This window comes from Pseudothauera nasutitermitis (assembly GCF_004801295.1).
Taxonomy (GTDB): Bacteria; Pseudomonadota; Gammaproteobacteria; order Burkholderiales; family Rhodocyclaceae; genus Pseudothauera; species Pseudothauera nasutitermitis.
Genome location: NZ_SSOC01000005.1, coordinates 173015 through 229187 on the forward strand (window position 1 = coordinate 173015; position 56173 = coordinate 229187).

Below are 56173 nucleotides of genomic sequence, written 5' to 3' on the forward strand. Positions count from 1 at the left end.
TGTTCCGCCAACTGGTGGCGCGCGGCCTGCTGACGGTGGACCACGAACGCTACGGCGCGCTGGCGCTCGCCGACGCGGCGCGCCCGCTGCTGCGCGGCGAGGCCGAATTCACCCTGCGCCTGGTGCCGGAAAAGCAGCGCCGCACCAAGCGCCGCACCACCAGCCACGAGATCCCCGCCGGCATCCCCACCACACTGTTCGACCGCCTGCGCGCCTGGCGGGCGGAAACCGCCCGCGAACGCAACGTGCCCGCCTACGTCATCTTCCACGATGCCACGCTGCGCGAGATCGCCATCGCCCGCCCGCACAGCATGACCGAACTGGCCGGCATCAGCGGCATCGGCGACCGCAAGCTGGAAGCCTACGGCGAAGCGATCCTGAAGATCATCGCCGAGGCCGGCTGAACGCCCCCGCGAACACTCCTACAGCGCGTTCAGCGCATGCCCAGCAACTCCACCTCGAACACCAGCGTGGCATTGGGCGGAATCACGCCGCCGGCGCCGCGCGCACCGTAGCCCAGCTCCGGCGGAATGGTGAGCTTGCGCTTGCCGCCCACCAGCATGCCGGCCACGCCCTCGTCCCAGCCGCGGATCACGTAGCCCGCGCCCAGCGGGAATTCGAAGGGGTCGTTGCGATCCTTGCTGGAATCGAACTTGGTGCCATCGGTCAGCCAGCCGGTGTAATGCACGGTGACGGTATGGCCCTTGGCGGCGGCCTCGCCGGCGCCGGTTTCCAGTTCCTCGATGACGAGGCCGCTGGCGGTGGTGTGCTGGGACATCGCAACTCCTAGGGTCTGGCTGTGAATGAGGCCCGGATTCTAACGCGGAACGCCTGCCACACCGCACGGCACGATCATCTTCGCGCGCCCGTCCGCCCCTGCTCCGCAACCCGGGGCTTCGGCGCATAAAGCACTCAAGACTCCCCGCCGGACAGCCGATATTTGCTGCAGATCAATTCCCGCCGCCCGAGGCACCGGATTGGACAACACGCCTGCCATTCTGCGGACAGTGCCGGCCCGGGCTCCGCACGGCCAACTTCCTCAGGAAAGACGAACATGAGTATCGCTAAGCGCCTGGCCCTCCTGATCATTCTGGCCGTGGCCGGACTGGTCTCCATGGGGCTATTCGGTTTTCAGCAGATGAAGGGACTCAACACCAAGCTGGAGTACGCAAACAACCAGATCATCCCCAAGCTGGAGAAGATCAGCGACATCGAGGCGGCCTTCCTGGGCCTGCGCATCCAGATGCTGACCTTCGTGATGAGCAGCGATGCCCAGCGCTCGACCGCAGAGCAACGGCTCGGCGAAGCGCGCCAGACGCTCGACCGGAACATCCGGGAATACGAGACACAGGTGAGCAGCGACGAGGACCGCAAGTACCACGAAACCTCCAAGGCCCTCGTCCGGGATTACCTGGAAGTCATCGAACTCGGCGTGACCGAAACCAATGCCGGCCGGCCGGATGAAGCCATGCGCTACAGTTCGCGGGCCGCCGAAATCGGCGGGCGTCTCAGTGCCAACATCGGGGAACACATCGCCTACGGGGAGCGGGTCGCCGCACGCAGCACGGCGGAAGCCGCCGAAGCCTACGACCGCGCCAAGATCGTCTCCGTCCTCGCCGTCGTGGGCATCACCATCGTCGTCGCCGGCCTGGGCATCCTGCTCCACCGCCATGTCAGCAGCGCACTCAAGAACATGGTGGACACCTTCAGCCACATCGAGGCCAAACTCGATTTCACCGCCCGCCAGCCGGTCTCCGGCAACGATGAAGTGGCCCAGGCCGCAGCCGCCTTCAACCGCCTGCTCGACCGCCTGCAGAAGAGCTTCCACGAGATCATCGACAATGCCGAGGTCGTCCATTCCGCCGCAAACCGGGTCGCCACGGCGTCGGGGCAGATGTCCATCGCCTCGGGCGAACAGAGCGAGGCCGCTTCCAGCATGGCGGCCACGGTGGAAGAAATGACCGTCTCCATCAACCACGTCGCCGACCGCGCCGGCGAGACCAACCAGCTCTCGGCCAGTTCCGGAGAACTGGCCCAGCGCGGCAGGGACATCATTGGCGAAACGGTATCCGGCATCAACAGCATCGCGGAGACGGTGCGCCACGCCTCGGAACAGATCGCCACGCTCGAACAGCAGAGCGAACGCATCAACAGCGTGGTCTCGGTGATCAAGGACGTGGCCGACCAGACCAATCTGCTCGCCCTCAACGCCGCCATCGAAGCCGCGCGCGCCGGCGAGCAGGGCCGCGGCTTCGCCGTGGTGGCCGACGAAGTGCGCAAGCTCGCCGAGCGCACGACCCAATCGACCCAGGAAATCTCCACCACCATCACCGCGATGCAGGCCGGCGCCCAGGCGGCCGTGGATGGCATTCACGCGGTGGTGGAGCGCGTGGACCAGGGCGTGAGCCACGCCCGGCAGGCCAGCCACGCCATCGACGAGATCGGCGGCAGTTCCCGGCGTACGGTGGAGATGGTGGGCGACATCACCGATGCGATCCGCGAGCAGAGCATCGCCAGCACGTCCATCGCCCAGCAGGTCGAAAAGATCGCCCAGATGTCGGAGGAAAACAGCGCGGCCGTGCAATCCACCGCCGATGCCGCGGACGAACTGGCCACGCTGGCGCGCACGCTGCAACAGGTGGTGGCGCAGTACCGCATCTGAGCCGGCCCGCCACCGGCACCGCGCGTCAGCGCTGCCGGCGGCGCGCGGAGAAGCGTTCGCGGAACCTGGCCACCTTGGGGGCCACCACGTACTGGCAGTACGGCTGATCGGCATGGCGCACGAAGTAGTCGTGGTGCTCGGCCTCGGCGGGCCAGAAGCGCCCTGCGGGTTCGATGCGGGTGACGATGGCCGAGGGGAATGCCCGCGCTTCGCCCATCTCCTCGATCAGCTCGCGTGCGGTGCGCAGTTGGGCGTCATCCGTGACCAGGATGATGGAACGGTACTGCGTGCCGATGTCGTTGCCCTGACGGTTAAGCGTGGTGGGGTCGTGGATGGCGAAGAAGATTTCCAGCAGGTCGCGGAAGCCGATCACCGCCGGATCGAATTCAATGCGCACCACCTCGGCGTGCCCGCTGCCGCCCTCGCAGACCTCGCGGTAGGTGGGCAATTCGAGATGGCCGCCGGCATAGCCGGAAGTCACCGCGCGCACGCCTTCGACCTCGCGGAACACCGCCTCCAGGCACCAGAAGCATCCTCCGCCGAGGATGGCCACCGCGGTTTCGGGGGACTTCGTTTCGCTGTTCATGGATCGCTCTCCTGTGCGCGGACCGCTCCACGCACCATCAGACCACGCCCGCCGACGGACATTCCGCGCCGGGCGATCCGGCCATCCCAATGAAAGCACGCTTCAGCGGAAAGCGAGCGTGTAATAGATATCGACCGCGTTGTCGGTGCCGCCGCGCGCCACCAGGGACACCCGCCGGCTCAACTGGTAGGTGAGCTTGACCAGGCTTTCCGCGCCGCCCAGGCTCTGCTCGAAGGACAGGAACATGTCCGAGGACAGCCGCTTGCCCAGGGTGAGCACCTGGCCGCTCACGGTGCCGTCATCGACCACCGTGCCGCTGCCCACCACACGGCTGGTCGGCCGGCGCGACACCCCGCCGACCTCGCCCTGGCCGATGGTGAATTCGTCGAAGCCCAGGCTGCGCGAAAGCTGGTCGGTCATGCCGCCGCCGGGGCCACCCAGCAGAGCCTGCGCGGCCGGCAGCAGCAGCCCCATGTCGGCGCCGGCAGCGGCATCCGGCGCGCGGCCGAGCACGATCCACGAGAGTTTTTCCGGGTCCGGCACCGAGGGCTCGGACACCAGCCGCACCTGCGGGCGCCGCGCCGTGCCGCCGATGGCCACGCCGGCCTCCACCGCCAGCCCCTTGCGCAGCGCCACGACGTTGAGGCCGGGGTTGTCCAGCGCGCCCTGGAAGTTGACCAGGCCGCGCTCGATGGTGAGGTTCTGCCCGTAGCCCCGGAACACGCCGCCCGCGGTGGAGATGCTGCCGGTGGCGTTGAGCGGCAGCCCCTGGGCCAGACGCAGGCGCAGTTCGCCCGCCAGGCGGGTATCCACGCCGTAGGCGGAAAGGTACAGATGCCGGCCCAGGTCGACGCGCACGTCCGCGCTCAGCGCCAGTCCGGCGCCGCCGGCCTTTTCCCGGCCGAGCACCACCACGTCGTCCGACAGGCTGGGCGCCGGGGTGTCAGCCAGTTCCACATAGCCCGCGTCGGCGCCAAAGGCCGCCTCCAGCGCCAGTGTGGTCCAGGTCGAACGCGCCGTGCCCTGGCCGGAGAGGATCAGCCAGCGGTCGGTACGCTGCAGCAGCGGCAGGCGGTCCGCGCGGAAGTCGAAGCGCCCGGCGCCGCTGTCCAGTTCGATTTCTCCGCTGGCTTCCAGGCGGCCGGGCGTGGCGGTGAGGCGGTCGATGGGCAGGCGCGTGTCGCGCGGCCGCACGCGGTTGGGCGAGACGAAGTTCAGCCGGGTCAGACGCAAGCGATCGCGGTCGAACTCGGCCAGCAGTTCCCCGCCGGACAGGTGCAGCCCCTGATCCACCAGCGCGATCGCCAGCGCCTCGCCGCGGATCGTGCCGCTGGCCTGCGGATCGGCCGGCGTGCCGCCGAGGGAGAATTCCGCGCTCAGGCTGCCTTCGGTATCCACGCTTTCCTGCGCCAGCCGCCCCACCCAGGCGATGGACGGCATGTTCAGGCGCGCGGAGCCCAGCAGCGCGCCATCCGGCGCCAGTTGCCAGCCGCCTTCGGCGGTGCGCTCGGCCAGCGCGGTGAGCGCGGCCGACACCGTGCCCAGTTCGCTGCCGCGCGCGTCCACCGACAGGGCCAGGCGGTTGTCGCGCGCGGTGAGCCAGGCTTCGAAGTGTTCCAGGCCCAGGCGGGTGCTCAACTCGCCGCCCACCTCCAGATCGCCGGCCTCGCGGAACACGCGCAACTCGCCCTCGGCGCTGTCGTCCAGGCGCAGGTTCCATTCGGCGCCCAGCGTCAGCGGCCCCGGACCGCGCCGGGGGCGGCCGTCCGCGCGGGTCTCCAGGCCGAAGGCCAGGCCGCTGAGCTGGCCGCGCAACAGGATCTGCTCCGGCGTCCATAAGGTCTGGCGCAATTCGATGCGGCCGCGCTCGCCGGCCTCGATGCGTGCCGGCGCCAGTTCCACGCGTTGCGTGCCGGCGGTGAGCACCGCCGCCCCTTCCAGACGCGCCGGGAAGCGCCCCGTGCTCTCCAGCCTGCGCAGGACGCCGCGCCATTGCGGCCCATCCTGCGCGGCCGGGTCCAGCCCGCCTTCCAGCGCGAGTTCGAGCGCGTCTTCCGCGCGCGCGGCGGCCAGCTCCGCCTGGTGCGCGCGTCGCGTGCCCTGCACGGAGAGGTGGGCGGTTTCCAGCAGCGTATCGCCCGCCTGGCCATCCTGGCCGGCGGATTGCAGCGCGCTCAGGCCGGCGGCGAGCACGAACGGGCCGTCCAGGCCGGCATCCAGCTGGCCCTGGGCATTCAGCCCGCCCACCCGCCAGCCGCCGGGCAGGCGCAGGGCCTCCGCATAGGCGCGCAAGCGGCCGCTGGGCGCGGCCAGGGTGCCGCCCAGTTCGGCCTCCAGATCGGCCCGGCCACCCAGCCCCAGGCCCAACGCGTCCAGGCGCGGCGCGGCCAGCACGGCATGCAGGCGGTCTCCCGGCGCGCCCCAGGCGCCGTCGAGTGCCAGACGGTTGCCGCCCAGGGTGAACGCCAGATCCGCGGCGCGCAGGCGCTCGCCTTCCAGCGCCAGATGGCCGCCGCCTTCCAGCGCCTGCCCCTGCGCGCGCGCATCGACCAGACGCAGGCGCAGTTCGGCGTTCGGCCGCTCGGCGAGTACGCCCTGGGCGGCGATGTCCGCCCCCAGGCGGACGTCCGGCGCGGCGGCGAGCAGGCGCTGCACCGCCAGCCCGCGCAGGGTGGCGGTCAAATCGAAGCGCGGCGCGGCGGGGTCTGCGCTGTCCAGCGTGGCGGCGGCGGCCAGGCGGGCCTCCACGGCGCTCAGGTCGATGTTCACCGTCTGCCGGGTGCCGGCGGCCTGGGCATCGATGCGCCCGCCCAGGCCAAGCGGCGGCAGCGCGGCGTGCAGGCGGGCCGGGTCGACGGCGCGCAGTTGCAGCGCCGCTTCCAGCGTACCGGGCAGCAACGCGGCCGCCTCGGGTTCCGCATCCTCATCCTGCGGGGCCGGTCGCCAGGCCAGCCGGCCTTCGATGGCGCCGTCGCCGGGCAGGTCGATGCGCAGTTGCTCGACGCGGGTTTCGCTGGCGCGCCAGTGCAGCTCGCCGGCCAGGGTGGTGAAGGGCAGCAACTGCGCATCCATGCTTCCCGGCATGCCATTGGTCACCCGCAACGGCCCGGCCAGCGTCCATTCTCCGCTTTCGTCGCCGCCGTTCAGCTCGGCGGACAGCCGCAAGGCGGCCCGTGGCGCACCGGCCACGAAGGCGGCCGGATCGACTTCGCCCAGATCCACCCGCAGCTGGCGCAGCGGCATGGCCTCGAACGGTGCGGCGAGCACGTCGAGTTCGCCGTTCAAGCCCTCGCCCTGCGCCGCCAGCCGCAGGCGCGGCGCCGGCAGATCACCGGACAGGTCGAACTGCGCCGCGAACACGCGCTCTTCCACGCTGCCCTGCAGACGCCCGCTGCCTTGCAGGGCGAAAGGCGCCTCGCCGGACAGGGCCAGTTCATCGACCGTCAGCCGGACGCCGGGCAGCGCCAGCTGCAGCCCACCCAGATGGTGCTGCACGCCGTCGCTGCGCAGTGCCGCACGGATCTGCTCGATGGCGAACGGCTGAACGGGTTCTTCCTGCGCGTCCCAGGCTTCCAGCACCAGCCGTTCGAGGCTCAACTGGCCGATTTCGACGGCAAGCGGCAGACGCAGGGAAGCGGGCGCGGCAGGCGGGCCGCTGTCCTCCCCCGGGGCGCTGGCGACACGCAGTTCGGCGGCGGCCAGACGCACGACTTCCAGCCGCCCGGCCCACAGTGCGGCGGGTTTCCAGTCCACTTCGAGATCGCGCAAGGACAGGCGCAGGGAGGGTGTATCGAGGCGCAATTCGCCGAGGCGCGCGGCGCCGAGCAGACGGCCGCTGGCCTCGCGGGCGCTCAACTGCCCATCACTTGCCCAGGAGGCGGCGCGCAGACCGGCGCGCAGGCCGGATTCAGTGGCCAGCAGCCAGACCAGCACCGCCAGCAGCACGCAGGCCACGCCGGCCAGTGCACGCCAGAGCAGATGCGCGCCAGAAAGCGGCCAGCGACCGGCCATGCCGTGCTACCCGAACAACGCGCGCAAACCCTCGCCCGGATCGGCTGCGCGCATGAAGGCTTCGCCGACCAGGAAGGCGTGGACCGCATGGGCGCGCATCAGCGCCACGTCGTCGGCGCGCAGGATGCCCGATTCGGTGACCACGATGCGCCCCGGCGGAATGCGCGCCAGCAGGTCCAGCGTGGTCTGCAGGGTGACTTCGAAGGTGCGCAGGTTGCGGTTGTTGATGCCCACCAGCGGCGTACTGAGCTGCAGGGCCAGATCCAGTTCCTCGCCGTTGTGCACTTCCACCAGCACGCCCATTCCGAGGCGGTGGGCGATGGTTTCCATCTCGCGCATCTCGGCCAGCGACAGCGAGGCGGCGATCAGCAGGATGGCGTCGGCGCCCATCGCGCGCGCCTCGAACACCTGCCAGGGGTCGACCAGGAAGTCCTTGCGCAGCACCGGCAGGCCGCAGGCGGCGCGCGCGGCCTGCAGGTATTCCGGCGCGCCCTGGAAGAACGGGCGGTCGGTGAGCACCGACAGGCAGGCGGCGCCGGCGGCCTCGTAGGACGCGGCGATCTCGGCGGGGCGAAAATCCTCGCGCAGCACGCCCTTGGACGGGCTGGCCTTCTTGATTTCGGCGATCACCGCCGCGCGGCCCAGGGCGATCTTGGCACGCAGCGCGCCGACGAAATCGCGCGCGATCGGCTGCGCGGCGGCCAGGCGTTCGACCTCCACGCGCGGCGTGGCCGCCAGTCCGGCGGCGACCTCCTCGCGCTTGACGGCGTTGATGCGGTCGAGGATGTCGCTCATCGCGCCTGCTCCCGTCCGCAACCCATGACCGGCAGTCCAGCGTTCATGCCGCGCCCCCGAATTGCCGGGTGAAGCGCACGAATTCATCGACCCTGGCGCGCGCCGCGCCGCTGGCCACCGTTTCGCGCGCGCGCAGCACGCCGGCGCCGATGGAATCGACCAGATTGGCGGTGTACAGCGCCACGCCGGCGTTGAGGACGACGATCTCGCGGGCCGGGCCGGGCTTGTTCTCCAGCGCGCCGAGCAGCACCTGGCGCGATTCCTCGGCGTTTTCCACGCGCAGGTTGCGCGTGCCGGCCATCGCCAGGTCGAAGTCCTCGGGGTGGATGTGGTACTCGCGCACCTCGCCGTCCTTCAGTTCGCCCACCAGGGTGGCGGCACCCAGGCTCACCTCGTCCATGCCGTCCAGGCCATGCACCACCAGCACGTGATTGGCGCCCAGACGCTGCATCACGCGCGCCTGGATGCCGGCCAGGTCGGGGTGGAACACGCCCATCAGCGTGTTCGGCGCGCCGGCCGGGTTGGTCAGCGGACCGAGAATGTTGAACAGCGTGCGCACGCCCATCTCGCGGCGCACCGCAGCGACGTTCTTCATCGCGCTGTGGTGGTTGGGCGCGAACATGAAACCGATGCCGGTTTCCTCCACGCAGGCGGCGATCTGCTCGGGCATGAGGTTGAGATTGACGCCCAGTGCCTCCAGCACGTCGGCCGCGCCGGAACTCGACGACACGCTGCGCCCGCCGTGCTTGGCCACGCGCGCGCCGGACGCAGCGGCCACAAAGGCGGTCGCCGTGGAGATGTTGAAAGTGCTGGCGCCGTCGCCGCCGGTGCCCACCACATCGAGAAAATGCTCGTGCGGCGGCGCCACGCGCACCTTGGCGGACAGCTCGCGCATCACCGTGGCGGCGGCGGCGATTTCGCCGATGGTTTCCTTCTTGACCCGCAGGCCGGTCAGGATGGCTGCGGTCATCACCGGGGAAAGCTCACCCGCCATGATCTGGCGCATCAGCGACAGCATCTCGTCGTAGAAGATTTCGCGATGCTCGATGGTGCGCTGCAGCGCCTCCTGGGCGGTGATGGTCATTACGCGGGCTCCCGGGCCGATTCGAGGAAGTTGCGGAGCAGGTCGTGGCCGTGCTCGGTGAGGACGGATTCGGGGTGGAACTGCACACCTTCAAGCGGCACGCCTTCCACCGCCAGCGTCTTGTGGCGCACGCCCATGATCTCGCCGTCCTCGGTCCATGCGGTGACCTCCAGGCAGTCCGGCAGGCTGGCGCGCTCGATGGCCAGCGAGTGATAGCGTGTGCAGGTCAGCGGGTTGGGCAGGCCGTGGAACACGCCTGCGTCGAGGTGCTGTACCGGCGAGGTCTTGCCGTGCATCAGGCGCTGGGCATGCACCACCTTGCCGCCGAACGCCGCGCCGATGCTCTGGTGGCCCAGGCATACGCCGAGGATGGGAATCCTGCCGGCGAATTCGCGGATCGCCGGCACCGACACGCCGGCCTCCGCCGGCGAGCACGGCCCCGGGGAAATCACCAGATGGCGCGGCTTCATCAGCGCGATCTGCTCCAGGGTGATTTCGTCGTTGCGGTACACCTTCACCTGCTCGCCCAGCTCGCCGAAATACTGCACGAGGTTGTAGGTGAAGCTGTCGTAGTTGTCGATCATCAGCAGCATAGCGGCACACCCTGAGATTTGATGGCGGGCTTCCCGGAAGTCCCGCGGGGGCCATGCCCGCCTGGATACCCCGCGCCAAGCGAAGCATTTTCGCACGTATCGTCCGGCGCATAAACCGCCGGACACGCGGGAAAACCCGCCACGGCCGATGCTGCGCGCGGCTACGCGAACGGCCGTGCGAATCTCCCCTTGAGCCGGTGCGGCCGCAGCCAGCCGGCCTCGGCATAGTTGTCGACGAAGCAGATGTTCACATCGGCCATGCCCAGGCTGCACGGATAGATCCACACCGTCGCATCCTGCTTGTCGCGGGTGATGAACCACAGCGCATCACCACGTGCCAGGCCCCAGTTGCCGACGCGATGCACCAGCAGATCGGCCTGCCCGCGATCGCGCACGAAGGCCACGCGCACCTGGGCCTCGCCCATGGTCGCCGCCTGATAGACACGCGCCATCTCCGCTTCTCCATGCTTTGTGCCTTGCCCCGGCTCCGGCTGCCTTCCATACTTGCCGTACACCTCTGCGAGGGCATGCCCATGCTGCTCGAACTTCTGCTCCGCCTGCGCAACGGCCGCGCACGCGTCAGCGTCATCCGCCGCCCCGGCAGTACCCGCCCCGAACTGGGCACCGTGCTCCCCCAGGAAGACGACCGCCGCAGTTCACTGCCGCAGCGCTGGGGCTGGCAACGCAAGGCACCACGCAAGGAAGCGCCCGCCGGCATCGAGGAAGCCTTGCCGGTACGCACCCAGACGATTCTGTCGCACGGCGTGCCGGCCGAAGTGCGCGCGGCCATCAATGGCGAAGTGACGGATGCGATTCCGGCTTCGCGCAAGGATGCCAGCCGGGTCGACGTGAAGATACGCCTGGGCCCCTGAAGCCGTTGCCCGGCACCCCATCGCCTGCGCCGCGTTCACGCAGGTCATCCGGTTGGCGTTGTACTGGGTGTAACGTTCTGCGTTCACACTCTGACGCGGGCTTTACTGCGCCGCATCGTGACCTCGATGCCCTCCTGCTGGTTCACGTAGTGGGTACGCTTGATGGAGTTGTCCGGATTGGGCCCACGGAGCGTGTTCAGGTGACGAATCTTGTCATCCATGCCCGGATTCAAGGTGACTTTCGATGTGTATTGTTCAAGTGTCACCTTGCGGCTGGCAATGCCAAGTGCGGGCGTCAGACCGAACGTCTGTGTGAATGGCTGAAGCGGGATCAGGTGGGAATTCTGATGATCCAGATTGTGGAACTTCACTGTGGTCTGGAAATGTCGCTCATTCTCGGGAAAGCGCACCGGATTGGTGGAGTTGGTCGAGCCCCGGTAGCCGTGCACCGTATATGCCATGTTGGCGTCGCGATGCAGCAGTTCGCGACTCAGACGGCCAGCCGCACCGTGGCCGCCGGTCGGTTTGATTGCATTGTTTATGGTGTCGAACTCGTAACCGCCGCCACTCCCGCATGAGGTCAGACGCACATCGAGATGTTCCTGCCCCAGTTTGTCGCCGACACGCATTACGCCTGAGGCGACGTCCCGGATCTGATGCCGGACTGCGAGAGACTCCTTAACGAATTCCTGCTCATGTTGGGTTTTGGTCCGTGCAATGGTGCTGATGCCTTGATCGTTCGTTGCGCTGCCGTGGCCCTTGACGTACAGCTTGTCCTGAGGCCCGCGAAGGTGGACATTGGCATTCTGGTCGCTCAGGTCGACGAGATGCGCGGCGGCATGCCTCAGGTCCTGATATTTCTGGAAGGCCCTCGCATCCTGGGTGAACTGGTTCCAGGTTTTTCCAGCCCGCAATTTGCCCATTTCGTTGAATAGAATGGCGTTGGCCGTGTTCAGTGCCTGTGCGCTGTCGACGAATAGATGGCCTGCCTGGACGCCTTGTTTGTTCTTGTGCGCGCGTAATTCCGTTGCAGCGGCGACGACATGTTCACTTTCGCCGGCGAGGGTAGCGTGCAGGTAGGCATGACGGTATCGAATCGGGTTCATTCCGGGTTCTCCTTGATTGCTTCCGGGGACGGCTTGTTCGTCGGGAACCGCTGTTGATCAGCGGCCCCGCTTATTCATGTGCTCCATGTGCTCCTTCATGCAGGTCTCACAGGAATTGGCCATGCTGGACACACTGTCGCGACGCGTCCGGTTGCCGATAGTGCGCGTGCCCTGAGGGGCCGGGTCAGGGTGTTGAGAACTTGACTGCACACTGAAATCGCTGAGCAGGTTGCCGCGCCCACTCATCGAGGGGCTCATCATTTCGACCAGCGTGTCTGGCGGAGGGACCCGGTGACGTTTCACCGGCTCCGTCGGGGCTTGATCGCCCAGTGACATGGAATGCGCGACATGCGCGGCGCGTTTGGCCGCGCAGACATTTGCGTTACTCTCGGCAACTACGTCGGATACGGCGATGCCTTGAAGCCGACCGCTCCAGTGGTCGGCACGCCCCTTTTGGTCGTAATGTTCCTGCAAGGCGAGCATGCGATCCTGGACCCGCTGTGTATGCGCCATTTCGGAGGACTTTCCGGAGAAACCAATCCCCATATGCCCATCCACTGAGGCAAGGCCGATCTGCCCTACCTGTTTAGGCTTCTGTCCCCGCTTAATGTCCTCACGAACCACCTCATCCTGGGCTTCTTCAGCCATGCTGGCCGCGAAACGGATCGCGCTTGCCTCGCGCATGCCGACCGGGCCTTTGGCGTTCATGTCAGGGCGTTCCATCTTGAGGAACTGGTGCTTGCTGGCCTGGACAATGTCTTGCCGGACCCCTAATTCCCGGATGGCCGCCTCCGCAATCTTGGAATTGGGATGGATAGTGGGAAGCGTCATGAGCGTCGCCACGGGTAATCGGCGAATGCTGTTGGAACGGCGCCGTTCCATGATGGCTTCGCCCAGCGGGTTGCCCTGTTTCCTGGAGGGCGCCGGTAACTCCGCATCCAGCGCTCTGCCGCGCAAGGTATAGGGTTGTGGCGCGTCGTCGCGTCCGCTATTCGACATGGGAGCCTCCTTGGTCAACTTGATGAATCGAGATGATTGACAATGCCTTGTTTGTTTCGCGTCACCACTGCGCCGGTGTTGATGACCGGAGACAACTGACCCTTGGTTTTCGTGGCGATCCCCAGCACGCCGGGGAGGTTCAGCTTTACCGCCCCCTTCGATTCCGGGAATGTACTCAAACCCGCATCGATCGCGATGGTGGTGTTTTTCGGTGGGGTCTCCGGTTTTCCAATACCGGCACCTTGCGACCGTAGTACCGACATCCGGCGGGCGAGATCAGCCATCAGGTTTGGCGACAGCACAGCGCCGTTATTGCCGTGAATCTCGGCGACGTGTCGATTTGCAAACTGTTTCGTAACGCCCAAAATTGCCGCTTCGTTGGCGGTATGCGGTCCCATGTGCGCCAGGCTCTGATTGCCAATGGCATCAGTGGTCACCATGAAGTGGTGCTTCCGCTTTTGGATCGTGGTCGTCGCAATCGGAGAGAACGCATTGGCGACGTGTTTGTTGCGCTTCGCTAGCTGTCGTAAAACCATCATATCGATATCTCCTCGCGTGGTTTCGCCGTGATGATTTCTGCCACCTGGGATGTGCTGGCCATACGCTGAAACAGAAAACGAAGCTCTTCCGGAACATCAAACGTGGGCACACGGCCTGGGGAGACGCGTCGAAAATGCAGCTCGTTGCCGCTCTCTGTGCGTACGTGAATGTTGAGCGGTTCGAATCCCAGCTTTGCCAAGCCCTTTCGCGAGGAGTGGTTGTCCGCGAAGCACTTCGCGTAGCAGACGCGCAGGCCCCAGTGGGTTTCGGCCAGTTCGAACAGCAAGCGGGCGGCCTTCGGGCCGAGCCCCAGGCCCTGAAAATCCGCCGCGATCCAGTAGTAGAAAAAGCCGATGTCCTCGGCCATGACCAGGCTCACCGAGCCGACGAACCCCCAGTCCCGGTGCCAGACGGCGAAAGTCATCTGGTCGCCGAAGGCACGGCAGTCGTCCACCCAGGCGTGCCATTCGGCGGCATCGGCGAATCGGGGCAGGCAGCAGCGCGCAGCGATTTCGGGGTCGTGATAGGCCCAAGCGAAATCGTCGCAGTGCGCATGATCGAGCGGCACCAGGCACAGGCTGGCGTCGCCCCAGGCCGGGCCCGGCATCGGGAAGCTCCAGGGCTGGCGCAGGGTTGCCAGGATCGCCGCATACAGGGCGGTACAGCGGGCTTCGTACGGATGGGTAAACAGCAGGCGGCGGCTGAGATCGAGAGCCGGTTCGAGTTCGCCGCTGCGCCAGCAGGCAATGACCAGGTCAAGTTCCTCGGCGAGGCTGGCCTCGCCGAGCGTGTGGCAGATTCCCCCGAGGTGGCGGACCAGCGGCAGGTCGTCGCAGGCTACGGCGACCGCGAGCAGGCGTGCACGGGTCTTGCTGTGCTCAGGGTGCCGGCCGAGGCTCGGATCGGCGTCCAGATAGTGGCGCAACGCCAGCAGCCAGGTGATGCGCGCCGCGGGTTGCGGGTGCCCCTCGGCCTCCCAGGCGTGAAGGGCCTGCGCGAGGGGCGGCAGCGGCGGATTCGTGAATGATTTCACTGATGCTTTCACGGTCGCTGGATGACATGTCGTTCTCCTTGGTGGTCGCCCTGCCTGCGCGCGCAGTCCCCCAGCCAGTGACCACGGACCCGGCGCCGCCAGCCTGTCGGCGGTGTGCATCTCTGTGTCGGAATCAATGTGGACCATCCCGTTCATATTCGTCTCATTTACGGCGCTGGACTCTGAACGGCTCAGTCACGTAGAGGGAGGTCGTCTGCGGATCAGCGTGCGGCGCCAAGCCGATCGAAGGCGCTCCGCTCGTACTCGAAAACGGGTCATATCCGCCGCCCTGAATGGGCGCGCCCACTGTGCCCTGGCGTTGTCGCCTCGGTGAACTCGGACGGGAAACCTCCAGCTTCCGTCCGCCTCCTATCTCAGCCGCAAAACGCCCCATGTGATGCATTACTCGCGCCTGCTCTGCGGGCGGCAACGATGCATGGGCAACAGCCAGACGCTCTTTGGCCTCATTGCGATCATCCTCCCAGGAAAACCTGGCCCGCTGATCCTTTAGCCTGGCGGCATTGCCAGCCTTGCTCGCGAGTTCACCAGGCGCCATCGAGAACAGTGTGGTGGCCGCTGCCAGAACACCGAATGCACGTGGCGTCATGTGCGGATCGCCGAGTGCCCGCATCGCCTGATCCCTCAGAACATCGTGCGCTGCAGCCTGGCCTGTCGTATCGATACCCGACCCGGAATGACCCGCGACCTTGCCTCCGGGGCCGCTCAGGATCGTGCGCGCCGTATCGGTGCGAGCCCCGTCGCCCGCGTGCAGCAGCGCACTCACATTGGCTTCCGGGAACGCTGTACCAGAGTGTTTTTGCCAATATCCGGAAGAGATTTGCGGCATTGCCGATCGTCCTGATGAAACCTGCGACCGGCGTGAGATCACATCCGTCATGTCGGTCACGACGAATGCCTCGTGATAACCGCTGCTGAAACCGTGCATTGTCGGATTTGACGGGAAGCGGAACGCCCCCTTGCCGATCTTGGCCCGCTTCACTATGCGATCCACGATGTCAGGACGAAATCCGCCTTTCGTCTGCATGACGGTCAGTGACAAGTCTTCCAGCAATTTGTACTTCAACATCTGTACAGCGGCTTGCCGTATCTGAGCCTGCCTGCGCCAAGGCTTAGTTATCTTCCCGGATATGGGTGGCAATGCTGGCTTCGCCTTCTTGGCGGATCTGGTTCGTGCCATTGGAATTCCCAATCAGTCAGTGAAAAAGCTTTGATTCCCCACCCAACAGATTCCACGCCCATGACAAGCCTTGCTACAGCTATTCCCCCCTGCCTGCCATCGATTCCTCCAACCCCAACAGCTCGAAAATGTTGATCTGCCCGCCGCAGCGGATGAACACTTCGTTGTAAAGCTGCGCGGTATCGAGCTGGCCCCAGGCCACGGCGCGCCGGATCAGGTAGGGCACCGGGCTGTGCGGCTCGATGCGCTCCAGCGTCTGCGCGATGCGCGACAACGCGGCATAGGCCGCGCGGCGCTCCGCCTGCCCCGGCGTCTCGCTGGCGGTATCGGCATGCGGCGGCGGGTTCGTATGCGCCACCGCACCGTCGTCTTCTGCCGGCACGGCCTGGACGCCGCGCCGCCGGCATTCGGCCTGCAGGACGACTTCGATGCGCTCCAGCAGGCCGCGCAGGGCGCCGAAACCCGGCGCGTCGTCCGGCATCTGCTCCACGAGCGTGGCCTCCAGCGCATCCAGCGCCCGCAGGCCAGCCGTGAGGCATTCGACGTGGAAGACGATGCGCGCCTGCGGCGTGCAGGCGAGCGCCGCGCCCACATCGGCGAGCGTGGCGCCTTCGATTTCCGCGTCCGCCTTCCTGCCCAGCGAGGCGCGCAGTTGTTCGTTGCGCTGCGCCTGCTCCCAGTCGTTCCAGGCGAAATCGTGTTCGTCGCCGGTCGCCGTCAGTGGCACGCGGCGCAGCGGCGGCAGGATTTTCTGGTTGATCCACTGCAGCAGGTTGATGCGATGCTCGCCGTCCTGCGGGTGCAGTTGCGCGCCGAAACGCCGGAACAGGCCGTCGATGAGCAGCAGGCAGGGCGCCACGGCCCGCAGGCCCGTACGCCCGATGAGCGCTTCGAAGAGCCAGGCCGCCAGTTGCAGGTCCTTGCTGCGCGCGGCCAGCGCCTGCGCCGCCAGTTCGCTGGCCGCCACCCAGTTGGCGCGCTTCAGTTCGCGCTCCCAGGGGCCGAGCGGCAGGCTGGCGTCCTCCTCCTCGCGCTCGACGCGGATGCGCCGGTAGCTTTCGTCCTGGGCGGCCGGATGGCCGGTGGGGCCACCCTGCGCGACGGGCGCCAGCAAGGCCGTGCCGCGCACGCCGACCAGTTCTTCGAAAAATGCGTCGATTGCCGTGGGCAGTTCAGCGGGCTGATTCATGTCCTCACCTCTTTCTTGCAGATCATCCATCACCACTCCTCCGGTGCGCTGCGCGGGAATTCCGCCGGCAGCTTCAGCGCCGCCGCCGTCTTGCTCTGCGGATCGATGCTGCGCATGCCGATGCTGACGAACAGGCGGGCGCGCCCTTGCGCCGCCTTGCCGTCGGCACCCGGCGCGCCGGCGAGCGGCACCGGGAATTCGAGCAGGCGCTGCGCCGGGTTGGCCGGGTCGAACTCGGGCAGCCCTTGCGGACGGTGCAGCGCAAACAGCCGCAGCAGCGCCCACGGGGCGGCCAGGTCGAAGCGCGCGCGGCGCGCCTCGACCCGCAGGCCGGCCTGCCGGGGGTCGTTCTGCGGCAGCCAGGGCGAGCGGTCGGCCCAGGTCAGTTCCAGCGCCAGGGGCTGGCCCGCGTACCAGTCGAGGGTGGTCGCGCGGTTCGGGAAACCGGCGTGCGCCGGGCCCGTGCCCAGTTGCCAGCCCACCAGTTGGTCGGCGCCGGACGCTGCCGCGGGCATGACGTTGAACGAAACCGTCAGATTCACGGGGCCGCCGTGCTCGCCGGCGAGCAGATTGCCGCTGAAGAACGCCGCCACGGCATCGAGCTGGGCGATGAAGCGGTGTTCCTCGCGCCACTCTTCCTTCGGCAGGGCGGCCATGGCGTCGCGCAGGGCGGCCCGCTGCGCGACGAAGTCGAGGAAGAAGGCGCGCACCGCCGCCGGGCTGGCGTCGCGCGCGTCCGGCTCGCCAAAGGGGTAGCGCCCGGCCAGGTCGCGGTTGAAGCGCACCGCCCAGCCCTGGTACACCTCGAAGGCCTGCGCCTGCACGCGGTCGACGCAGCGCAGCGACACCTGCTGTTCGAGCTGGCCGCGCCGCGCCGAGAACAGGTCGTTGCCGGGTTCGGGCGGGCTGTAGGCCGCCAGCCGCTCGTCGCAATTGGCATAGCTCAGACCGCTGAGCTGGCGGATGAAGTAGTCGTCGAGCGCGGCCACCTGCCCGTTCGGCTCCTTGGCCTGGGTGTAGCGGTTGAGTTCGGCGCTGGTGTTGGCCCAGTAGGTCTGCGTCTGCGCCGTGTCGCGCTGCGCCGCGTTGACCGCCGGCGCGGCCTCCATCACGGAGACGAAGGGCGAGGCGTAGCCCACCAGCACCTGCGCGCGCGCCACCTGGCGGGCGAGGTAGTCCTTGAGCACCGGCAGGCTGCCGGTGTCGAACAGTTCGTCGCCGCTGTTCGCTGCCTGCGGCGCGTACAGACGGCTGGCCGCGGCCAGCGCGCTGACGCGGCCGAGCTGGTCCGCGGCGAAATCGGCGAGGCACTGGCGCACCGTGCCGCCACCATCGGCAAAGCCGTACCCGGCATAGGCCTGCAGCACGGCCTGCAGGGCGGGCAGGGCCGGCGAGAGTTCGCTGGCGGTGCGCGCCAGATCGGTGTCGGCACGGCTCACCGCGTCGAAGCTGACCTGTGCAAGCGGCGAGCCGCCCGGCGGGCGCTGTGCGCGCCGCAGCGCATCGTCGAGCGCGCGTTCCAGCGCGGCACGCGCGAGGCGGTCGTAGAGCGGGCGCTCGGCCGTGCCGAGGGGCGGCAGCTTGCGGGCCTCGGCGAACTTCTCGTACTCGGCGAGATAACCGGCCGCCTCGGCCAGTTCGGCGGCATGCCAGCGCACGGTGCTGCCCGCGCAGCTGAAACCGAGCGGTGCATTCAGGTGCATGAAGCCCAGGGTCACCAGTTCGGGCAGGCCGTCCAGCTCGGCCTGCATGGCCGGGGCGAGATCCCTGCCGGCCTTGCCTTCGACGAACACCGGCCCGTAGGGCGGCAGCGTCATGCCGTCGAGCACGTTCACCTCGGGGTCGAAGCACTGTTCGGGGTCGAAACGGGTCAGCGTGTCGCGCAGGCTCCCGGGATAGCCATAACGGGTCTGGAGCGTTTCCAGGCCGCCGCGCACGCTGCGCAGGATGCGCCCGCAAGGGTCCGCCCCGGGGGCGACGGCAAACCAGGAGGCACTTACCCAGGCCAGCCAGCCGGCCAGTTCACGGGTGTTCTCCAGCACCTGGCCTTCGTCGTGCGACAGGACCTTGAGCAGGCGCCCGCCCTGGGCCACTTCCCTGCTCAGGGCGGCGCGCGCCGCCTCGCCCTGTCGGTCGATCCGCTCCGCCATGCGGATGCGCATCCGCGCGGGCAGATCCACGTTTTGCCAGGCCGCGGGCGTGCTCGGATTGGCCCGTTTGCTGAGCTTGCCGATGGCATTGTCGAGGATGTTGCCGGGGCGCTGGATTCCGTCCGGCATGGACGTGCCGAATGCGTAGCGGCCCAGGTCGGCGAGCATTTGCAGTTGCTCGCCCTCTTCCAGCGTATGGGCTTGCCAGGCCAGGGTGTGGAAGCGTGCGAGGTTTTCTTCGAGCGCCAGCGCTTCGGCCACGCGCTCGCGCAGCGCCGCTTCCTGGACGGCCAGCCCGCTGGCCGGCGCGGCGGCGGTGTCACTGGCGACGAGTTGGTGGGCCTTCACCTCGAGGTGGCAGGCCAGGGCCGGCATGAGCACGCGCGCCACCGTGGTGGCGCCGACGTGGTGCGCGCTGCGCCGGGCGATGCGCCCGTCCACCCAGGAAGCCGGCACGACCAGGTAAACGGTATCGGTGTTCAGGCCGGCCACCTGCTGCAGCAGCGGATACACCACCTCGGCGGGCAGGCAGCCGTCATTCTGCGCGCTCACCGGCGTGGCGCGCCCCAGCGCATCGATGGCGCCGACCAGCCCGTCGACCTGCCTGGCGAAACGCACGCCGGTGAAGCCCAGCGCCACGAACAGGCACAGCAGCGCCGCCACCGAACCGATCTGCAGCCTGCGGATCAGGCGGTTGCGCGACAGCAGGCCCTGGCGGGTCGGCCGCGCCAGCCCACGCTCGGCCAGCGCCTTGCCATGGACCAGCGTGTCGACGAAGGCGACGTCGCTGCACACGCCCTGCCGCAGGCTGCCATCGGCATCGACCGCGCCGGTGAAGTAGAAGCCGCGGAACCAGTGCCCGGTCTGCCAGGCCGTGGCACGGAACACCGTGTCCAGCCACAGCGCCAGCGGCTCGCGCAGGGCGATCAGATGGCGGGGGAAGAGGAAGAACTGGTCGACGTCGCCAATCTGCCGGGTGTGCGCGGCCACCTCCACCTGCAGGCTGCGCAAACGCTCGCCGAGCACGTCGAAGCCCGTTTCCGCCCACTCCGGCGGCGTCCTGCTCTGATCCTGCTGCGTGGCCGAGTAGCCGAACAGTTCCTGGCGCCGCGCGGCGGGCTGGCACTGCCAGAAGGCGCCGAAGCCGTCCAGCGCGTCGCACTGGGTCACCACCACGTAGACCGGCAGGGCGAATTCCAGCGCCTCCTGCAGGGCGGCGAGCTGGCGATTCACGTTGGCGGCGAGGTGTTCGCGCGCACGGGCCTTGCCGTCGCGCAGCGTGCGCGCCGACACGCACAGCAGCACCCCGTCGAGCGGCCGTTCGGGGCGCAGCGCGCCGAGTCCGGCAAGGGTCTGCTTCCAGGCGGCGCCTTCGTCGCTGCCGGGCTCGGCGGCGGGCAGCCTGCCCTCCACGTCGATCAGCACGCCGGCCTGGAAGAAGGCCCAGTCCGTGCCTTCCGCCTGCAGTTCGGCGGCGCGTTTCGGCGGTGCATGGCGCAAGTTTTCGGACACCGAGCCGACCAGGCTGCTCTTGCCGGCGCCCTGCTCGCCCAGCACCAGCATCCAGGGCTGTCCATAGCGCCACTTGCGCCGCGTGGTGAGGTAGTCGAGCGCATCGAGCACGCCGCGCAGGCGGGCGCCGATGCGCGCGCACAGGCCGCGCGGCACACCGGCCTCGGCGCATCGGGCGACGACGATCCGCGGCCTGCGCCAGCGCGCCGCCACGAGTGCCGCGAGCAGCGCGACGAGCAGAACCCCGCCGCCCGCCAGGATGGCCTGCGCGGGTTCCCATTGCGGCAGCCACGAGCCCAGGGCGGCGAAATCCATCACCCGGCCCCCACGCTCTGGCGGAACGGCTCCATCAGCGCCAGCCACACCGCGCTCGACACCAGCAGGTAGCACAGCGCGGCGATGCCGGCCGCCGTGTACCAGGGCGCAAGCGGCGCCAGGCGCGCGCCCTCGCCGCCGTCGAGCAACGGTTGCAGCGCTTGCGGAAAGGCCGGGGTGCCCGGGTGCGCGGCCGGATTGCGCGATGCCACGCGGAACAGGCGCTCGCGCGTGTCGTCCAGCATGGCTTCGCCCTGCCCGCCGCGGAAGCGCCCCTTGAAGCCCAGTTGCAGGGCGAGCACCAGCACCGCCGCCAGATCCCGGTGCAGCGCGCCGGGATTGCGCGTCTTGAGCAGTTCGTCGGTGATCTCGAAGAAGCGCACGGCGGCGTTGCGCGAGCGGAACAGCTTGTGTTCGAGCAGCACGCCGAGCCAGGCCTCGCGCCCCGCCCAGTCGATTTCCAGGACGAACAGTTCGTCGGCCAGCGCGGCCATGGCGTAGAGCGCCAGGCGGTGCGCCTTCACCTCGCCGGCGCTGCCGTTGCGCACCACCTCCTTCCACTGCGCATGCAGCAGGCCGGCCAGCCGCCCGCTGAGGCGCGCGGCCAGGTCGCCGGGCTCGCCGGGCGGCGGCTCGTCGCCCACGGCGAGCAGCGCGGCGAGGCGGCCCTCGGCGATGGCCTGCTTGATGTCCGCGAGCACTTCGAAGAACTCGGCGAAACGCGATAGCAGGAAGAAGGATTCGGCGCGTTCAGGCATGAAGCGGCACGGCCCCCCTGGCGGTCTGCTGCGCCGGCCGCGGCTGCTTGCGGTGGTGCAGGATCACCGCCGCGGGCGCCCCCGCGGCTTCCCCGTGCACCAGGATCGAGCGGCCGGCGCGGAAGCAGTCGGCGTCGCCGTGCTGCGCCAGCTCGACGCGCTGGTTGCGCAGTTCGCAGACGATGGCGTCGCTGCGCAGCCCGAGCGCGCCGGCGTCGCGCGCGCTGAGCAGGCGGCGCCCGGCGCCGGGATGCCGGCGCTCGCGCAAGGTGGGCTGCAAGTCCTCGCCGGCGATGTGCGCCTGCTCGATCCAGCCCTGCAGATCGCGGATCGTCTGTCCGTCGCGCGGGCGCAGTTCGATGTAGACCACGTCCTGCGTGTCGTCCGGCAGGCGGCGGGCGAACACCCCGTCGCGCACGCGGGCGAAGCTCAGGCTCTCCCAGTCGGTATGGATCAGGGCGAGCTTGCGCTGGACGAAATCGATGACCGCCTGGAACGGCTTGAAGCAATCGGCATGCGCATACGGCTCCATCACCGGCGGGCGGGGATTGCTGCCGATCGCGCTCATCTGGCCGGCGACCTGGGCCAGTGCCCGCCAGGCCTGGGGCGGCGTGCAGCGCGGGTCGACCAGCACGGCGTCGAGCAGCGGCAGGCAGGCCGACAGGCTGCGGGCCATCGCCAGGTGCGCGCGCGTTTCCGCGCCCATCACGGCAAATGCCTCGGGCGCATCGTCCTGCGCCGTGCCGACCAGTTCGCGCAGCTTGTCCCACATCGCCTCGCGCAAGGCCACGAAACGCCCCAGCAGCCCCTGTTCGCCGAGAAAGTCGGAAGCCCCCAGGCACAGCATGGGCGGATGGTAGGACGACAGCACGATCCCGCCCTGCGCGTCGCGCTCCACCTCCAGCAGCGGCACCGCCGGGTAGCCCGTGGGCAGCTGGTCGGCGGTGAACAGCCCGACGCGGGCACGGCCGCGCTCCACGGCCACGTCGCCGAATCCGGTCACCTCATCGAGGGTTTCCATGCCGGGCAGGCCCTCGTAGCGGCGCATCGAGGTGCTCGGCACGGCCAGCGCGCCGGTACGCGGCGGCAGCGCCAGATGGACGCGCACGGGCTTGCCGGCCTGCGTGCATTGCGCATTCACGTCGATGGCCCCGGGCGCGCGCCCGTCCTGGTCCGACACCACCAGCGGCAAACCATCCGGCATGATTCCCGCGAACTTCGTCACGCAGATCTCGCCGCGGGCCAAGCGGACCTTGTCGATCTCCAGGCAGCGCACCCCCCAGCAATGCGCGCTGACACCGAGCAGGCGCTGGTGCACCAGCGCCTGGGTGTGGATATCGTGCTGCTGGAAGTGCTGGGGCGAGAGCAACATGCCTTCCGACCACAGCACTGCATCGGGCAGGAAATCGTCCATGTCCGTCATGCGCGTTCTCCTCAATGTCCACTCACGGCGATGCCGTCCGGCTGCAAGCGCAGCGCGGCGTGCTTGTAGGGCGTCAGGGTGATGGCCGGCCAGCCCGCCTCATTCACGTAGTTGGCGAAGGCGATCACCGCCACCGCCTTGCGGGTCCCGGCCGGCAGGTCGACCTCGAACGCGGGGTAGGCCGCCGGCACCTGCAGGGACGTCACCTCGATGCCGGTGGCCAGCGCTTTCTGCAGCGCGGCGCGCTGGCGGAACCACTCCGGCCCCGTGCCCGGCAGCTTCGCCAGCGCGGCGGCGTCGTGGATCGCCACCACGTCGAGCAGGGTGGCGCTGCCCTGGTTGGCGCCCGCATCGGCCGACACCCGCAGCGTGCGCAGCGCGGCGTGCGGCGGGCCGAAGCCGAGCAGGCCCTTCACCGCGTCGACGGTGCCGCAGCCGCCCAGCAGCGCCAGGCTGGCCCACAGCAGGAATACGCGCACACGCCCGTTCATGAGAGATAGATCACCTTGAACTGCCCCGGCGTGAGCGAGATGCCGACGCAGTTGGGCAGCAGGCCGTTCTGGCCGTTGATGGAGGTCAGGCGCGACCCGAACACGCAGCACAAGGCCACCTTGAAGCTGCCCAGCAGCGAGCGCTTGGGGCCCATGCACATGCCCGAGGCCACCCCCACGCCCACGTCGCCCCCGCTCAGCGCGCTGATGGTCAGCAGGTTCTCGGCCAGCCCGCCGCCCAGGATCACGTTGAACACCGTCGGGATGTTGGTCACCGAGAAATCCAGATTCACCTGCGGCACCGGCAGCGGGCCGACCACGCAGACGTCCGGGAAGCCGAGGTTGAGCACGCCGAGATTGTTGTTGACGAACATCGCCTCACCCCATGCTGATGCGTTCTGCATCGGCCTTGAGGTCGCGCTCCGCGGTGAGCAGCGCATCCTGGGCATGCAGCTTGAAGAGATGGCGCACGTCGAGCAGGCAATGCCCGGCGCGGCTGAGCAGATGGCGCGTCTGCTGCACGAGGTTTTCCGCCACGGTGACGAACAGGTTGGGGGCCTGCAGCGTGAGGCTGCCGCCGAGCGTCATCAGGCGCGCCTCGCCGGCGCTCACCAGGGCGAGGCTGTCGACGGCATGCACGCTCACCTTGGCCTGGCGCAGCGCCAGGCTGCGGCAGCCCGGCACGCTCAGCGCCGCTTCCGCGCCGCCGCGCTCCAGCACGTGCAGCACATGGCAGGCCGCGCCTTCGCCCCGGCTGGCCAGCACCAGGTCGCCGGTCTGCAATTCGAGCAGGCAGCTCGCCGCGCGGCGCGCCTGGCGGCCGTTCGCCAGCAGGCAGGTGTCGGCGTCGAGCAGCATCGCCACGCGCGTCTCCTCCAGCCGCACGTCCTGCGCGCGTGCTTCCGCGGGCGCCGGGTTCACGGAATGCATGGCAGATCCTCCAGGGCAAGATTGGCTTGTTCGAGCGCCAGCAGGGCGGCGTCGGTGCCTTGCTGGCCGCGCCGCGCGGCGCCGCGCAGGCGCACCTTGTCCAGCGTGGCGCCGTGGAAGACGCTGCGTTCGAGCCGGGCGCCGGACAGATCGCTGTCGTTCAGGCGGGCATGCGCGAAGCGCACGTCGGAAAAATCCGCGCCCGCCGCCCGCAGGCCGGCCACTTCGCTTTTCTCCCAGCTGCCGCCGGCCAGGCGCGCGCCCTCGAAGCGGCAGTCGCGCAGGCGCGCGTTGTAGAACAGCGCGCCGGAAAAGTCGGCGCCGCGCGCGTCGCAGCCTTCCAGGCGCGCCGACAGCAGCAGGGCATTCGGCGCCTGCGCGGCGCGCAGGCAGGTGCCGGCGAAATGCGTCTGCATCAGGTTGCAGCCGGCGAGCACGGCGCCGGACAGATCGCTGCCCGCGAAGCGCCCTGCCTGCAACTGGCACAGCTCGAAGCGCAGGCTGCCCAGCGCCAGGCCGCGCCAGTCGTTGTTCATCAGCGCGCTGCGCTGCGCGCGCAGCCCTTCCACGGCGGTGGCGCGCAGGTCGGTATCGCTGAGCGCGGTCTGTGCCAGCGTGGCGCCGGCCAGCGAGGCCTGGCCCAGAGCGCAGCGCCACAGCACCGCGCTGTCGAGCCGGGCGCCGGGCAGCGCGGCGCCGTGCAGATCGCAGCCGGACAGCGCCACATGGCTCAACTGCGCGCCCTGCGCCCGTGCCGCCCGCAGGCTGCAATCGACCAGGGCCGCCTGCGACAGCGCCGCCGCCTCCATGCCCGCGCCATCGAGCATGCAGCGGATGAACTGGGTGTGCGCCAGCGTGGCGCCGGCGAAGCGTGCGCCCGCCAGGCGGCAATCGATGAAGGTGGTGCGCGCCAGCGCGGTGCGCGACAGATCCATGCCGCCCAGTTCGCATTCGCGCAGCACGGCGCCGGCCAGCGACGCGCCGCGCAGGTCGATGGCGCGCAGGTCGGCCTTTTCCAACGGACGCTGGCGGCGGATGTGCCAGGCGATGGCGTCCAGGTCCACGAGTGCCGGGGCCTTCATGGCAGCCTCGCTTGCTGGTCGATGAAGGCGCCGGAACGCGCCGCGCCGCTGAAGTCGGCCTCGCTGGCGTCCATCTGCGCGAGTACGGCCTGGCTCAGCATGGCCTGCGAAAAATCGGCCTTGCGGCACATGGCCTGGAAGAAATCGGCGCGCGCGCCGCGCACGCGGCGCAGGCGGCTCTTGAGGAACAGCGAGCGGTACAGGCGCGCGCCTTCGAGGCAGGCGTCCGACAGGTCGGCCTCGCCGAAATCGCTTTGCGCGAACACCCCGCCGCCCAGGTCGGCGCCGCGCAGCGTGGCGCCGCGCAGGCCGCAGCGGCGCAGGCGCGCGCCGCGCAGATTGGCCCCCTGCCAGTCGGCCTGGCCGCCGTAGACGCCGGCCAGTTCCGCCCCGGGCCACTGCGACGCGGCCAGCGCCGCATCGAGCAGCACCGCGCGGGACAGGCGCGCGCCGCTGAAATCCGCCCCGCCGAGTTGCGCGCCCTGGGCCACCACCTGCTCCCAATGTACCTGCCGCCAGCGGCTGGCCGGCGCCCGCATGCCGGCGAACACCGCGCGCGCGGCGCGGCTGTCGTCGAGGCAGGCGGCGCTCAGGTCGATGCGCAGCGCGAGCAGGTCGTCGAGCAGCGCGCCGGCCAGCTTCGCCTCGCGCCACACGGCGTCGACAGCCTTGGCGCCGCGCAGGCTGGCGGCGCCGAAATCCGCGCCGGCCGCGCTGCTGCCGCTCAGATTGGCGCCGTCCAGGCAGGCCCCGGCCAGCCACGCGCCATCCAGGCGGGCGGCGGTGAGCACGGCCCCGGCGAGGTTGGCGCCGTCCAGGCGGGCGCCGCGCAGGTCGGCACGCTCCAGTTGCGTTTCGCGCAGGTCGGCGCCGCGCAGGTCCGCGTCGCGCAGATCGGCGCCGGCCAGATCGCGGCCGGCGAGCACGGTGCCCTCGCTCAGCCATTGCACCACCTGCCGCCCCAGCGCGCGCGCCGCTGCGGCGGGCAGTTCCGCCGGCAAGGTCGTGGGCGTCAACGCGGCGGCACGGGCGGCGCGCTTGAGGGATGGGGCCGTTGCGAGCGAGCGGGCGATCTGCGCGCGCTGTTCCGCGCCCACGCTGCCGGGCTGCGCCGCCTCGGCACGGTCGAGCGCCTCGGCCAGTTCGGCGGGCAGCTTCAGGTCTTGCGGGGCGACCAGATCGGTGGCTTCTTCGCGCGCCTGGTCCAGCACCCTGGCGGTCACCGCTTCCACCGTGGGCGCGGCCGGCGGCTGTGCATCGGGGAACTGCTCGCGCAAGGTCTGCCGCAGGCGCTCCTGCTCCGCGGCCAGCCGCGCCTCGCCCTCGGCGCGCGCCTGCTCCGCCAGGGCCGTGGCCTGCGCATGCAGCTCGGCCAGATCGAATTCGCCTTCGGCCAGCGCATCGGGCGGAATGCCGGCGAGCGGGGGCGGCTCGACGCGCGGCGGGGTGTACCCGGCCGGCGGCATGAGCCCGCTGTGCGTCCAGAAATCGGCCATCTGCTCGTCGAGCAACTGCTGGCGTTCGGCCTGGCGCGCGGCGGCCTCGGCTTCGCGCTGCGCCATCCGGGCGGCGATCTCTCCGGCGCTGCGCGGCGGCGCCAGCTGCGCTTCGTTGAAGGCGTGCAGCGGCGCCGTCGCGGGGTCCAGGCGCAGGCCCAGCACGTCGCGGTAGTGGGCGAGCGGCCGCGCTTCGCCGATTTTTTCGTAGGCCACCATCAGCGCCTGCACGTCGAGCGCATCGCTGTCGTGCACCGGCGCTTCGCCGCGGAACACCAGCAGGCCGACGTCCTGGTCCGGGAAGAACCACACCGTGTCGCAGGCCAGGGCGATTTCCTCGGCGGCCTCGGCACCCTGCCCTTCGCGCAGCAGGAAGGCGCGCGCGCGCAGGCCCGGCAACTGGCCGCGCAGCAGCGCATGCCTGGGGTGCAGGCCTTCCAGGGTGTAGGGCTCGTCGCCGCGCAGCGCGCCGGCGAACTGCTGGTCGGCCGGCGCGCGGTTGAACAGGCCGCAGTCGAAGTCGCGCGGCAGGCCGGGAAAGTCCTCGGCCAGCCAGCGCTTGTCATAGGTGCCGCTGGCACGGCGCGCCTGTTCGGCATGCAGCAAGGCTTGCGGCGCGAAGCCGGCGGCGGGCAGCCGGCGGCGGCCCGGCATCACCGGCAGGCCGGGATACTCGATGTTGGGCATGGCGCCGGCGCGCGCGCGCAGCCAGGCGAGGCGTGGCAGGAAGGCACGGCCCTGCGGGTTGTCGTGCCCCGCGCCGCCGTAGGCGCGTTCCCAGGTAAGCGGCATTTCCTTGAAGGGCGCGGGCGCCTCCACGCACACGGCGGGCCAGAGGCGGCGCGTCCACGCGCGCTCGCCGATCACCTGCAGGCATTTGTCCACGGGGCCGCAGTGCAGGCGCACGCACAGCGCGGGCACCGCCTCGGCGGCATGGGCGCTGCCGCTGAGCAGCACCTCGCCGCGCGCCTTGGGCAGGATGTGCTCCAGCGCCAGGCCGGCGGGCAGCGCCGGCACCAGTTTGGCCCATTGCAGGTTGTCGGCGAGCAGCCGGTCGAGGGCGCCCGCGCCGAGCGGGAAGAAGCCCAGCGCCGCCACGGCGAGCCGGTGCGTGCCGCGGTACCGGTAGGGCCGGTCGAGCACGCCGAGGGTGAGCGGTTTGACGATCTTCATGGCCGCCTCACACCACCAGCATGACGACGGGAATCTGGATCGACGGCCCGCTGATGTCGATCCCCACGGTGCTCCCCCTGACCGACAGGGTGAGGCCCGAGCCCAGCACCTCGATGCGCGTCGACTCCCCGGTGACGTCCACCGAAGAGCTGTTGCCGGTGACGTTCACGTTGTTGCTGGAACCGGTGACGTTCATCCCGTTGTGGCTGCCGGTGATGTTGGCCGAGACCGCCGCGCCGGTGAGCGAGACGTTGTTGACGCTGCCCGACAGACTCACGTCCGCGGCCACGCCGAGCAGCGCGTTGGCGTTGCGCACGCCGGTGACGGAATTGCTGTTGCTCACCCCGATGGCATCGTTGCTGTTGCTCGCGCCGATGGCCGTGGAACTGCTCTGCGCGCCGATCGCCGTGAAGTTGTGGACGATCGCGTGCGTGCTGCGGTTGGTGGCCGTGCCGGTGACCGTGGAAGTGTTTTCCGAATCGGCATGGATCGTCGACACGCTGGTGACCTTGCCGGAATGCGTGCTGGTGTTGTCCGACGTGCCGGTGACGGTGGTCGTCGAGGCCACGTCGCCGTGGTGCTCGCTGCGGCTGACGACCTCGCCGTGGAAGGTGCTGACGCTCTTGGTCCGCCCGTGCGCCACGCTGCTGCTGTAGGTGTCGCCATACACCACGCTCTTGCTGGCCTGCACGGCGGCCAGCGCGTCGGGGTCGCTCTGCTCGGTGCTGGCGAGCGCGGGATCGCACTTGCCGGTGACCGATTCGTGATAGCTGCGCCCGGTGGCCGAGAAGCTCTTGCTCTCCTTGCCCCAGGCGTAGCTGTAGTTGGAACCGTAGGCCCAGGATTCGCCGAGCATGCCCTGCTCTTTGTGCTCGGACTCGGCATAGCTGTAGTTGCCGCCGCGCGCATAGCCCGCGTCGCGGAACACCCCGCGTGCGTAGGCTTTCTCCACCAGGCCCACCGCCGCATCGACGGCGGCGCGCGACCACGGCCGGCCGAAGCGCACGCTGCGGCTGTCGCCGTAGCTGGTGGAGTAGCTGTTGCCCACCTGGCTGTGCGCCGTCCAGCCCGAATCGGTGATGGTCCTGCTGCCGTCGGCCTGCACCATGTTCTGGATTTCCGGCAGTTCCGACTCGTCGTTCGCGCGCGTCACCCAGACGTTGCTGCCGACCTCCGGAATCGTCTGCATGTGTGCGGCCAGCTTCACCCACACCGGCGGCGTATCCGGCGTATCGGTGGAAAAGCGCACGTACACGCCCTTGGCATGCAGCTGCGCCTGCACGCCCTGGGTGTCGGTCAGGGTCGAGCGGCCGCTGCTGAAGCCGTCGGGCACGTAGTAGGGCCAATCACGCACGGCATCGTCGCCGGCGGCGCTGGTCACCGTGGCCAGCACCACCCCCTGCTGGGTGTCCTGCAGGCCCGCGCTGGAGAGCAGGCCACCGGCCACGGTGGCGCCGAACTGGTTCTGGTATTCGCCGTCGAGCGTGGAACTGTGCTGCACCTGGGTGAGCACGAAGGCGCGGCCGTCCAGTTCGGGGCGCACGCCGGGCTGCGCCGCCACCATGCTGAAACGGTGGCCGGCGCGCAGGAAGGGGCAGCGGCTGGCGCCGTCGAGCCGCAGGCTGGCGCTGCGCAGGGCCTGGTCGGTGGCCTGCGCGTAGTGGCGCACTTCGCTGTCGCAATAGCCGTACTGCACGATCTTGTACTGGTGGAAGGGCAGTTCGCCGGTATCCGGCCCGCTGTCGGCGCGGAAGTTCGCGTGGCCGGCGAGCGGTTCGGCGGGCTGGCGCGCGTCCCAGGCTTCGCGCTGCAGGGTGAACACGCCGCGCACTCCGGTGCTCGCCATCGACTGCTGGTAGGCGTATTGCGTGACGACGTCCGCTTCGTGCAGGCCGAGTTCGTCCTCGCCGCTGAAGGTGTAGCGCAGCGGTGCGTCGCCGGGACGCGCGGCGGGATAGACGGCGCGGTTGGCGAACACCATGCGGTGGCCGCCGGCGCGATGCTCGAAGTAGAAGAAGATGTGCGCCCTGGCCATCAGGCGGTGGATGAAATCCAGGTCGGATTCGCCGGCCTGCATCCAGTCCTGGGTGCGCGTGGAAGCCAGGTTGTCCTCGCCCGCCAGGCCGTCGAAGTTCGCCTCCACGCGGTGCTCGCGGCACAGGGTGGCGAGCGCCTCGCGGATATTCATCTGGCGCAGGATGCGGTAGCGGTTGGTGAGCGTCATGCGCCAGGCCATCGGCCGCATGGTGATGTGGTAGACGCCGGGCCGGTCGATGGCGAAGCTGGCGACGATACCGTTGAACAGCGCGAAGGATTGCGCTTCGCCGCCGCCGTCCAGCGCCTTGAGGAAGGCCTGGTGGGCGAGCTTGCGGTCGTCGAACTGCACGCCGGCGACGCCCACCGTGATGGGCCGGCCGATGATCTGCGAGAAGTCGATGGCCTCGCCCGCCGGATCGCTGTCGCCGTGCAGTTCGAGCTGGTATTCGAAAAGGTCGGAGACGCTTTCCTGCCCCTGGAAGCTCACCAGGCGGAAGACGTTCTCGCCCATCACCGTGCCCCGGGGCATCTCGATGCGGCAATGCTGGAACAGCAGCGGCTGGTCGAGCGGGGCGACGCGGGTGGTGGCGACGGCTTCGAGCGGGGCGTTCATGCGGCCTCCATCCGCGGTTCATGGGCGCCGACACGGAAACGCAGCGGCGCCGTGGCACGGCCGCTCAGCCGGGCGGTCTGGCCGAGGCGCAGCCCGGGGCCGTCGCCGGCGAGCCGGGCGGGCGGCACGCTGGCCGGGTCGACGTGCAGGTACACCTCGCAATCGAAGCGGCGATCGAGCAGCAGGCGGAGCATCGCCACGAGGCCGCGATGCGCGGGCCCCGGCAAGTCTTCGCCGGGGCGCGCCGGGCGCAGCGGCAGCAAGGCGCACACGGCGTCCCAGGGCAGTGCGTCGACCACCAGGCGCACCGCGGCGCGCGCATCCCAGGTACGCTGGCCAAGCAGGCTGACCTGGCCCAGCGCATGGTTGCGCCGGCCCAGCGCGAGGCGGTCGGCGTCCTCGATGGCGCGCCAGCTCCCCACCAGGGTTTCCAGCCGCGCGGCCACGCCCAGATGGGCGGACAGCACCTGGCCGACGACGGCGGCGCTCCTGCGCACGTTGGCGAGCTGGCCGGCGAGCCCCAGCCAGGCGCGCAGCGGCAGCGGCAGCTGGGCCTGCTGCGCCGGCAGCGCCAGGCCCATCAGCGCGGCGAGCTGGCCGGCATAGCGCGTCCTGTCCGGTTCGGCCGGATCGAGCGCGCGCAGCGCGCCGATCTTCAGTTCGTGGCGCAGCACATGCACGCGCTGGTTGAACACGTCGAAAAAGGCCGCCATGGCGCGCCCGCCCATGCGCTCCTGCTCGCGCACCCATTCGAGGAAGGGCCCTGGCAGCGGGCCCAGTTCGCTCGCCAGGCAGTAGTTGGGCGTGTGCACCTCGATGCGCACCGGCTTGCGCCCGTACCCCCCTGCGTTGCGGAAGGCCGGCATCGGACGCACCCTGAGCACCCGCGTGACCTCGCGCCCGGGGAAGGCGGCGCGCAGGTCGGCGCGAAAGCGCAGGCGCTCGCCGACCGGCCAGGCACCGCCGCGCCGCTGGCGCAGCAGGCGCACCAGCTGGAACACGTTGAAGCGGGCGTACTGCTCGCCCACCACGCGCTTCAGAGCAGAACCTGGTTGCCCGCCAGCGGAGGCCATTCCTTCACCACTCCTTTCACGTTCTTCATGTGCAGGCGCAGCTGCACCACGGTATTGACGCTGGCGTACAGCGCGAAGAAGTGCCGCAGCACGGCGGCGAACAACACGGCGCTGGTCTCCTCGAAACGGTCGGAATCCAGGGCCAGGTCAATCTCGCAGCCCTGCACGTAGCCGCGCCGCCCCATGCGGCCGTGCCAGCGCAGCAGCGGCCGCGAGTCGAGCGCGTGGATGCCGTCGATGGCGCGGCGACCGAGCGTGCTGGCCGGCCCCACGTGCATGCGCAGGACCTCCTTCAGCGCGGCCAGCGCCTGCGGGCCGCTGGTGAGCGACAGGTGATTGAGGGCGAGCTGCGAGGCCAGCAGCCAGGGCCGCGCGCCGGTCATCGGCGGCGTCTGGTGCGCGCTGGGCTTGCCGAGCACGCGCAGGGCGGTCACCGGGGCCGCGCCTTCGATCTCCAGCAGGTCGCCGATGCGCAGGCGTTCGGGCATGCGGCGGTTGGTGCACAGCGCGCTGCCGCCGATCACGTCGTCGGCGGGGGCGCAGAGTTCGAAGTGCGCGTCGAGGAAGGACACATACAGCTCGGTGCCGCCGATGCGCGCGCGCGGGGTCGCCTCGCGGCGGGTGAAATAGAAATAATCCTGCAGCTCGATGTGCTGGAAGCCATCCATGGAGAAATACGGCACCAGCCGGCGCGGCGCGCTGCCGGCGCGCACGGCGTCCAGGCGCTCGATGCGGTAGATCTCGCAATTGGCATGCTGGGTGGCGTCGCCGGTGAGGCGGTATTCGTAGCGGCTGTGGTCCAGCGTGAGCGGATCGATGCGCTGGCTGTAGAGATTGATCAGCGGCACGCAGTTGGTGCGCAGCAGCGCCGGCGACAGGCGCAGGCCCGGATCGGGCGGCACGTCGAGCAGGAAGAGCAGGTCGACGGCCGGCGCATCGGCCTGGATCTCCAGGGCGACGTCGAAGAACAGGAATTTCTCGGGGAAGGCGAAGTATTCCTGCAGGATGCGGAAGGCCGGATGGGCCTGCGGATGGGCGGGCAGCGCGGCCTCGTCGTCCTCGAAGCCCAGCCAGTGCAGCGCTTCGTCGGCCAGGGCGCGGACCTTGTACGAACCGCCCTCGCCCGGCTCCGCCACCGCCAGTCCGCGCAGGTGGGCGCCGAGCAGGTGATGCAGGCGATGCGCCGGGCCGCCCTCCGGGTTGAGGTGGAAACGCAGCTTCTGCGGCCGTGTCTGGTCGAGCAGCCCGTGCCCCTGCTTGAGCAGGCGCACCTTGAGCACGCCGCGCACCTCGCCATCCTTCCCGGCCAGCCCGGGATAATCGTCCGGCGAGACGATCGCCAGTTCGCCGACCTGCAGCGGCCACAGCGCGGTCTCGAAGCAGGTGCGCAAGCGGCAGGCGAACACGCCGCCCTGATCGCCCCGGACGTTGGCCCGCACGCTGCGGCCGCGCTCGATCACCGCCATGCCGTCGGGCTGCACCTCGAATTCGGCCACCATCATGCAGGGCAGCGGCGCTTCGAGATGCGGGTAGAGGTCGGCCAGCAGCGCATTGGGCAGGTCCGCCTGATCGACTTCGAGCTGGTGGCGCAGGCGTCCGGTGAGATAGGCGAAGGACTGCATGAGCAGCTCGACCTGCGGGTCCTGGGACCTGCCCCGGTGGATGCCCAGCGCCTGCGCCTGATCGGGATAGTCCTGGGCGAATTCGCTGGCCTCGTCGCGCAGCGCGGCGAGTTCCTGCTGGTAGGCATCCTGGAGGCGGCCGGCGGCGCTGTGCATCCTGGCTCCCCCTCAGCGCGGCGCCGCCAGGCGCACGCTGCGCGCCGGCCCGTCGCCGGGAAAGCAGGCGTTGACCACCAGGCAGAACGGATTGTCCGGCGAAGCGCCGCGCTGCGCCTGCGCTTCGACCGTGACGCGCACCTGCCGCAGGCGCGGCTCGTGGCGCGCGATGGCCCCGGCGAGCTCCTGCGCCAGCGCTTCGAGCCGTACCGAGGCGGCCTGGCCGATGTCCACCGGGCTGCACACGCCCCAGGGCACCACGGCGGCGGTGTCGCCGGCATGGCGCGCGGTGGCGAGGATGCGCTGCACCTGGGCGAGGATGGCCGCCTCCTCGTCGAAGGGCTCCGGCCGGCCGTCGGGGCCGGGCGGACGCACGCTGAGTCGTTCGAACAGAAACACGCGGGTTCTCCCGCTCCGCGCCGCGCGCCGCCCCGGCGGGCGGGCGCGCGGCCGCGGGGCGCTCAGGTGAAGTTGCCGATGGGACGGTTGTGCATGATGCTCCAGCCGCTGCGGATGCTGCCGGGACGCGAGACATCCACGTCCTGGGTAGTGAAGGTCCACAGAATCTCGGTGAAGTTGATCTTGAACTGCTCGGTCGGCATGTCGTCCGGGTGCGACTGGAACTGGATCTCGCTGATGATCGCGTCGCGCAGCTCCATGGTGATGATGTTGGCGGTCTTGTCGCCGGAGTTGCGCGCAATGTAGATCTTCGTCGGGTTGTCCTTGCCGATGCCCAGCGGCGCGGCGCGCAGGCAGTAGTCGTAGAACTTCACCGAGGTCTGGTCCACGTACTTCACGCAGGTGAACTCGGTGATGACCGGCCGGCCCGAGGTGCGCGCCCTGTTGCTCACGTCGGTGGTGATCTGCTGCTTCATGCCGTGGTGGATGGAAACCAGTTCCAGGCACTTGCCGAACTGCAGATTGTCGTCGCGCCACTCGGCATCGATGTGGGTCGAGCTGGACTCGCCGATGATGTCGTCGGCGTTGCCGGGTTGCAGGAGTATCAGGTCCATTGCTTGTCCTTCCTCAGGTCACATGCGGGTTCAGGCGGGCAGATCCGCCACCAGGCGGATGGAAGCGGTGAGTTCTTCGAGCTGGAAGTGCGGCTTGAGGAACACGGTGGCCTTGTAGGCGCCCGGTTCGCCCGGCACGTCGACCACCACGATGGACGCCGAGCGCAGCGGAAAGGCGGACTTGACGTCCTGCGAGGCGTTGTCGTCGAGCAGCACGTACTGCGAGATCCACGCATTGAGGAAGGTCTCGACGTTGGCGCGGGTCAGGAAGCCGCCCACCTTCTCGCGCACGATCACCTTGATGTAGTGGGCGAAGCGCGACGCGGCGAGGATGTAGGGCAGGCGCGAGGACAGCGCGGCGTTGGCGTTGGCGTCGGCGTTGATGTACTTCTTCGGCCTGTTGGTGGTCTGCCCGCCGAAGAAGGCTGCCTTGCCGCTGCCCTTGCAGTGGCACAGGGTGATGAAGCCGAGGTCGTTCAACTCCTTCTCGCGGCGGTCGGTGATCGCCACCTCGGTCGGGCAGAACAGTTCCTTGATGCCGTCGTCGCCGCCGCTGGCGAAGGTGTAGATGGGCAGGCCCTCGACCAGGCCGCCGCCTTCCACGCCGCGGATCGCCGCCGTCCAGCTGTACAGCGAGAAGGCGTTGGTGATGCGCTCGGCGAGGAAGTAGGCCGCGTTGCCCCAGAGGAAATGGTCGCTCTCGGGCACGTTGTCCGCGGCGAGCACCTGTTCCTCGAAACCGAAGCCCTCGGCCGGCAGGGTCTTCTCGCCGTAGGGCAGGCGCAGCAGCACGCGCGGCAGCGCCAGCGAAACGTAGCGCGAGTCCTCGGTGTCGCGGAATTCCACCCACTTCGCCAGATCGGCGCCTTCGAAGATCTTGGCCAGGTCGCGCGGCTTGGCCAGATCCGCAAAGCCCTTCAGGCCGAACAGTGCCGGCGAGGCCGCCGACAGGAACGGCGCATGCGCGGAAGCGGCCACCCCGGAAATCTTCTCCAGGAAGCTCATGTCGGACGCGCCCGGGCCGAGTTCGTAGCCGCCGAGCAGCAGGCTGTAGGGCGAACCGCCGTAGGTGCCGTACTCGGCTTCGTAGATCAGCTTGAACAGCTTGCTCTGGTCGAATTCCACCGCCTTGTCCATGTCATCCTGAAGCTCCTTCAGGGTGGCGTTGAACACGCGCAGCTTCAGGCGGGTACCGGTCTCGCTGCGCGACACCAGGTGGAACAGGCCGCGCCAGGTGGCTTCCATCTCCTTGAACTTCGGCGCATGCATGACGGCCGAGAGCTGCGCGCTCAGCGCGCGGTCGATCTCTCCCACGGCGGCATCGATGTACAGCGCCGCCCCCCTGCCCTGGACGCCCGCCGCCTTGATCACGGGCGCGACACGCTCGTTGAAGGCGGCGGCAAGGTCTTTCCCGAAATCGTCTCCCTTTTCCGGAAACCCACTCTTGAGCTTGGTGGCGAGATCATCCGCGCTCAGCGACTTCGAGGAATCCTCCAGGCTGCGGACCACCTCATCCAGCACCTGCGCGGCGTCATTGCTGACCTCCGCGCGGGCCTGCGCCTCCCGCAGCACCTTGCGCCGCCCGAACTCGGTACTGAGCACATCGACCTTGCCGACCACGCGGATCGGCTCGAAGTCGCCCAGGCTCTCGAACACGATGGCGCCCGCGAGCTTGCCCGTGCCGCCCGGCAGGACGTTGTCGACGTCCTTCAGGGCGACGCGCGGCGCGCTCTGCTTGAGCACCTCGTTGAAGTTGTCGCGGTCGATGTCGACGATCTTGCGTTCCTTGATGTCGGGAGGAACCGCCGGGCTGGCGTCCGCATCGCGGTCGCCGCTCAGGTCGGCGAAGATGCCGACGATGAAGGGCAGCTCGCGCTTCTCGATGGCGCCATTGGTATGCACGTCGTAGGTGATCCGCACACGCGGCGGACGCACCCGCAACAGCTTTTTCTGCACGCTTTCACTCATTTGCTCGCCTCACTCAAGGGTCCGGGGAGATCGCCCGGCGTCGAATCCGGACGGCTGCCATCCGCGGCAGCGTTCGAGAACTCCAGTGCGGCCGGCCTGATCGCCTGCGCTGCCCGGGATTGCCTCGGCATGCTGTTATCAATTCCCGTGCCAGCTTGGCATATTCATTCATGCCATTGAATTGAAACGATTTTTAACAAATCTGGGCAAACCGGTGTGCAGACCACCCAAAAACATGAAGAATGCCCGCGGACGATATCGGCATTCAGCGAAAATTCATTTCAAATCAATGCTATGCATCCATCCACAGGGAAGGACCGGACAAACACACACCATCGCCGGAGGCGGGTCGAATTTCTCCCACGGGCGAGAAAAAAACCTCCTCGCCGGCGATGCCCGGACGCATGCCGGCACGGCTCGCGGGCACGCGCGGCAGGAAGTCGCAAAGGGGAAAAATACGGGGGGAACGCGCACCGGGCGCGCCTGCCCGGCCGGCTCAGTCAGGCCGTGAAGCCTCGCGCGCGCGGCGCCACAGCACGGTGTTGCCGATCAGCAGGCGCTCCATCAGGCCTGCGGCCTCCAGGCGCTCCAGGGCGATGAGGGAGATCACCGGCGACTCCGGCAGGCCAGGCCACAGGATCCACCAGCGGTGGATTCCTTCGAGCGTGTCCGCGCTGTCCGGGCGCTGCGCCAGGAACTCGCGGATTGCTGCTTCGGCAAAGAGAACGACCTGTTCGTCGACCATGGCTCAAGGGGCTTCCGGACGGCATGCACGCAACGAACGTGCCCGCCGGACGAATCCCCGCAACGGGTTGATGCCATGGATTGGATACGCCTTGGCCGGTCCGCCCGCAAGGTGGAAATTCACCCGGCCATGGAAAAAACCACCCGGTGGCCATCCGCGGGCGCGGGCGGGACGGCCTCAGCCGGACCACACGGCCGTGCCGCCGTCCTCGCTGCCGACGCCGTACTTGCGCACCAGCTTGCCGAAGGCGCTGCGATCCTGGCGCGCCAGGCGCGCGGCGTGCGAGATGTTGCCCTGGGTACGCGAAAGCAGCGCGCACACGTAGTCGCGCTCGAACTCGGCCACGGCCCGCGCCTTGGCCTCGCGGAAGGCCGGCAGCTCCCCTTTGCTTTCATTGCGCGGCGCCTGGGCGGGCGCGGGCATCAGTTCGGCACGCGACTCACCCAGGCGCAGCTCGCTGTCCTCGCACATCAGGAATTCCCGGTGCATCACGTTTTCCAGCTCGCGCACGTTGCCGGGCCACGCGTAGCGCTCGATGAAGGCCAGCCCCTCCGCATGCAGCCGTTTGGGCGGCAGGCGGTACTGGTGGCTGAAGCGCTGCAGCATCGCACGCGCCAGCACTTCCGCATCCCCTTCGCGCTCGCGCAGCGGCGGCATGTGCAAGGTGATGACGTTCAGGCGATAGAGCAGATCCTTGCGGAACAGGCGCGCCTCCGCCAGGCCCTTCAGATCGGCGTTGCTCGCCACCGCCACGCGCACGTCCACCTGGCGCAGCGCGCCGCCGCCCACGCGGCGGTAGGTACGGTCCTGCAGGAAGCGCAGCAAGGCCGCCTGCGCCCTGGGGCTCAGCGCATCGACCTCGTCGAGGAACAGCGTACCGCCGGCCGCCTCGCCGATCAGCCCGGCGGACGCGTTCTTCGCATCGGTGAACGCGCCACGCTCGTGGCCGAACAGCTCGCTCTCCACCAGCGACTCCGACAGCGCCCCGCAATTGACCGGCACGAACGGGCGGTCGGAACGCGCGCTCAGATAATGGATCGCACGCACCGCGAGTTCCTTGCCGGTGCCGGTCTCGCCATTGACCAGCACGGTGGCGTCGAGGCGCGCCAGGCTGTGTATCCGCCCGACGACCTTCTGGAACTGGGGAGATGAACCGATCAGGTTGAAGCGCGACAGACTTTCCATCAGAGTTCCCTTGCGGACCGGCGCCGGGGCAGCATGCAAGCGCCGCCCGGCCAACCCGTGGCCATCCACTCAGCCTATTGAAACGCCGGAATCCGACTGCTGCACGGCACACCGGCATCGGAATTAAGCAGTAAAGAATAAGCCAGAGGCCACGTCAACCAACCAGATGGAATGAATGCCGCCTAGGTAACCCGCGTGCAAGCCCGCGTGCGGGGGCGCCGCTTCTCCGGCAATGGGGGGTGCGGAGCGGGCCGCCGGCCGGCACCGGGCACGGCATGCCCAAGTGATGCGCGCCGGCTGCGGCACGGCCCAGGCATGCGGGAAATCGTCTATAACCGCGGGGGCCGCGTGCCCCCGCCCTCCCCCTTCCCGCAGCGCAATATCGACAATCCGATGAATTGCCACCCATCACATCGACGCATCGATTGGCAACGATATCAGAATGCCGATATGAAAACCTTTGGTTCGCGGCTCAAGGCGGCACGCAAAGCGGCGGGATTGTCGCAGGTGCAGCTCGCCCGGATGGTCGGCATGTCGCAGGGCAACCTGTCGGACATCGAGAACGACCACGTGCCGACCTCCACCTTCACGCCCAAGCTCGCCGCCACCCTCGGCATCGAGGCGCTCTGGCTGGCCGAAGGGCGCGGGGCGCGCCAGCCGCAGGCGGCCCGCGCCGACCTCCATGCCGCAGAACCGCCCAGCCCGGGGTATTATCCCGAGCGGATTTCTCCCGTTCCCATGCATAATTTCCCGGTACTGTACGCCGAGGACATCATGGCGGGACGCAGCCCGGACGCCGACGAATTCATCTGGATCGCCCAGGAAACCCTGGCCGGCCCGGGCGGGCTGTGCGTGACCAAAGGCTTTCACGTGTGGCTCGACCGCCTCGCGGAGCATCGTGCGGGCGACCTGGTGCTGGTGCGCATCGCCGGCGGTCCGCCGGTGCTGCGACGGATTCTCGTCGTACAGGGCATCGAGTACCTGGCCACCGACGCGCCCGACGGCGCCCACCCCTTCGGCGACGACTGCGAGCGCCTCGGCGTTGCGCTGACCTGCTACCCGCCTCCCCTCAAGCGTCCGCGCCTCAGGGGCTAGGGCACACGCCTTTCACCTGCGGTAACCGGCATGGCATCCATCGATGTACCGATTGACATAATCAATCGTTTTATCGATATTTCGGTTTTCCGATTTCTGCCTGGCTCCTCCAGGCACTTCCGCCGATGCGAACCCTGTTCCTGCCTCCACCGGTCGGCCGCAGGCTGCAGCTGAACTTCCTGGATACCATCCGGCCGGAGTTCAAGCCGCCCGGCTACGCTCCGCGCGAACTGGTCAGCGACGAGGCCATCGGCACGCTCGACGCGCCCGATGCCATGCCTGCCGGCGCGGTGTACCGGGCACAGTCCAACGGCATCATCATGCAGCGTGTGGCGCACCGCCGGCGCTGGTAGCACCCTGTCCGGCAAGGCATGCAACCCGCAAGCCCGGTCGCGCCGGGGCGCCCGCGGCCGATCAGTCGATGCGGGTATCCAGCCCGCCTTCGGCGATTTCCGCCGCGCGCAGCACGGCGCGGGCCTTGTTGCGGGTTTCCTGCCATTCCGATTCGGGATCGGAATCGGCCACGATGCCGGCGCCGGCCTGCGTGTGGAGCTGGCCGTCCTTGATCACCCCGGTACGGATGGCGATGGCCAGGTCCATGTCGCCGTGGAAGCCGATGTAGCCCACCGAACCGGCGTAGATGCCGCGCTTGACCGGCTCCAGTTCGTCGATGATCTCCATGGCGCGCACCTTGGGCGCGCCGGACACGGTGCCGGCCGGGAAGCTGGCGCGCAGCACCGCCAGGGCGTTGAGGCCATCCTTGAGCCTGGCCTCGACGTTGGAGACGATGTGCATCACGTGGGAGTAGCGCTCGATGGTGAACTGCTCGGTGACGCGCACGCTGCCCACCTCCGCCACGCGCCCGGCATCGTTGCGGCCCAGGTCGAGCAGTTGCAGGTGTTCGGCGCGTTCCTTCTGGTCGGCCAGCAGGTCTTCTTCCAGGGCCAGGTCCTCGGCCGGCGTGGCGCCGCGCTTGCGCGTGCCGGCGATGGGCCGCACGGTGACGTTGCCATCCTCCAGGCGCACCAGGATCTCGGGCGAGGCGCCCACCACCTGGAAGTCCTCGAAGTTGAAGTAGAACATGTAGGGCGAGGGGTTCAGCGTGCGGATGGCGCGGTACAGCGCCAGCGGCTCGGCGCCGAAGGGTTTGCTCATGCGCTGGGAGAGCACCACCTGCATGACGTCGCCTTCGACGATGTAGTCCTTGGCGCGGCGCACGGCGTCCTTGAAGGCTTCTTCGCCGAAGCTGGAGACCGCGGGGCGCGATTCGCAGCGCACTTCCGGCGGAATGACGGCCGGCTCGCGCAGGCGGGCGAGCAGTTCCTTCAGGCGCTTCCTGGCACGCTTGTAGGCGCCGGGCACCTCGGGCTCGGCATACACCACCAAAGTGAGCTTGCCGGACAGGTTGTCGACGATGGCGATCTCTTCGGAGAGCAGCAGCACGATGTCCGGCGTGCCCAGCGTGTCTTCCTTCTCCGTCCTGGCCAGGCGCGGCTCGATGTAGCGCACCGTGTCGTAGCCGAAGCAGCCCACCAGGCCGCCGGCGAAGCGCGGCAGGTGCTCGCGCGGCGGCACCTTGATGCGCGCCATGAACTCGGCGACGAAGTTCAGCGGGTCGCCGTAGTCGCGCCGTTCCACCAGGCGGTTGCCGGTGAGCAGCAGGGCGGAGCGCCCATACACTTCGATGCGCGTGGGCGAGGACAGGCCGATGAAGGAGTAGCGCCCGAAACGCTCGCCGCCCTGCACGGATTCGAGCAGGTAGGTCCACGGCTCGTTGGCGAGCTTCAGGTAGATGGACAGCGGCGTGTCGAGATCGGCGAAGGTCTCGAGGGTGACCGGAATGCGGTTGTAGCCCTGCGCGGCGAGGGCGTTGAATTCTTGTTCGAGCATGGTGACTCCACGGAAGGCGGTTCGATTCGGACTTTCTGGGGCGGATGCGCGGCCGGCGTGGCGGCACCCGCGGGCGGGGGCGGTGGTCAGTGGCCCGCAGGCCAACGGCGCCAGCCGCGCGCGGGCGCGGCATGGGGGAACCCCTGTTGCGTGCAGTCCGAAACCCGGTTGGAGAGAGTCACGATTCGATCTGGCGAGAGCGCGGAGATGCGGGGTGGGAGAAGCCCGGAGACCTCAGCGGGGCTGCAGGTGGTCGAGCGTTTCAAGCGCGTTCGATAGTAGCCCATCGCAATCGATGGCGTCTACGGGCACACCCCCTTCGCTATAGCCATAGCGCACCAGCAGCACGGGCACGCCGGCGGCGCGCGCGGCCAGGGAATCGTTGATCGAATCGCCGATCATCAGGGCGCGGGCCGGTTCCACGTCGAGCAGCGCGCAGGCATGCACGACCATCTCGGGATCGGGCTTGCGGGTGGGCAGGGTGTCGCCGGACACCACGGCCTCGAAGAACCCGCTCAGGCCCATGTGCGCGAGCAGCGGATCGGTGAAGGCGGTGGACTTGTTGGTCACCACGGCCAGCCGGCGGCCCTGCGCACGCAGCGTGTCGAGGGTTTCGCGCACGCCGGGGTAGATCGTGGTGTTGCGCCCATTGACGCGGGCGTAGTGGCGGCGGAACACCGGCAGCGCGGCATCGATTTCCGCCTCGCTGGCGTGGGCGTTTTCGGTGAGGCTGCGGCGCACCAGGTTGGCGATGCCCTTGCCGACGAAGCTGTGGATTTCTTCGAGCGGGCGGACCGGCCTGCCCAGTTCGGCGAGCATGCCATTCACCCCGTCGGCCAGGTCGGCAATGGTGTCGAGCAGGGTGCCGTCCAGGTCGAACAGCACCGCGTCGGCGGCGTAGTGCGGCATGGTCAGCGTGCCTCCACGCCGGCCAGTTCGGCGCGCAGCGCGGCGATCACCGAATCGTAGCGGTTGGGGTCCTCGCTGCGCGCGGCGCCGAACACCGCCGAGCCGGCCACGAAGGTGTCCGCCCCGGCGGCGGCGATCTCGGCGATGTTGTCCACCTTCACCCCGCCGTCGATCTCCAGCAGGATGCGCCGGCCGCTGGCGGCCTCGTAGGCATCCAGCCTGGCACGCGTGGCGCGCAGCTTGTTGAGCGTCTCGGGGATGAACTTCTGCCCGCCGAAGCCGGGGTTGACGCTCATCAGCAGCACCACGTCGAGCTTGTCGAGCACGTGGTCCATCCAGTGCAGCGGGGTGGCCGGGTTGAACACCAGGCCGGCCTGACAGCCGGCTTCGCGGATCAGCCCGAGGGTGCGATCGACGTGCTCGGAGGCTTCCGGGTGGAAGGTGATGATGTTGGCCCCGGCGCGGGCGAAGTCGCCGACGATGCGGTCGACCGGCTTGACCATCAGGTGCACGTCGATGGGCGCGGTGACGTGGGGGCGGATCGCCTCGCAGACCAGCGGGCCGACGGTGAGGTTGGGCACGTAGTGGTTGTCCATCACGTCGAAGTGGATCCAGTCGGCACCGGCGGCGGTGACGTTGCGCACTTCCTCGCCCAGGCGGGCGAAATCGGCGGACAGGATGCTGGGGGCGATGCGAAACATGCGGAAGCTCCGGACGGACGGCAAGGCGGAATTCTAGCGCGAAGCGCGCCCGTCCTCCCTGCCGCATCAGAACTCCAGCGTCTGCCCCTGTTCGAGTGCGCTCGCACGCAGACGCCCCGGGTAGGCGGCCACCTGGGCCATGATGCGCTCGCCGACGCCGGGCTTGAGGTGGCTGATGTGCACCTGCGGGCTGACGGTGAGTTCGTCGAGCATCATGCCCAGCAGGTTGGGGCACAGGTGGCGGGAGACCAGCGCCAGGCCGTGCTGCTCGTCCGGGAAGGCGGTTTCGACGACCAGGTGGCGCAGCCGGGTGCAGGTGTTGATGGCCTCGATGAGCGCCTTGCTGTAGGTGGTGTCGCCGGTATAGACCAGTTGGCCGGCACCGCTGTCCAGACAGTAGCCGACCGCCGGCACGGTGTGATGCACCGGCAGCGCGGTCAGCGCGCGTTCGCCCAGGCGCACCGTTTCGCCGACCTTGATGGTCTGGAAGCGCAGGAAGGGGCGGTGGCGGTTGGGAATGGCGGTGAAATCCGGCCACACCAGCCAGTTGAAGATGTGCGAGCGCAGGATGCGGATGGTTTCCGGCGTGCCGTACACGGTGAGCGGGAAGCGCCGCGCCTCGCCCACCGAATCGACCATCAGCGGGATGGAGGCGATGTGATCCATGTGCGCATGGGTGAGGAACACATGGTCGATGGCGCGCAGGGCGTCCAGCGCCAGATCCCCGGCGCCGGTGCCGCAGTCGACCAGGATGTCGTCGTCCACGAGGAAGCTCGTGGTCCTGGACGCAGGCCCACCGATGCCGCCACTGCAGCCGAGTACCTTAAGCTTCATGCGGGAAGTCCACTTGCCGGCAGCCGGTCGTTCGAAAGGCGCTGCGCCATACCGGGGCAAAGCCTAACATCGCCGTCACGCGTCCCGGATTGCACAAAATCACACCCACCGGCATCTGCCACGCGCCCGTTCAGCCGCGCAGGAAGAACTCCATCTTGATGCCGGCGATCTCGATGATGTCGTGGTCCTCCAGGCGATGCGCCTGGGCATCGAGGGTGTGTCCGTTGACCACCGGGAAGTTCGTGCCTTCCACGTGGGTGATGTAGTAGCCGTGCGGGCGGCGGGTGATCACCGCCACCTGCGTGCCCGGCTTGCCGAGCGTGGTCAGCGACTTGGTGAGCGCCAGTTCGCGCCCGGCATTGGCACCGCTGAGCACCTGGACCACCCCGGCGGGCAGCTCCCCGGGCAGGCCGTTCTGGTCGAGCGCGTCGGGCGGAAACACCTGGGTGCTGGCGTGCGCGCGCTCGGACGGCACGAGGGCGTCCACCTCGGGCCGGCCGATGGCGCTGACCGCACCGGTTTCGATCAGATCGAAGGAGCCGGTGCCGGAAGGCACCGCGTCGACGAGGAACTTCAGGCGGTACTTGCCCAGCTCGATCACGTCGTGATTCTTCAGCACGTGCTTCTTGACCTGCTGGCCATTCACGTAGGTGCCGTTGGTGCTGTTGAGGTCTTCCAGGAAGGCATCGTTGAGGATGCACACGATGACCGCGTGGTGCCCGCTGATGGCGAGATTGTCGATCTGGATGTCATTGTCGGTCTTGCGCCCGATGGTCGTGCGTTCCTTCTTCAGGACGACTTCCTTGAGCACCAGGCCATCCATGCTGAGGATCAACTTCGGCATCGCCGTTCACCCATTCCTTCGTTCAGTCCGCGCGCGCAAGCACCACGGTGATATTGTCGCGTCCGCCGGCCCGGTTGGCACCCTGGACCAGCGCCGCCGCCTGTTCTTCGAGCGTGTCGCCCTCCGCCAGCAGGCCGGCGATGGTATCGTCATCCAGCATGTCGGTGAGCCCATCCGAGCATAGCAACAGCAGGTCGCCGGTGCACAGGTCAACTTCGCCGGCATCGGCTTCCACGCCCGGCATCACGCCCAGCGCCCGCGTCAGCATGCCACGAAACGGAGCCAGGCGGGCCTGCTCGGCGGTAATCATGCCGCCGTCGACCAAGTCCTGCAACATCGTGTGATCGCGCGTGAGTTGCGCCAGGCCGCCTGAACGAAAGCGGTAGAGCCGGGAATCGCCCACGCTGGCGTAGATGAGCCGCCCGGGGCGCAGCACGGCGAGCAGCAGCGTGGCCCCCATGCCGATCAGTCCGCGTTCCCGCTCGGCCGCCGCGAGCACGGCCAGATTGGCCTGCTCGGCCGCCTCGCACAAGCGCTGCGCCAGCATGGCGGCGGGGTCGGCCAGGCGGGGTTGCAGCCACGCACAGGCCTGTTCGACCGCGATGCGCGCGGCCACGTCGCCGCCCCGGTGCCCCCCCATGCCGTCGGCCAGCACGGCACAGGCCTGCTCCTCGAGCACGTGGAACACGTCCTCGTTGCGCGGGCGCTGGCGGCCGACGTGGCTCAGGCCGGCCCAGCGGATGGTTGGCGAAAAAGACTGCATGAGGGACTCCCGGGCCATGCCGACGCCGGTCGCAAGCCGGCCGCGCGGCCGCAGCATGCCAGCATTCTAACGCGCCGGCCCGATGATCGCCGGGCGGGTGCGCGAAGCCTGCGCGCACCTCTACACGCCCACGCAAAGAAAACGGGCGGCACACCGGCCTTGCCGGCATGCCGCCCGTTCGGGCGCGCCCTCAGGCGCGGATCAGAGCAGGCTCTTGAGCAGCTTGCCCATCTCGGACGGGTTGCGGGTCACCGTGAAGCCGCACTCTTCCATGATGGCGAGCTTGGCGTCGGCGGTGTCCTCGCCGCCGGAGATCAGCGCACCGGCGTGGCCCATGCGCTTGCCGGCCGGCGCGGTGACGCCGGCGATGAAGCCGACCACCGGCTTCTTCATGTGGTCCTTCACCCAGCGCGCGGCTTCGGCTTCGTCCGGACCGCCGATCTCGCCGATCATGATCACCGCGTCGGTGTCCGGATCGTCGTTGAAGGCCTGCATCACGTCGATGTGCTTGAGACCGTTGATCGGATCGCCACCGATGCCGACCGCCGAGGACTGGCCCAAGCCCAGCTCGGTGAGCTGCGCCACGGCTTCGTAGGTCAGCGTGCCGGAACGCGACACCACGCCGATGCGGCCCTTCTTGTGGATGTGGCCGGGCATGATGCCGATCTTCACTTCATCGGGGGTGATCAGGCCGGGGCAGTTGGGGCCGAGCAGCAGGGTCTTCTTGCCGCCGGCCGCTTCCTTGGCCTTCATCTTGTTGCGCACCACCAGCATGTCGCGCACCGGAATGCCCTCGGTGATGCAGATGGCCAGATCCAGGTCGGCCTCGACCGCTTCCCAGATCGCGTCGGCCGCGCCGGCGGGCGGCACGTAGATCACCGACACGGTGGCGCCGGTTTGGGCCGCGGCTTCCTTCACGGAGGCGTAGATGGGCACGTCGAAGATCTTCTCGCCGGCCTTCTTGGGGTTCACCCCGGCCACGAAGCAGTTCTTGCCGTTGGCGTACTCGATGCACTTCTCGGTGTGGAACTGCCCGGTCTTGCCGGTGATGCCCTGGGTGATGATCTTGGTGTCTTTGTTGATGTAGATGGACATGGAAGCTCTCCTTACTGAACCGCGGCGGCGATCTTGGTCGCGGCTTCCGCCATGGTGTCGGCGGAGATGATGGGCAGGCCCGACTCGGCGAGGATCTTCTTGCCGAGGTCTTCGTTGGTGCCCTTCATGCGCACCACGAGCGGGACGGAGAGCTTCACTTCACGGGCGGCGGTGACCACGCCGGTGGCGATGGTGTCGCACTTCATGATGCCGCCGAAGATGTTCACCAGGATGCCCTTGACCTTGGGGTTCTTGAGCATGATCTTGAACGCTTCGGTGACCTTCTCGGTGGTGGCGCCGCCGCCCACGTCGAGGAAGTTGGCCGGCTCGGCGCCGAACAGCTTGATGGTGTCCATGGTGGCCATGGCCAGGCCGGCACCGTTCACCAGGCAGCCGATGTTGCCGTCCAGGCTGATGTAGGCCAGGTCGAACTTGGAGGCTTCGATCTCGTCCGCGTCTTCTTCATCCAGGTCGCGGTAGGCGACGATTTCCGGGTGGCGGTAGAGCGCGTTGGCGTCGAAGTTGAACTTGGCGTCCAGCGCCTTCACGGTACCGTTGCCCTCGTGGATCAGCGGGTTGATTTCCGCCAGCGAGGCATCGGTTTCCATGTAGCAGGTGTACAGCTTCTTGAGGGTATCGACCGCCTGGGCGACCGAGCCGGCCGGCATGCCGATGCCGGTGGCCAGTTCGGTGGCCTGCGCGTCGGTCAGGCCGACGAGCGGATCGACGAACACCTTGATGATCTTCTCGGGGGTGTTGTGGGCGACTTCCTCGATGTCCATGCCGCCCTCGGAGGACGCCATGATGGCGACCTTCTGGGTGGCGCGGTCGGTCAGGGCGGCCACGTAGTACTCGTGCTGGATGTCGGCGCCTTCCTCGATCAGCAGGTTGCGCACCTTCTGGCCTTCCGGGCCGGTCTGGTGGGTGATCAGCTGCATGCCGAGGATCTGCGAGGCGTACTGGCGCACTTCGTCGAGCGACTTGGCCACCTTCACGCCGCCGCCCTTGCCGCGCCCGCCGGCGTGGATCTGTGCCTTCACCACCCAAATCTTGCCGCCCAGCTGCTCCGCCGCCTTCACCGCGTCTTCGACGCTGGTGCAGTGGATGCCGCGCGGCGTGACGACGCCGTACTTTCTCAGTACTTCTTTTGCCTGGTACTCGTGAATCTTCATGGTTGCCCTTCGATCAAAGCCGCGGCGCGAAACCGCCCGCGAACAGGTTGATGGGTCGTTCGGGGCACAGCCCCACGGCACGCGCCAGCCTCCCTCGCCCGACACGTACACCGTTTGCGGAACGGCCGCCGGGGCCGCTCCCTCCTTTGGTCCCACGGCAACCGACGCACTCGACGCAAGTGCAGCAGGACCGCGGGATTATAACCGGATTTGCCCGCCGTCACGGGGCGCGATGCCAGCGCCCCGGCGGGATTGGCGTCAGTCGCCGGCGTTTTTGCGGTGCCACTTCGGATAGTAGCGGCGCACCGTCTCGGAGCCCGTGTCGAGCGCGTGGCAGCGGTCGAGCTGGAACGGCTTCTCGCCATGGTCCGCGTTGTCGCGCTGAAAGGTGGCGTAGGTCTGGATCGCCGCGGTGGACAGGCTGTACAGCAGTTCGGTGATATGCGTACAGCCGCGCACGTCGGCGAACATCTCTCCCACGGTGCGGCGGAAGCCGCGCACCAGGTTGAGCCCGACCAGGCGGCCGTACGCCGGCCCGATGGTGTCGCACCCGCCCGGATACGGCACCCAGTCCGAACAGGCCTCGGCCTCGACGATGTTGAAAGCGGCATCGATCGCCACGCGCACCCGCATGGCGTGCACCGGATCGCCGGCGCGGCGCATGCCGGAGGCGATCTGGTAATCGACATCCTTCACATCGGTCAGGCTGGCTTCCAGTTCGAGCAGGCCGTCTTCGCGGCGGTAGCCCTCGACTTCGATACGCCGGACATGGACACGCTGGCGCGGGCGCTTGGGGGAGGAAAGCGGCATTCTTCTGAGGACGTACGGTAACGTATGGTCGGCGATCTTACCGCGATTCGACAACGACGCGCGCCCGGCCAGGCAAGCCCCCTTGTGCGGCGCAGCGTGAATTTATGCACATTGCAGATGCATGTCGGCGCACAAGCCCGTAGAATGGCGCCCTGCCAATACTTGTGAACATGACGGACTCCAGGCGCCCCCGGCCCTTGTCACCCGGATCATGAGAAGACCTCTTCCCGCACTGCCCCTTGTGGCCCTCGCCCTGTTCCTGTGCCTCCCCGCGACGGCAGGCGCGGTCCAGCTCGGAGAAGTGGTCGCCCAGTCGGCGATCGGCGAACCCCTGCGGGTAGAAATCCGCCTCGCCGGCGGCGATCCCGCGCAGGCCGCCGACTGTCTGCGCGTGCGCGCCGGCGCGGCCGCCGAAGGTCCGTGGATCCCCCGCGCGCGCATCTCCACCACAGGCAGCGGCAGCAATGCCCGGGTCGTGCTCAGCGACGCAAGCCGCGTCAACGAACCAGTCGTGCGCATCGGCGTGGAAAACCGCTGCGGTGCGCAACTGCGTCGTGAATACGTCCTGCTGCTGCCCTTCCCCGGCGAAGTCAGCCTGCCCGCCACCGCCACCGCCGCGCCGGCACTGGCCGCCACGCCCGCCCGCGCGCCTTCCCCCGCGCCTGCCGCGCAGCGGCGCAGCGCGCAATCCGCTGGCGCGCCGCCCATTCAGACCTGGTACACCGTGGAGGGAGAATCCCTCGACAGCCTCGCCAGCGCCATGTACCCGCGTGATCCCGCGCAGCAGCGCCGCTTCATCGCTGCCGTGGCGATCGCCAACCCCGCGCTGTTTCCGGACGCGGCCGCACGCGCACGGCCGCTGCCAGCCGGCACCGAACTGCGCGTGCCCGAACCCTCGCGCATCCCCGCCAGCACCCCGGCGCCCGCACCCGCGGCGCGTGCCGCAGTGCCCCAGCCGCCCCCCGCGCCGCCGCGCGGCGACTCGCCGGCCGCCGCGCCCAGGTCGGCCGCGCCCACCGCCGCCGGCGCAGTACGGCACGACCGGCTGGTCGTGGAGATGGCCGACGAAGCGCCCCCGCAAGGCACGCCCGAAAGCCCGCTGCATGCCCGCGAACGCGAACTGGTGGCCTCTGTGGACCGCAGCATCCAGGCGCAGCTGGAACTCTTCGAACGCATCCGCGAGCTCGAACGCATCCAGGCCGCGCTGATCGAACGCGCCAATCAGCTGGGCGTCGGCCTGCCCGGGCAGATCGCCGAGGCGCAGGCCACCCGCGCCGTCGCCGTACCGGTGGCACCGCCGCCCCCCGCCGTCGAACAGGCTACCGAACCGGTGGCGGCGGCGGCGGCGGCGGCGGCGGCCGAACGCCCCAACGACTGGCCGCTGTTCCTCGCCCTGTTCGTCGCCGTGGTCGCCACCTTGCTCGGCATCCAGCGCTTCCAGCGCCGGGCGCCGGCTCCGCGCGCCCTGCCGGTTGCCGCCGCACTCCCGCCGGAAACCGCGCCGGGCGTCTGGCCCGAGGAAGCGCGCACGACATCGGGCAGCGAACCGCTGCGCGGCGCCGACATCACCCGCCCGCCGAAAACGCTGGTGGAAGAGGAAGAGCCGCCGCAGCCGAACTACGACTGGGCCGCCCCCTCGCTGCCGCCCGAACTGCCCGCGCCCATCGTCGTGCATGACGAAGTGGTCGAGGAGCACGAATCGGCGGTGGAGCTGGCGGACATCATGATGAGCTTCGGCCGCATGCAGGGCGCGGCGGAAACCCTCGCCGAGTTCATCCGCAGCAATCCGCGCCAGGCCCTCCAGCCCTGGCTGAAGCTGCTCGACGTCTATCGCGCCGCCGGCATGCGCCCCGAGTTCGACGGCCTGTCGCGCCAGCTCAACAAGACCTTCAACGTCAGGACGGTCACCTGGGACAGCTACGACGAGGCCCGCGCCGCCGTCGAACGTGTCGAGGACATGCCCCATCTGGTCGAGCAGCTGTGCCGCGACTGGGGGACGGTGGAATGCCAGGCCTACCTGGAACACCTGATCCGCGACAACCGCGAAGGCACGCGCCAGGGCTTCCCCCTCAGCGTCATCGACGAACTGCTGACCCTGGCCACCGTGCTGGAAGCCGAACTGGGCCGCTACCGCCCGCCCGTGACCACGCACTCCCCGACCAGCACGCTGCACTGAGCCGGCCCCCGGCCGGGGCCCTCAAACCGGGTTGTCGAGATCCACGAACTCGGCATCCAGCCCCAGCGTCTCGCGCAGATAGCGCGCCAGCGCCTTGGCGCCGTAGCGCTCGGTGGCATGATGACCGGCGGCCAGGTAGGGCACGCCGGATTCGCGCGCCAGATGCACGGTCTGCTCGGAGATTTCACCGGATACGTACAGGTCGGCGCCGGCCAGGATGGCCTGTTCGAAGTAGCCCTGCGCCCCGCCGGTACACCACGCCACGCGCCGCACCGGCCGGTCCGCGTCGCCCACCAGCAGCGGATCGCGCCCCAGCCGGGCGGCCACGCCGCGCGCCAGCTGGCCAGCGCTTTCCAGCTGTTCCGGCGCGCCCAGCCAGCCCAGTTCCTGGTCCGCGAAACGCCCCAGCGCCCGCCAGCCCATCAGGCGGCCGAGCTGGGCGTTGTTGCCCAGCTCCGCATGCACGTCCAGCGGCAGGTGGTAGGCCAGCAGGCTGATGTCGTGGCGCAGCAGCGCGCCCAGCCTGCGCTTGCGGATGCCGGTGATGCGCCCGTCCTCGCCTTTCCAGAAATAGCCGTGATGGACCAGCAGCGCATCGAAGCCATCGGCCACCGCGCGGTCCACCAGCTCCTGGCTGGCGGTCACGCCGCACAGCACGCGGCGCACTTCGGGGCGTCCTTCCACTTGCAACCCGTTTGGGCAATAATCGCGCAGGCGCGAGACTTCAAGCAGTTCGTCAAGGTGTGTGTGCAGCGCGTTGAGTTGCATGCCGTCTCCGTCCTTCTTCCCGATCCTCTCCGGCGGGGGCACACCGCCGCCGGTCTTAGAACAATATTATGCGCCGCCTCTGGCTCGTCTTTACCCAGGCCGTGACGATCAGCGTCGCGGTCCTGTTCGTCGTCAGCACGCTCAAGCCGGAATGGCTGCGCAGTGCTGCGCCCGCTTCGGTCGTGGCCATCTTCGAGGCCCCCGGCAACGGCCAGGCCGCCGAAGCACCGCACGCCCCGGGCTCCTACGCGCCGGCCGCGCAGCGCTCGATGCCGGCGGTGGTGCACATCTTCACCAGCAAGGAGGTCGGCGCGCAGCGCCATCCGCTGTTCGACGATCCCATCTTCCGCCACTTCTTCGGCGACCGTCAGGACAACGCGCCGCGCCAGCGCTCGGCCGGCCTCGGCTCGGGCGTCATCGTCAGCCCGGACGGCTTCGTGCTGACCAACAACCACGTCATCGAGGCGGCCGACGAGATCGAGGTCGCCCTCAACGACGGACGCAAGTTCCCCGCCCGCCTGGTGGGCCGCGATCCGGAAACCGATCTGGCCGTGCTCAAGCTGGAAACCGACGCGCAGTTCCCGGTGATCACCTTCGCCCAGCCGGACAACCTGCAGGTCGGCGACGTGGTGCTGGCCATCGGCAACCCGTTCGGGGTCGGCCAGACGGTGACCATGGGCATCATCTCCGCGCTGGGGCGCACCCAGTTGGGCATCAACACCTTCGAGAACTACATCCAGACCGACGCGGCGATCAACCCGGGCAACTCCGGCGGTGCGCTGGTGGACGCGCAAGGCAATCTGGTGGGCATCAACACGGCGATCTACTCGCGCTCGGGCGGCTCGCTGGGCATCGGCTTCGCCATTCCGGTTTCGCTGGCGCGCAGCGTGCTGGAGCAGATCGTCACCAACGGCGAGGTGACGCGCGGCTGGGTGGGCGTGGAAATCCAGGAGATCACCCCGGAACTGGCCGATTCCTTCGGCCTCGGCGAAACCAGCGGCGCGCTGATCGCCGGTGTGCTGCGCGGCAGCCCGGCCGAGCGCGCGGGCATCCGCCCGGGCGACATCCTGGTCGGCGTGGATGGGCGCGGCGTGCGCGACACCAAGAGCATGCTGGAGATGGTGGCCGCGCTGCCGCCGGGCAACGTCGCCACCTTCAGTATCCGTCGCGCCGAGACCGAACTGGAGTTGCGCGTGGAAGTGGGCCGCCGCCCTACCCCGCAGAACGTCCTGCAGCGCCCGCGCTGAACGGGTTTGCAAAAGCAGAAGGGGCGCGGATTCGCGCCCCTTCTGCTTTTTCACCGGCAAGCATGCTCAGCGCACGTCGCGCTCTTCGGCCTCCGCCCCCTCCAGGCGCTCGGCCGCCAATTGCCGGGCGGGGTCCGGTTTGGTGATGAGGCGCGCCAGCACGATGCCCAGTTCGTAGAGCAGACACATCGGCACGGCCAACATGAACTGCGAGATCACGTCGGGCGGCGTGACGATGGCAGCGATGATGAAGGCGCCGACGATCACATAGGGGCGCGCTTCCTTCAGCTTGTCCAGACCGACGACGCCGGTCTTGACCAGCACGATGACCACCACCGGCACCTCGAAGGTCAGGCCGAAGGCGAGGAACAGGGTCATCACGAAGGACAGGTATTGCTCGATGTCCGGCGCCGGCACGATGCTCTTCGGCGCGAATTCGGCGATGAACTTGAACACCGTGCCGAACACGAAGAAATAGCAGAACGCCATGCCGGCGAGGAACAGCAGCGTGGTGCCGAGCACCATCGGAATGGCCAGGCGGCGCTCATGGGCGTACAGCCCCGGCGCGATGAAGGCCCAGGCCTGGTAGAGCACGACCGGCAGGGCGAGCACGAAGGCCACCATCAGGGTGACCTTGACCGGCACGAAAAACGGCGTGACCACGCCGGTGGCGATCATGTGCGTGCCTTCCGGCAGCGTGTTCATCATCGGCAGCGCGAGCAGGTCGTAGATGTTGCCGGCCCATGGCATCAGGCAGACGAACACCAGGATGACCGCCACGATGGCGCGCAGCAGACGGTCGCGCAGTTCGATCAGATGGGAGATGAAGGTTTCCTGCACGGGCGAGTTCATGCCTTCTCCACCGGCGCCCTGGCGGGGGTGTCGACCGGGCCCAGGCCCAGTTCGAGTTGTTGGTCGGCGGCCTCGACGGCACGTCCGTCTTCCTCGGACGCAGGCGTGGTGCGCTCTTCGGCGGCAGCGACCGGGGCCGGCGCGGGGCTCCCGTCGGCCGCCGGCGTGCTGGCCGGGGCGGCCTCGTCGGAGAGCGCCGTGCGTTCCACCGACGAAACCGCTTCGCTCACCTCGGCAGCGGCCTTGTTCAGGTCGGTTTCCAGGCTGCCGACCTGGTCGCGCACGTTGCTTTCGAGGTCGCGCGCCTGCTGCTCGACCTGCTGCTGGAGCTTCTTCAGCTCCTCGAGCTGCATCTCACGCTGGATGTCGGATTTCACGTCGCTGACGTAGCGCTGCAAGCGGCCGAGCAGGTGGCCGGCGGTGCGCGCGACCTTGGGCAGGCGCTCGGGCCCGAGCACCACCAGCGCGACGACCGCGATCACCATCAGCTCGGAAAAACTCAAATCGAACATGTTCTATCGCCCGAACCACGAAAACGAAGGGGCGCACTGGCACGGCGCCCCTTTATCGGTCAACACATTGCGGCGTGCTTCAGGAACCGGCCTTCTCGACCTTTTCCTTGGCCTCGCCTTCGATGATCTGGCCTTCGGCGATCTTCTGCTGCGGCTTGTCGGCATCGGCGGCGGCGTCCGCTTCCTTCATGCCGTCCTTGAAGCCCTTCACCGCGCCGCCCAGATCCTGGCCGATGTTGCGCAGTTTCTTGGTGCCGAACACCAGCAGCACGATGACCAGCACGATCAGCCAGTGCCAGATACTGAAAGAACCCATTCCTGTCTCCTTAACGCTTCAACATCGCCGGAAGGATTTCCGGCCCACCGAGGACGTGGATGTGCAGATGATACACCTCCTGCCGACCCACCCTGCCGGTGTTGACGATAGTTCTGAACCCATCCGTGGCGCCTTGTTCCCGCGCAATTTTGCCGGCCACCACCATCGCGCGGCCCAGCGCGGCCTCGTGCTCGTCTTCCAGTTCGGCCATCGAGGCGACGTGCACCTTGGGGATCACCAGGAAATGCACCGGGGCGATCGGGTTGATGTCGTGGAAGGCGAACACCAGATCGTCTTCGTAGATCTTGCGGGAGGGAATCTCGCCGCGCGCGATGCGGCAGAAGATGCAGTCGTCGCTCATCGGGGGATGCCTCAGGTCGTGCCGCGCGACTTCTTCTCGTCGATGCCCGAGATGCCCTCGCGGCGGCGGAATTCGGCGAGCACGTCCTCCACCGACAGGCCGTGGTGGGCGAGCAGCACCAGGGAGTGGAACCACAGGTCGGTGACTTCCCAGACGATGTGCTTGAGATCCTTGTCCTTGGCCGCCATGATGGTTTCGGCGGCCTCCTCGGCGACCTTCTTGCAGATCGCGTCGGTGCCCTTCACGTACAGGCTGGAAACGTAGGAAGAGTCCGGGTCGGCCTTCTTGCGCTCGGCCAACGTGTCCGAGACGCGGCGCAGCACTTCGATGTCGATCATTTGTAGATATCCTTCGGGTCCTTCAAGACGGGATCGACGGCCTCCCAGCGGCCGTCGGCGAGATACTTCTGGAAGAAGCAGCTGTGCCGCCCGGTGTGGCAGGCGATGCCGCCCACCTGTTCGATCTTCAGCAGCACCACGTCATTGTCGCAATCGATGCGGATTTCCACCACCTTCTGCACGTGGCCGGACTCTTCGCCCTTGTGCCACAGCTTGCGGCGCGAACGCGACCAGTACACCGCCTCACCGCGCTCGGCGGTGCGCTGCAGGGCCTCGCGGTTCATCCAGGCGAACATCAGCACGTCACCCGACGAGGCTTCCTGGGCGATCACCGGCACCAGGCCGTGCTCGTCCCACTGGATTTCATTGAGCCAGCGCGCCGCGGAGGCATTCATAGACGGACCTCGATTCCCCGCGCGCGCATCAGCTCCTTGGCTTCGCGCACGGTGTGCTGACCGAAATGGAAGATGCTGGCCGCCAGCACCGCGTCGGCGCGCCCCGCGCTGACCCCTTCGGCCAGATGTTCCAGCGTGCCCACCCCACCGCTGGCGATCACCGGGATGCGCACCGCGTCGGAGACTGCGCGGGTCAGGCCGAGGTCGAAGCCGGCCTTGGTGCCGTCGCGGTCCATGCTGGTCAGCAGGATTTCCCCCGCGCCCAGCGCCTCGACCTGCTGCGCCCATTCGACGGCGTCCAGGCCGGTGTTGTTGCGCCCGCCGTGGGTGAACACCGCCCACTTGCCGGGGGCGGTCTGCTTGGCGTCGATGGCCACCACGATGCACTGGCTGCCCACCTTGCCGCTGGCCTCGGCGACCACCTGCGGGTTGTTCACCGCCGCCGTGTTGATGCTGACCTTGTCCGCCCCGGCGTTGAGCAGCCGGCGCACGTCGTCCACGCTGCGCACGCCGCCGCCCACGGTGAGGGGAATGAACACCTGTTCGGCGACCTGTTCGACCACGTGCAGGATGATGTCGCGCGCGTCGGAACTGGCGGTGATGTCGAGAAAGGTGATCTCGTCGGCGCCCTGTTCGTCGTAGCGCCGGGCGATTTCCACCGGATCGCCGGCGTCGCGCAGTTCGA

Annotated in this window: 53 protein-coding genes (2 of these 53 cut by a window edge); 7 read left to right on the forward strand and 46 right to left on the reverse strand. The window is 68.7% G+C overall.

Features of this window, described 5'->3' with window-relative positions; all coding sequences use genetic code 11:
- A protein-coding gene (recQ, locus tag E6C76_RS13935; protein WP_136348844.1) for a DNA helicase RecQ crosses the window boundary here: on the forward strand, positions 1 to 404 show its 3' end. The gene continues 1429 nt to the left of window position 1, outside the view; 404 of the gene's 1833 nt are visible here — the last part of the coding sequence; its start codon lies off the left edge, out of view; the stop codon is at positions 402 to 404.
- Positions 405 to 433: 29 nt separating this feature from the next.
- On the opposite strand, the gene E6C76_RS13940 is transcribed toward recQ, so the two are convergent.
- On the reverse strand, positions 434 to 778 hold the full coding sequence (locus tag E6C76_RS13940; RefSeq protein ID WP_136348845.1) for an FKBP-type peptidyl-prolyl cis-trans isomerase: 345 nt from the start codon (positions 776 to 778) through the stop codon (positions 434 to 436).
- A 276-nt stretch (positions 779 to 1054) separates the two neighbouring features.
- Here E6C76_RS13940 and E6C76_RS13945 point away from each other — a divergent pair, with 276 nt between their 5' ends.
- Complete coding sequence (locus E6C76_RS13945; RefSeq protein WP_136348846.1) at positions 1055 to 2662, forward strand: methyl-accepting chemotaxis protein; 1608 nt, start codon at positions 1055 to 1057, stop codon at positions 2660 to 2662.
- A gap of 25 nt (positions 2663 to 2687) precedes the next feature.
- Here E6C76_RS13945 and msrA read toward each other — a convergent pair whose 3' ends face one another.
- The 6 genes from msrA to E6C76_RS13975 all read right to left on the reverse strand — a co-directional run bounded on the left by msrA (position 2688) and on the right by E6C76_RS13975 (position 10183).
- Positions 2688 to 3248 carry a peptide-methionine (S)-S-oxide reductase MsrA gene (msrA, locus tag E6C76_RS13950; protein ID WP_136348847.1) on the reverse strand — a complete coding sequence of 187 codons (561 nt, stop codon included), beginning with the start codon at positions 3246 to 3248 and terminating at the stop codon, positions 2688 to 2690.
- Between the two features lie 102 nt (positions 3249 to 3350).
- The gene (locus tag E6C76_RS13955; RefSeq protein ID WP_136348848.1) at positions 3351 to 7259 is read right to left on the reverse strand and encodes a translocation/assembly module TamB domain-containing protein; all 3909 of its coding nucleotides are present in this window, start codon (positions 7257 to 7259) and stop codon (positions 3351 to 3353) included.
- 6 nt (positions 7260 to 7265) lie between these two features.
- Positions 7266 to 8054 carry an indole-3-glycerol phosphate synthase TrpC gene (trpC, locus tag E6C76_RS13960; RefSeq protein ID WP_136348849.1) on the reverse strand — a complete coding sequence of 263 codons (789 nt, stop codon included), beginning with the start codon at positions 8052 to 8054 and terminating at the stop codon, positions 7266 to 7268.
- 43 nt (positions 8055 to 8097) lie between these two features.
- A complete protein-coding gene (gene trpD, locus E6C76_RS13965) occupies positions 8098 to 9138 on the reverse strand; it encodes an anthranilate phosphoribosyltransferase (protein WP_136348850.1) in 1041 nt (346 codons plus the stop codon).
- Complete coding sequence (locus tag E6C76_RS13970) at positions 9138 to 9731, reverse strand: aminodeoxychorismate/anthranilate synthase component II (protein WP_136348851.1); 594 nt, start codon at positions 9729 to 9731, stop codon at positions 9138 to 9140. The genes trpD and E6C76_RS13970 overlap by 1 nt, the downstream gene beginning before the upstream one ends.
- A 161-nt stretch (positions 9732 to 9892) precedes the next feature.
- Positions 9893 to 10183, reverse strand: a complete 291-nt coding sequence (locus E6C76_RS13975; protein WP_136348852.1) for a DUF6150 family protein — start codon at positions 10181 to 10183, stop codon at positions 9893 to 9895.
- An 81-nt stretch (positions 10184 to 10264) separates the two neighbouring features.
- Here E6C76_RS13975 and E6C76_RS13980 point away from each other — a divergent pair, with 81 nt between their 5' ends.
- Positions 10265 to 10603: a hypothetical protein gene (locus E6C76_RS13980; RefSeq protein WP_136348853.1), complete on the forward strand. Its 339-nt coding sequence runs from the start codon at positions 10265 to 10267 to the stop codon at positions 10601 to 10603.
- Positions 10604 to 10686: 83 nt separating this feature from the next.
- Here the strand turns inward: E6C76_RS13980 and E6C76_RS13985 are convergent, their stop codons facing one another.
- The 22 genes from E6C76_RS13985 to E6C76_RS14090 form a co-directional block, all read right to left on the reverse strand.
- Positions 10687 to 11709: a hypothetical protein gene (locus tag E6C76_RS13985; protein ID WP_136348854.1), complete on the reverse strand. Its 1023-nt coding sequence runs from the start codon at positions 11707 to 11709 to the stop codon at positions 10687 to 10689.
- Between the two features lie 57 nt (positions 11710 to 11766).
- Positions 11767 to 12708 carry a hypothetical protein gene (locus tag E6C76_RS13990; RefSeq protein ID WP_136348855.1) on the reverse strand — a complete coding sequence of 314 codons (942 nt, stop codon included), beginning with the start codon at positions 12706 to 12708 and terminating at the stop codon, positions 11767 to 11769.
- 14 nt (positions 12709 to 12722) lie between these two features.
- Complete coding sequence (locus E6C76_RS13995; RefSeq protein ID WP_136348856.1) at positions 12723 to 13247, reverse strand: hypothetical protein; 525 nt, start codon at positions 13245 to 13247, stop codon at positions 12723 to 12725.
- Positions 13244 to 14281, reverse strand: coding sequence for a GNAT family N-acetyltransferase (locus E6C76_RS14000; RefSeq protein WP_168734345.1), 1038 nt, complete (start codon positions 14279 to 14281; stop codon positions 13244 to 13246). The genes E6C76_RS13995 and E6C76_RS14000 overlap by 4 nt, the downstream gene beginning before the upstream one ends.
- A 163-nt stretch (positions 14282 to 14444) precedes the next feature.
- Positions 14445 to 15368 (reverse strand): hypothetical protein, encoded by a 924-nt coding sequence (locus E6C76_RS14005; RefSeq protein WP_136348858.1) that lies wholly within the window; start codon positions 15366 to 15368, stop codon positions 14445 to 14447.
- A gap of 190 nt (positions 15369 to 15558) precedes the next feature.
- Positions 15559 to 16668: a type VI secretion system protein TssA gene (gene tssA / locus E6C76_RS14010; protein ID WP_168734346.1), complete on the reverse strand. Its 1110-nt coding sequence runs from the start codon at positions 16666 to 16668 to the stop codon at positions 15559 to 15561.
- 29 nt (positions 16669 to 16697) lie between these two features.
- Positions 16698 to 20645 carry a type VI secretion system protein gene (locus tag E6C76_RS14015; RefSeq protein WP_136348860.1) on the reverse strand — a complete coding sequence of 1316 codons (3948 nt, stop codon included), beginning with the start codon at positions 20643 to 20645 and terminating at the stop codon, positions 16698 to 16700.
- Positions 20645 to 21403: a DotU family type IV/VI secretion system protein gene (locus E6C76_RS14020; RefSeq protein ID WP_136348861.1), complete on the reverse strand. Its 759-nt coding sequence runs from the start codon at positions 21401 to 21403 to the stop codon at positions 20645 to 20647. Before E6C76_RS14020 ends, E6C76_RS14015 begins: the two co-directional genes overlap by 1 nt.
- Complete coding sequence (tssK, locus tag E6C76_RS14025) at positions 21396 to 22826, reverse strand: type VI secretion system baseplate subunit TssK (RefSeq protein ID WP_136348862.1); 1431 nt, start codon at positions 22824 to 22826, stop codon at positions 21396 to 21398. Before tssK ends, E6C76_RS14020 begins: the two co-directional genes overlap by 8 nt.
- 11 nt (positions 22827 to 22837) lie before the next feature.
- A complete protein-coding gene (locus E6C76_RS14030) occupies positions 22838 to 23317 on the reverse strand; it encodes a hypothetical protein (protein WP_136348863.1) in 480 nt (159 codons plus the stop codon).
- Complete coding sequence (locus tag E6C76_RS14035) at positions 23314 to 23691, reverse strand: PAAR-like domain-containing protein (protein ID WP_136348864.1); 378 nt, start codon at positions 23689 to 23691, stop codon at positions 23314 to 23316. Before E6C76_RS14035 ends, E6C76_RS14030 begins: the two co-directional genes overlap by 4 nt.
- Positions 23692 to 23695: 4 nt before the next feature.
- Entirely contained in the window at positions 23696 to 24247 is a 552-nt protein-coding gene (locus tag E6C76_RS14040; protein WP_136348865.1) for a DUF3540 domain-containing protein, read from the reverse strand.
- Positions 24235 to 25329, reverse strand: coding sequence for a pentapeptide repeat-containing protein (locus tag E6C76_RS14045; protein WP_136348866.1), 1095 nt, complete (start codon positions 25327 to 25329; stop codon positions 24235 to 24237). Before E6C76_RS14045 ends, E6C76_RS14040 begins: the two co-directional genes overlap by 13 nt.
- The gene (locus E6C76_RS14050) at positions 25326 to 27998 is read right to left on the reverse strand and encodes a DUF2169 domain-containing protein (protein WP_136348867.1); all 2673 of its coding nucleotides are present in this window, start codon (positions 27996 to 27998) and stop codon (positions 25326 to 25328) included. Before E6C76_RS14050 ends, E6C76_RS14045 begins: the two co-directional genes overlap by 4 nt.
- A 7-nt stretch (positions 27999 to 28005) precedes the next feature.
- Complete coding sequence (locus E6C76_RS14055) at positions 28006 to 30648, reverse strand: contractile injection system protein, VgrG/Pvc8 family (protein ID WP_136348868.1); 2643 nt, start codon at positions 30646 to 30648, stop codon at positions 28006 to 28008.
- Complete coding sequence (gene tssG, locus E6C76_RS14060) at positions 30645 to 31721, reverse strand: type VI secretion system baseplate subunit TssG (RefSeq protein ID WP_136348869.1); 1077 nt, start codon at positions 31719 to 31721, stop codon at positions 30645 to 30647. Before tssG ends, E6C76_RS14055 begins: the two co-directional genes overlap by 4 nt.
- Positions 31685 to 33499 carry a type VI secretion system baseplate subunit TssF gene (tssF, locus tag E6C76_RS14065; protein ID WP_136348870.1) on the reverse strand — a complete coding sequence of 605 codons (1815 nt, stop codon included), beginning with the start codon at positions 33497 to 33499 and terminating at the stop codon, positions 31685 to 31687. The genes tssG and tssF overlap by 37 nt, the downstream gene beginning before the upstream one ends.
- Before the next feature lie 12 nt (positions 33500 to 33511).
- Positions 33512 to 33898: a GPW/gp25 family protein gene (locus E6C76_RS14070; RefSeq protein ID WP_168734347.1), complete on the reverse strand. Its 387-nt coding sequence runs from the start codon at positions 33896 to 33898 to the stop codon at positions 33512 to 33514.
- 62 nt (positions 33899 to 33960) lie between these two features.
- Positions 33961 to 34512, reverse strand: coding sequence for a type VI secretion system tube protein Hcp (locus E6C76_RS14075; protein ID WP_136348872.1), 552 nt, complete (start codon positions 34510 to 34512; stop codon positions 33961 to 33963).
- Between the two features lie 30 nt (positions 34513 to 34542).
- The gene (gene tssC, locus E6C76_RS14080) at positions 34543 to 36480 is read right to left on the reverse strand and encodes a type VI secretion system contractile sheath large subunit (protein WP_136348873.1); all 1938 of its coding nucleotides are present in this window, start codon (positions 36478 to 36480) and stop codon (positions 34543 to 34545) included.
- Between the two features lie 496 nt (positions 36481 to 36976).
- Entirely contained in the window at positions 36977 to 37225 is a 249-nt protein-coding gene (locus E6C76_RS14085; RefSeq protein WP_136348874.1) for a hypothetical protein, read from the reverse strand.
- A 177-nt stretch (positions 37226 to 37402) separates the two neighbouring features.
- Positions 37403 to 38410, reverse strand: coding sequence for a sigma 54-interacting transcriptional regulator (locus E6C76_RS14090; protein WP_136348875.1), 1008 nt, complete (start codon positions 38408 to 38410; stop codon positions 37403 to 37405).
- 450 nt (positions 38411 to 38860) lie between these two features.
- On the opposite strand from E6C76_RS14090, the gene E6C76_RS14095 reads away from it, so the two are divergent.
- The gene (locus tag E6C76_RS14095) at positions 38861 to 39505 is read left to right on the forward strand and encodes a helix-turn-helix domain-containing protein (RefSeq protein ID WP_168734348.1); all 645 of its coding nucleotides are present in this window, start codon (positions 38861 to 38863) and stop codon (positions 39503 to 39505) included.
- A 125-nt stretch (positions 39506 to 39630) separates the two neighbouring features.
- Entirely contained in the window at positions 39631 to 39858 is a 228-nt protein-coding gene (locus E6C76_RS14100) for a hypothetical protein (protein WP_136348877.1), read from the forward strand.
- Positions 39859 to 39919: 61 nt separating this feature from the next.
- Here E6C76_RS14100 and trpE read toward each other — a convergent pair whose 3' ends face one another.
- From trpE to E6C76_RS14145, 9 genes are all read right to left on the reverse strand, one after another.
- A complete protein-coding gene (trpE, locus tag E6C76_RS14105) occupies positions 39920 to 41395 on the reverse strand; it encodes an anthranilate synthase component I (RefSeq protein ID WP_136348878.1) in 1476 nt (491 codons plus the stop codon).
- Positions 41396 to 41629: 234 nt separating this feature from the next.
- Positions 41630 to 42304, reverse strand: coding sequence for a phosphoglycolate phosphatase (locus E6C76_RS14110; RefSeq protein WP_136348879.1), 675 nt, complete (start codon positions 42302 to 42304; stop codon positions 41630 to 41632).
- A gap of 2 nt (positions 42305 to 42306) precedes the next feature.
- On the reverse strand, positions 42307 to 43005 hold the full coding sequence (rpe, locus tag E6C76_RS14115; protein ID WP_136348880.1) for a ribulose-phosphate 3-epimerase: 699 nt from the start codon (positions 43003 to 43005) through the stop codon (positions 42307 to 42309).
- Between the two features lie 66 nt (positions 43006 to 43071).
- Positions 43072 to 43839: an MBL fold metallo-hydrolase gene (locus E6C76_RS14120; protein ID WP_136348881.1), complete on the reverse strand. Its 768-nt coding sequence runs from the start codon at positions 43837 to 43839 to the stop codon at positions 43072 to 43074.
- A gap of 130 nt (positions 43840 to 43969) precedes the next feature.
- The gene (locus E6C76_RS14125) at positions 43970 to 44683 is read right to left on the reverse strand and encodes an FHA domain-containing protein (RefSeq protein WP_136348882.1); all 714 of its coding nucleotides are present in this window, start codon (positions 44681 to 44683) and stop codon (positions 43970 to 43972) included.
- A gap of 22 nt (positions 44684 to 44705) precedes the next feature.
- On the reverse strand, positions 44706 to 45446 hold the full coding sequence (locus E6C76_RS14130; protein WP_136348883.1) for a PP2C family protein-serine/threonine phosphatase: 741 nt from the start codon (positions 45444 to 45446) through the stop codon (positions 44706 to 44708).
- 201 nt (positions 45447 to 45647) lie between these two features.
- Positions 45648 to 46541, reverse strand: a complete 894-nt coding sequence (sucD, locus tag E6C76_RS14135) for a succinate--CoA ligase subunit alpha (RefSeq protein WP_136348884.1) — start codon at positions 46539 to 46541, stop codon at positions 45648 to 45650.
- An 11-nt stretch (positions 46542 to 46552) separates the two neighbouring features.
- The gene (gene sucC / locus E6C76_RS14140; RefSeq protein ID WP_136348885.1) at positions 46553 to 47713 is read right to left on the reverse strand and encodes an ADP-forming succinate--CoA ligase subunit beta; all 1161 of its coding nucleotides are present in this window, start codon (positions 47711 to 47713) and stop codon (positions 46553 to 46555) included.
- Positions 47714 to 47971: 258 nt separating this feature from the next.
- Positions 47972 to 48523: a DUF2889 domain-containing protein gene (locus E6C76_RS14145; protein ID WP_136348886.1), complete on the reverse strand. Its 552-nt coding sequence runs from the start codon at positions 48521 to 48523 to the stop codon at positions 47972 to 47974.
- 211 nt (positions 48524 to 48734) lie between these two features.
- On the opposite strand from E6C76_RS14145, the gene E6C76_RS14150 reads away from it, so the two are divergent.
- Positions 48735 to 50699 (forward strand): type IV pilus assembly protein FimV, encoded by a 1965-nt coding sequence (locus tag E6C76_RS14150; protein ID WP_136348887.1) that lies wholly within the window; start codon positions 48735 to 48737, stop codon positions 50697 to 50699.
- Positions 50700 to 50720: 21 nt separating this feature from the next.
- Here the strand turns inward: E6C76_RS14150 and E6C76_RS14155 are convergent, their stop codons facing one another.
- Positions 50721 to 51467 carry a Nif3-like dinuclear metal center hexameric protein gene (locus E6C76_RS14155; protein ID WP_136348888.1) on the reverse strand — a complete coding sequence of 249 codons (747 nt, stop codon included), beginning with the start codon at positions 51465 to 51467 and terminating at the stop codon, positions 50721 to 50723.
- Positions 51468 to 51535: 68 nt separating this feature from the next.
- Here E6C76_RS14155 and E6C76_RS14160 point away from each other — a divergent pair, with 68 nt between their 5' ends.
- Complete coding sequence (locus tag E6C76_RS14160) at positions 51536 to 52714, forward strand: Do family serine endopeptidase (RefSeq protein WP_136348889.1); 1179 nt, start codon at positions 51536 to 51538, stop codon at positions 52712 to 52714.
- Between the two features lie 66 nt (positions 52715 to 52780).
- Here E6C76_RS14160 and tatC read toward each other — a convergent pair whose 3' ends face one another.
- The 7 genes from tatC to hisF all read right to left on the reverse strand — a co-directional run.
- Complete coding sequence (gene tatC, locus E6C76_RS14165; RefSeq protein WP_136348890.1) at positions 52781 to 53566, reverse strand: twin-arginine translocase subunit TatC; 786 nt, start codon at positions 53564 to 53566, stop codon at positions 52781 to 52783.
- The gene (tatB, locus tag E6C76_RS14170) at positions 53563 to 54078 is read right to left on the reverse strand and encodes a Sec-independent protein translocase protein TatB (protein WP_136348891.1); all 516 of its coding nucleotides are present in this window, start codon (positions 54076 to 54078) and stop codon (positions 53563 to 53565) included. Before tatB ends, tatC begins: the two co-directional genes overlap by 4 nt.
- A 79-nt stretch (positions 54079 to 54157) precedes the next feature.
- The gene (gene tatA, locus E6C76_RS14175; protein WP_136348892.1) at positions 54158 to 54394 is read right to left on the reverse strand and encodes a Sec-independent protein translocase subunit TatA; all 237 of its coding nucleotides are present in this window, start codon (positions 54392 to 54394) and stop codon (positions 54158 to 54160) included.
- Between the two features lie 10 nt (positions 54395 to 54404).
- Positions 54405 to 54755, reverse strand: coding sequence for a histidine triad nucleotide-binding protein (locus E6C76_RS14180; RefSeq protein ID WP_136348893.1), 351 nt, complete (start codon positions 54753 to 54755; stop codon positions 54405 to 54407).
- Positions 54756 to 54766: 11 nt separating this feature from the next.
- On the reverse strand, positions 54767 to 55093 hold the full coding sequence (locus tag E6C76_RS14185; RefSeq protein WP_136348894.1) for a phosphoribosyl-ATP diphosphatase: 327 nt from the start codon (positions 55091 to 55093) through the stop codon (positions 54767 to 54769).
- Positions 55090 to 55488, reverse strand: coding sequence for a phosphoribosyl-AMP cyclohydrolase (gene hisI, locus E6C76_RS14190; RefSeq protein ID WP_136348895.1), 399 nt, complete (start codon positions 55486 to 55488; stop codon positions 55090 to 55092). Before hisI ends, E6C76_RS14185 begins: the two co-directional genes overlap by 4 nt.
- Positions 55485 to 56173 carry the 3' portion of an imidazole glycerol phosphate synthase subunit HisF gene (gene hisF / locus E6C76_RS14195; protein ID WP_136348896.1) on the reverse strand. Its footprint extends 70 nt past the window's final position, so the window shows 689 of its 759 coding nt (coding positions 71-759); its start codon lies beyond the right edge, outside the window; its stop codon occupies positions 55485 to 55487. The genes hisI and hisF overlap by 4 nt, the downstream gene beginning before the upstream one ends.

Coding starts and splice junctions, on each gene's coding strand:
- E6C76_RS13940 (WP_136348845.1), bottom strand. CDS start 778: ATGTCCCAGCACACCACCGCCAGCGGCCTCGTCATCGAGGAACTGGAA.
- E6C76_RS13945 (WP_136348846.1), top strand. CDS start 1,055: ATGAGTATCGCTAAGCGCCTGGCCCTCCTGATCATTCTGGCCGTGGCC.
- msrA (WP_136348847.1), bottom strand. CDS start 3,248: ATGAACAGCGAAACGAAGTCCCCCGAAACCGCGGTGGCCATCCTCGGC.
- E6C76_RS13955 (WP_136348848.1), bottom strand. CDS start 7,259: ATGGCCGGTCGCTGGCCGCTTTCTGGCGCGCATCTGCTCTGGCGTGCA.
- trpC (WP_136348849.1), bottom strand. CDS start 8,054: ATGAGCGACATCCTCGACCGCATCAACGCCGTCAAGCGCGAGGAGGTC.
- trpD (WP_136348850.1), bottom strand. CDS start 9,138: ATGACCATCACCGCCCAGGAGGCGCTGCAGCGCACCATCGAGCATCGC.
- E6C76_RS13970 (WP_136348851.1), bottom strand. CDS start 9,731: ATGCTGCTGATGATCGACAACTACGACAGCTTCACCTACAACCTCGTG.
- E6C76_RS13975 (WP_136348852.1), bottom strand. CDS start 10,183: ATGGCGCGTGTCTATCAGGCGGCGACCATGGGCGAGGCCCAGGTGCGC.
- E6C76_RS13980 (WP_136348853.1), top strand. CDS start 10,265: ATGCTGCTCGAACTTCTGCTCCGCCTGCGCAACGGCCGCGCACGCGTC.
- E6C76_RS13985 (WP_136348854.1), bottom strand. CDS start 11,709: ATGAACCCGATTCGATACCGTCATGCCTACCTGCACGCTACCCTCGCC.
- E6C76_RS13990 (WP_136348855.1), bottom strand. CDS start 12,708: ATGTCGAATAGCGGACGCGACGACGCGCCACAACCCTATACCTTGCGC.
- E6C76_RS13995 (WP_136348856.1), bottom strand. CDS start 13,247: ATGATGGTTTTACGACAGCTAGCGAAGCGCAACAAACACGTCGCCAAT.
- E6C76_RS14005 (WP_136348858.1), bottom strand. CDS start 15,368: ATGTTGAAGTACAAATTGCTGGAAGACTTGTCACTGACCGTCATGCAG.
- tssA (WP_168734346.1), bottom strand. CDS start 16,668: ATGAATCAGCCCGCTGAACTGCCCACGGCAATCGACGCATTTTTCGAA.
- E6C76_RS14015 (WP_136348860.1), bottom strand. CDS start 20,645: ATGGATTTCGCCGCCCTGGGCTCGTGGCTGCCGCAATGGGAACCCGCG.
- E6C76_RS14020 (WP_136348861.1), bottom strand. CDS start 21,403: ATGCCTGAACGCGCCGAATCCTTCTTCCTGCTATCGCGTTTCGCCGAG.
- tssK (WP_136348862.1), bottom strand. CDS start 22,826: ATGACGGACATGGACGATTTCCTGCCCGATGCAGTGCTGTGGTCGGAA.
- E6C76_RS14030 (WP_136348863.1), bottom strand. CDS start 23,317: ATGAACGGGCGTGTGCGCGTATTCCTGCTGTGGGCCAGCCTGGCGCTG.
- E6C76_RS14035 (WP_136348864.1), bottom strand. CDS start 23,691: ATGTTCGTCAACAACAATCTCGGCGTGCTCAACCTCGGCTTCCCGGAC.
- E6C76_RS14040 (WP_136348865.1), bottom strand. CDS start 24,247: ATGCATTCCGTGAACCCGGCGCCCGCGGAAGCACGCGCGCAGGACGTG.
- E6C76_RS14045 (WP_136348866.1), bottom strand. CDS start 25,329: ATGAAGGCCCCGGCACTCGTGGACCTGGACGCCATCGCCTGGCACATC.
- E6C76_RS14050 (WP_136348867.1), bottom strand. CDS start 27,998: ATGAAGATCGTCAAACCGCTCACCCTCGGCGTGCTCGACCGGCCCTAC.
- E6C76_RS14055 (WP_136348868.1), bottom strand. CDS start 30,648: ATGAACGCCCCGCTCGAAGCCGTCGCCACCACCCGCGTCGCCCCGCTC.
- tssG (WP_136348869.1), bottom strand. CDS start 31,721: ATGGCCTCCGCTGGCGGGCAACCAGGTTCTGCTCTGAAGCGCGTGGTG.
- tssF (WP_136348870.1), bottom strand. CDS start 33,499: ATGCACAGCGCCGCCGGCCGCCTCCAGGATGCCTACCAGCAGGAACTC.
- E6C76_RS14075 (WP_136348872.1), bottom strand. CDS start 34,512: ATGGACCTGATACTCCTGCAACCCGGCAACGCCGACGACATCATCGGC.
- tssC (WP_136348873.1), bottom strand. CDS start 36,480: ATGAGTGAAAGCGTGCAGAAAAAGCTGTTGCGGGTGCGTCCGCCGCGT.
- E6C76_RS14085 (WP_136348874.1), bottom strand. CDS start 37,225: ATGGTCGACGAACAGGTCGTTCTCTTTGCCGAAGCAGCAATCCGCGAG.
- E6C76_RS14090 (WP_136348875.1), bottom strand. CDS start 38,410: ATGGAAAGTCTGTCGCGCTTCAACCTGATCGGTTCATCTCCCCAGTTC.
- E6C76_RS14095 (WP_168734348.1), top strand. CDS start 38,861: ATGAAAACCTTTGGTTCGCGGCTCAAGGCGGCACGCAAAGCGGCGGGA.
- E6C76_RS14100 (WP_136348877.1), top strand. CDS start 39,631: ATGCGAACCCTGTTCCTGCCTCCACCGGTCGGCCGCAGGCTGCAGCTG.
- trpE (WP_136348878.1), bottom strand. CDS start 41,395: ATGCTCGAACAAGAATTCAACGCCCTCGCCGCGCAGGGCTACAACCGC.
- E6C76_RS14110 (WP_136348879.1), bottom strand. CDS start 42,304: ATGCCGCACTACGCCGCCGACGCGGTGCTGTTCGACCTGGACGGCACC.
- rpe (WP_136348880.1), bottom strand. CDS start 43,005: ATGTTTCGCATCGCCCCCAGCATCCTGTCCGCCGATTTCGCCCGCCTG.
- E6C76_RS14120 (WP_136348881.1), bottom strand. CDS start 43,839: ATGAAGCTTAAGGTACTCGGCTGCAGTGGCGGCATCGGTGGGCCTGCG.
- E6C76_RS14125 (WP_136348882.1), bottom strand. CDS start 44,683: ATGCCGAAGTTGATCCTCAGCATGGATGGCCTGGTGCTCAAGGAAGTC.
- E6C76_RS14130 (WP_136348883.1), bottom strand. CDS start 45,446: ATGCAGTCTTTTTCGCCAACCATCCGCTGGGCCGGCCTGAGCCACGTC.
- sucD (WP_136348884.1), bottom strand. CDS start 46,541: ATGTCCATCTACATCAACAAAGACACCAAGATCATCACCCAGGGCATC.
- sucC (WP_136348885.1), bottom strand. CDS start 47,713: ATGAAGATTCACGAGTACCAGGCAAAAGAAGTACTGAGAAAGTACGGC.
- E6C76_RS14145 (WP_136348886.1), bottom strand. CDS start 48,523: ATGCCGCTTTCCTCCCCCAAGCGCCCGCGCCAGCGTGTCCATGTCCGG.
- E6C76_RS14150 (WP_136348887.1), top strand. CDS start 48,735: ATGAGAAGACCTCTTCCCGCACTGCCCCTTGTGGCCCTCGCCCTGTTC.
- E6C76_RS14155 (WP_136348888.1), bottom strand. CDS start 51,467: ATGCAACTCAACGCGCTGCACACACACCTTGACGAACTGCTTGAAGTC.
- E6C76_RS14160 (WP_136348889.1), top strand. CDS start 51,536: ATGCGCCGCCTCTGGCTCGTCTTTACCCAGGCCGTGACGATCAGCGTC.
- tatC (WP_136348890.1), bottom strand. CDS start 53,566: ATGAACTCGCCCGTGCAGGAAACCTTCATCTCCCATCTGATCGAACTG.
- tatB (WP_136348891.1), bottom strand. CDS start 54,078: ATGTTCGATTTGAGTTTTTCCGAGCTGATGGTGATCGCGGTCGTCGCG.
- tatA (WP_136348892.1), bottom strand. CDS start 54,394: ATGGGTTCTTTCAGTATCTGGCACTGGCTGATCGTGCTGGTCATCGTG.
- E6C76_RS14180 (WP_136348893.1), bottom strand. CDS start 54,755: ATGAGCGACGACTGCATCTTCTGCCGCATCGCGCGCGGCGAGATTCCC.
- E6C76_RS14185 (WP_136348894.1), bottom strand. CDS start 55,093: ATGATCGACATCGAAGTGCTGCGCCGCGTCTCGGACACGTTGGCCGAG.
- hisI (WP_136348895.1), bottom strand. CDS start 55,488: ATGAATGCCTCCGCGGCGCGCTGGCTCAATGAAATCCAGTGGGACGAG.